Origin of the sequence: Streptomyces sp. NPDC048644, from assembly GCF_043199105.1 — a bacterium.
Taxonomy (GTDB): Bacteria; Actinomycetota; Actinomycetes; order Streptomycetales; family Streptomycetaceae; genus Streptomyces.
On record NZ_JBICVO010000029.1, the window covers coordinates 1 to 44062 of the forward strand.

Consider the following 44062-nt stretch of genomic DNA (forward strand, 5'->3'; position numbering starts at 1 on the left):
CCCGCGGAGCGGGTACCACATCGCTGCGCGATGTGCAAGTGCTGCGGTTCGCTGCGCTCACCGCCCATGCTGCGCATGGGCTGATCCCTGCGCTGCGCTTCGGGATCTGGTGGGGCCGGCCGCTGCGCGTCCGGCGGGCCGCGCGGTGCGCGGCTGGGTGAGTTGATGGAGTGTTGGGTGCGGTTTTTGGTCCTTGCTGTAAGGGAGTTGGGGAGTGCTTCGCACTCCTGCCTCAAGTCCGCTGCGCTCCCTTGAGGCTTGACGGTCCTTCAGGCTGCGCCTTCAGGTCCTGAAGACCCGCTTCGCGGGCCTTGGCTGGCTATCAGGGTGGGGGTCGCTCGTTGGGGTGGGTTCTAGTGTATCGCGTGGATCATGTTGATGCAGCATGTACCGTTGGCAGAAAGATGGGACACCCGCAAACCTCGGAAATTTCGAGAGAAACGGCCGCAGATGACCGGTCACCATGAATCCAACGGACCAGACTCCGAGCTGAGCAGCGATTCAGTGCACCGGGTGAGCCAGTACCAGACCGCGGGCACCAATGCCCGGCTGCGGCTGCTCGCGATCCTGTCCGCGCATGGCGTGCCCGCGAGTGAGGCGGACGACCTGGTGGCCGCGCTGGAGGCGGGAGCGGTCGCCGGGGCGCAGAGCGAAGTGGTTGAGCTGGACGGCATGGCGCCGACCTCTCGGGTTCCGGCGTTCGCGGACGGCTGGGACGAAGGCGTGACGGCCGTGAGCGAGGCCCTGGTGAGCATCGCGGACCGAGAGTGGACGCGGCGTGGCAGCATGTCGGCCGGGGCCGCTGAACTGGCCGTGCATCTCGCGGACGTGAGGCAGCGTGAGCGGCCGGACCTGGTGCAGCTGGAAAGGTTCGTCCGGGAGCTGGTGCTGCCGCGCACGCACCCGCACACCACGGCGCGGCGCCGGGTGCTGGAGGCGCTGGGCGAGGCCGGCGGTCTATGCACCGCGCGGACGAGGAACAGCGAGGGGGACGCCATCGTCTGCACGCTCGATGCCGGGCACTACGACCCGGACGACAAGCCGCCCTTCAAGGACGGAAAGCCCGGCGGCTGGCACAAGGCGGATGCGTTGATCTGGAACGACTTGGGCGCGGCCTGCATTCCGGACGTGGCCCTCTGAAAGGCCACAGGAATGGGAATCGGGGAGGCGGCGAAATGTCAGTGATTCAGCTCAAGGAACATCAGGTAGTTCAGAAGTCGGCGTTTCGTAAGTGGGTGGGATTCCCTGCAAGGTCATCTGTGCCCCCTCGGGGGGCCCGGGGCACGATCGTCTCGGCGACCGGGTCGGGGAAGACGATCACGGCCGCCGCGTGCGCGCTGGACTGCTTCCCGGGCGGGCGGGTCCTCGTCACCGTCCCGACCCTGGACCTGCTCGCGCAGACCGCCCAAGCGTGGCGCCTGGTGGGCCACCGGGCCCCGATGGTCGCGGTGTGCTCGCTGGAGAACGACGCGGTGCTAAACGAGCTGGGGGTGCGCACCACCACCAACCCGATCCAGCTCGCCCTGTGGGCCGGCACCGGGCCGGTGGTCGTGTTGGCCACGTACGCCTCCCTGGTGGACCGCGAGGACATTGACGCACCCGGGGAGCAGCGGAAGGTTCGCGGGCCGCTGGAGGCCGCTCTGGCGGGCGGAGAGCGCCTGTACGGACAGCGGATGGACGGTTTCGACCTAGCGATCGTGGACGAAGCGCACGGCACCGCAGGTGATCTTGGGAGGCCGTGGGCGGCGATCCACGACAACGCCCGCATCCCCGCCGACTTCCGGCTGTACCTGACCGCGACCCCGCGCATCCTCGCCGCGCCCCGGCCGCAGAAGGGCGCGGACGGCCAGGAGCTGGAGATCGCGTCGATGGCTGACGACCCGGACGGCATGTTCGGTGCCTGGCTGCCTGGGGCTGAACTCGGGCTATCGGAGGCGATCGAGCGGGGCATCCTTGCCGGATTCGAGATCGATGTCTTGGAGATCCGCGACCCCTCGCCGGTCCTCGGGCTGTCGGAGGAGGCATTGCGGGGCCGGCGCCTCGCGCTGCTGCAGACCGCGCTTCTGGAGCACGCGGCGAGGTGGAACCTGCGCACCGTCATGACGTTCCACCAGAAGGTGGAGGAGGCCGCGGCCTTCGCGGAGAAGCTGCCGGAGACAGCGGCGGAGTTGTACGTCAACGACGCCTCGGACGACGACCTGGCGGCCGCGGACCGGCTGCCGAAGTCGTCGATCGACGCGGAGTTCTACGAGCTGGAGGCCAGCCGCCATGTCCCGCCGGACCGGGTCTGGTCGGCGTGGCTGTGCGGCGACCACCTCGTGGCCGAACGGCGCGAGGTCCTGCGGCAGTTCGCGGGCGGCACCGACGCGGCCGGGCGCCGGGTGCACCGGGCGTTCCTCGCGAGCTGTCGCGTGCTCGGGGAGGGCGTGGACATCACCGGCGAGCGCGGCGTGGAGGCCGTGTGCTTCGCCGACACCCGCGGCTCGCAGGTGGAGATCGTGCAGAACATCGGCCGGGCGCTCAGGTTGAACCGAGACGGCAGCACGAAGGTCGCGAGGATCATCGTGCCCGTCTTCCTGGAGCCCGGCGAGGACCCCACCGACATGGTCGCCTCCGCCAGCTTCCGCCCCCTTGTAGCCGTCCTCCAGGGCCTGCGCAGCCACGATGAGCGCCTTGTCGAGCAGCTCGCCTCCCGCGCCCTCAGCAGCGGGAAGCGCAAGGTGCACGTCCGGCGCGATGAGGAAGGGCAGATCGTCGGGGCCGACGGCGAGGGCGAGGACCAGGAGCAGGACGCCACTGACGCCGCTGCCGAGTCGGCCCTGCTCCACTTCTCCAGCCCACGCGACGCCGCCACCATCGCGGCCTTCCTGCGCACCCGGGTCTACCGGCCCGAGTCCCTGGTCTGGCTGGAGGGATACCAGGCCCTGCTCCGCTGGCGGAAGGAGAACAAGATCACCGGCCTGCACGCCGTGCCCTACGACACCGAAACCACCGTCGGCGTCACGAAGGACTACCCCCTGGGACGGTGGGTCCACCAGCAGCGGAAGGCGCTGCGGGCCGGGGAGCTGGAGGAACGCCGCAAGACCCTGCTGGACGCCCCGGAGGCCGGGATGCTTTGGGAGCCGGGCGAGGAAGCCTGGGAGAACAAACTCGCCGCGCTCCGGTCCTACCAGCGGGCAACCGGACACCTCGCACCCCGCCAGGACGCCGTCTGGCGCGAAGGCGAGGCAATGATGCCCATCGGCCAGCACCTGGCCAACCTCCGCCGCAAGGGACAGAAGAACGGCCTGGGCAAGGCCCCGGAGCGAGCAACAGAGCGCGCGGCGCAGCTGGCGGCGATCGACCCGGACTGGAACTGCCCCTGGCCCCTGAACTGGCAACGCCACTACCACCACCTCGCCGACCTCGTCGACGCCGACGGACAGCTCCCCTACATCGCCCCCGGTGTCACCTTCGACGGTGATGACATCGGCACCTGGCTCCAGCGGCAAAAGGAGCCACGCACCTGGGCGCAGCTGTCCACCGAGCAGCAGGAACGGCTGACCAAGCTGGGCGTGCGGGGCGCCTCCCTCCCCGTGACGGCCGCCTCCCCGGCGGATCTCCCTCCGGCGCTGGCCGACACGGCCAAGGGCGCGAGGAAAGCCGGGAGCAAGGCTGAGGCGGCGTTCCAGCGCGGCCTGGCAGCCCTCACGCAATGGGTGAAGCGGGAAGGCACCCACCGGCCCGTACCACGCGGCCACGCTGAGCCGATCACGGTCGACGACGAGACCGAGCCCGTGGTCGTGAAGCTGGGCGTATGGATCTCCAACACCAAGAGCCGGCGCGACAAGCTCACCGCCGACCAGCTCGCCGCCCTCACGAAGCTGGGGGTGGACTGGGCATAACCCCCCCGTCATCCGGCCATCGACCTTGAGCGGCCGGTCCTTTACTGACTGTCTCGGGGCGGGAAGAATCTCTGGCGTACCGAGCCGTCGACGCTGAATGCGTGGAGGGCAGCGCGCCCTCTGATGCGGTGTGGGGTTCTCAATCACGATGACCTGGCCCGGTGGGTTCTCGAGGAGGTCGCGGTAGAAGTTTTCGGTGACGTCGGTGGTCATCAGCTCGGGACGTTCTTCGTGCGGGTCTTCGGGCCGGCGGTAGGTGAGGACCGGCGTGTCGAGTACGACGAAGCCCGGGTGGATCAGGTCGCGGGCTGTGTTCGGCGCGCGAGTGACACTGCGAAGGCGGCGTGGAGGATGGACCGCATGCCCCTGCCGCGGCTCTTTCGTGGCTGCCCGTCAACGGAGAGCTCGGCAGCCGTGGGGGCGTAGATGACGTGGTTGTCTCCAGGCACGGCCGGCCGGCGGCTCACGATGTGCTGACCGGTGAGGCCGGCGTGCCGGGGTCTGTCGCATTCGGTGTGGGGACCAGTTGGCGCAGTCGTGCCTGGGTTTCGGGGTCGGTGGAGTACAAGAGGGTTCCGGACATGCCGCGGGTGAGGAGGACTTTGTAGGTGTTGCGGACCAGGCTCAGGAAGGTGGCGGGGTCGGTGCTGCTGAGCGCGGGATCCCTGCTGGCTTGGGGGTTGGGGAGCCAGCGGTCCTGGCGCCAGACGAGGTCGTCTCCGAGGATGACGCCGTTCCAGTCGTATTCGAAGCCCTGGGCGGTGTAGATGCAGCCGACCTGGCCGAAGCCGTCGGGGTCGGTGGCCCACAGCCAGGACGGGGGGATGTTGTCGAGGCGGGACTCGCCGCGCAGGTTCCACGGCTTGTGCCAGGAGCCGATCGTGATGTCGTCGACCAGACGGCCGCGGCGTGGGTCGCTCCATCGCCAGCAGAAGCCGGCGGTGATGCGGGCGGTGAGGTGCTGGGCTTCCTTGGCCCGCAGGAGGTCTTCCATCTGCTGGGGGGAGTCGACCACGCGGACGTGGAAGGTCCGCTCGTCGGCCCACTCGGTGGCGGGTTCGTCGGTGAGCTGAAGCAGGCGCAGGACCCACTGTTCGTAGGCGCGGCTGCCGCCGTTGCGGAACTGGCCGTTGAGGTCGATGTGGCGTGGGTGCAGTCCTCGGGCGGCGGCAGCCTGGTCGATCGTTTTGCGGCTGCCCATCTCGCCGGGGCGTACGACTTGGTGGTCGTCCAGGAGGAAGACGGGGACGCGGGCGGCGTCGAGGAGTTCGTCGATCTGGCGGACTCCGCGGTGGCGGACGGAGTGGGCGCGGATGCGGTGGGCTTCGTCGCAGATCAGTGCGTCCAGGCCGTTTTTGGGGGCGTCGGCGAAGTTCATGAAGTAGCCGAAGAGCTTGCGGACGCGGGGGTTGGCGGTGCCGACGGCGTGGTGGAGGGTGCGGGTGAAGGACTTGGATCCGGTGGCGTGGACCACGGTGTGGCGGTCGTGGGCGAGGTGGCGCATCAGGTGCAGGGCGATGACGCTTTTGCCGGAGCCGGGGCCGCCGGTGACGACGAGGACTTCTTTGCTGTCCGCTTCGCGGGCCTTCTTCACCGCGCGGCGGACGAGGGAGACGGCGATCTGCTGTTCATCGAGCAGGACGAACCGGTCGGCGTGCAGGATCTCTTCCGCGGTCGCGCGCAGCAAGGGGCGGCTGGGTGCCAGGGGGCTTTGGGTGAGTTCGTCGGCGGCTACGGTGCCGTGCGCGGGTGAAAGCCGGGAACGCAGGCAGGCGATCAGCTGGTCCCGGGTACTGCCGGTGAACAGCCGCCCGTAGTTGTCGGGTTCGAGCGTCAGCAGGTCGGCCACGCCGGCGTCGTCGGCGTTGTGGAGGTAGGCCACACCGGCCACTGCGTCGGGTTCGGCGTCCAGGATGGTGGTGAAGTCCTGCAGGTATTGGCAGTAGCGCCGTACCTGGGCGACCGGGTGCAGGAAGGCCCGGTTGTTGTTGCCGGCCCCTGGCAGGCAGAGGTCCTCGGTGTCGGGCAGGGTCCGGGCGTGGGTCCACTGCTTGAGTTCGACGATGACGTAGGACGGCTGGGAGGTGTGGGGGTGCCAGCCGGCCAGCACCACGTCGGCCCGCAGGCTGGACAGCGCCAGCTGGTACTCGATCAGTACCTCGACATGCTGCAGTCCGGCTTCGTCCAGCACGCGGGCCAGGGCGGGCAGGCTGTTGCGCCAGGACCGTATCTCCCCGTCCTCCAGCCGGCCCAGGCGGGCGAGGCGGTGACGCTCCGCCAGATCATCGGCCACCGTGCCCTGTTGGCAGCGGTCGACGAACTCGTGCACGGGCATGCGCAGTAACGGCATCATCGTCTCCTCGGTCGAATGTGGTCCATGAAGCAGCGCGGGCGGCCCCGCGCGGGGTGAGCGCGGCCCGGTGGTGGTCGGGCGGCGTTGCCTGGGCACGCGGACCGGGCCGGTCCGCAGGGGCTGTCCCCGCTCGGCACCGGAGAGGTCTATCCGCAACGCGTATGCCGCGCGTGTGTCGCTAGCCGGGCCTCTGAGTGCAGGGGGCCAGACTGGGCGAGCCGGGCCGCGGTTATGGCTGGGGAGTGGCGGGGAGTTGGGGGACGAGGTACTGGTAGCGGGTGGGGCGCAGGTCTTCCTCGGCCGGCTGCCAGTCCTCGAGCAGCAGGACATCGCCGCCGCTGCAGTGGTATGTACCGTCCGTCTTGGTGACCTTGATGTCGCTGACGATGAACAGGTCGACGGTGTGGCGGGCATCGCGGGCGTGGAAGACCTCATTCACGGTCAGCTCCACACTGGTGGGAGCGCCGGTGGTGCCCTTGACTTCCACCCGCCGCTCCAGCCCCTCGCGCTCCAGGCGCAGGTCGTAGGGTTTGCCGACCTTGTACGCCGTCCAGCCCCGCTCGGGACGCTGGTAGTGGGTGACGGCCTTCTCCTCGGCGTACAGCTCGACCGCCTTGCGCTTCTCCGGGTCCATCTGCCGGCCCGCGCCCCGCCGGCCGCGCCGGGGGCTGTTGGGGCCCTCCAGCTGCTCGAGCGTGACCCCGGGTGTCGCGGCGAGCGCGACGTCATGGTCCGCGGCCCAGTCAGCCTCGATGCCGGCCGCGTCGAACAGAGGCTGCGGGTCCATCCCCACCAGGTACCCCACCCCCTGCTGGGTTCCCGACCGGCGCGCCGCATCCGACGCCTCCGCACTGAGCGGACCGTCCGGGCCCAGCGGCACCTCATCGAGCACGGCCAGCGGCTCCAGGCCCAGCCGGTAGGGGTAGATGACCCGCTCCTCGGCGACCTCGTCCGGCCAGTGCGGCGCCGTGCCCTCGTACACACCGACCTGCACCTTGCACAGCACCATCCGCACGGACTTCGCTTTCCACTCCCCCGGCTGCACTCGCGGCGCCGCCCCGGTCACCAGCACCGCGAAGACCGGCTCCCGCCGGCCGTACCAGTCCGGCTTCCTCGGAAAACCCCAGGAACGCGTCACCATGCCGTGCTCCAGGTTCCGCTGGTGCCCGACCTTCTGCCCCACATGAATCATCACGAACAACGCCTCAGAAACCACCAGGGCACCTTAAGACACTCACTAACGACAGGTCAACAAGATTTTCCTTACTGCTCCCTGCCAGCTCGACGAAGCCCCCGCCTGCCGAGGGTGTGCTCCGCAGGCGTCGCCGACAATCGTCACATGAAGGGCTCGGGGTACGGGCTGGGATTGTTGCTGGTGGAGGGGTAGTTACTGGTGTCAGGGGGTTGCGTGCTGCGGCCGCATCAGGCCGAGGCGGTGGATGCGGCGGTCCGTGCTCTGGGGGGCGGGGAGGGCACGGTTGGACCGGGGCTGCGGGCGACGATCGTTTCGGCGTGCGGGACGGGCAAGACGTTGATGGGTGCGCACACCGCCCGGCGGGTCGCGCGCTCAGGCTGGGTGCTGGTGCTGGTGCCGACGCTGGATCTGCTGGTCCAGACGGTGGCTGCCTGGCGTAGCGGGGGCCGGCCTGGGCCCGTGGTGGCTGTCTGTTCACTGTGCGAGGACCCGGATCTGGAAGCCGCCGGGGTGCGCTGCACGACCGATTGGAGGGAGCTGCTGGAGTGGGTCGGCACACAGCGGCGGGCGACGGTGTTTGCCACGTACGCGTCGTTGCCGGTGCTGACGCAGGCTCATGAGGCAGGCCTTGGACAGCCGAGCGGCGGGTCAAGGACCAGCTGCAACGCCTCGCCCCGCACGTGCTGGGTGGCGGGAGCAGCTTCTTCACCGAGACAACCTCGCCCGGGCATTTCCCGGCTCCAAGTCCGCGGACGCCGGCCTCGGCTTCGGCTCCAGCACCGTCCTGGCCGAGGTTGTCAGCGCCACGGCCGGCGTCGCAGCCCGCGAGCAGGGAGACGTCGCCGCGTTCCGCAAGGACACGGAGAAGGTTGTGGTGAAGAAGGCGCGTCAGCTCTCGCAGTCCGCTCTGGACCTCCTCGCCGATCCACAGCCGGCGGGCTCACCCCTGGGCAAGGTCGCGGCGAAGGAGGTGTTCCCGGTGGCGGTCAGGGACGGGCACTACCCGGTCAACCCGATCACGCGACGCTACCTGGAGGAGGAATGGTCCACCACGGAGGGCTTGTTTCACATCCGGGGATCCGCGACCTTGCGCTGCTGGGCCTGAACCGCCACCGGCACCTGGCTCTGCCCCAGATCCTGACCAACTGGCAGACCTCCCCTACCGCGACGGCTCGCTGCGGACCCACCTGGTCCTTACCTACGACGACCAGGAAATCAGCCGCCCCAGGACACCGAGAACGCACTCCACGAAACCACCACGATGATCGCGCAACACCTGGGCTTCAGCCCACCAACGACGACAGCCAGCCTGAAAAGAGCCACGGCGAGAGCGGTGACCCCCGCCTGAACCTTCCGGTGCCGGGCCGGACCGTGCCCGAAGACACTGCACGGCGAGGTGACCGGGGAGTCCGGGCCTGGGAAGGGTTCAGCCCGGACACGACACCTCCTCCCGGGGGCGAGCGCCGCTCGGCAGTCCCCCCGGACGACACCGGAGCCTCGTCCCGACCGGGCTCAGTCCATGATCGTATGGAAGAACACCGCCCCGGCCCCGAAGACCGCGCCACCAGCGAGCACGGCACCGGCCAGGCTGGCGCCGGCCATGACGATGCAGACACCGATGACGAAGACCAGCGTCGCAGGTGAAAAGCTGGACAAATATCCCTCGCACTCCCCCACCTCTAGATAAATCGGCATCACCGAGCAGTAGTGACGTCACTTGTCGATGGGTTTGGGAGGCGCCCCGAACCACGGTCGGGTGATGTTGATGAGTTTGGGAGGCATGGCGACTCTTGCCAGAATCGGTCACCCTCGGACCGATGTATTTGCTGAACCACGCCCAGAGTCACGGACTCGGCGGCCACATGATGACCGAGTTCCTCGCCTGGGCAGGACCTGCACGCATCCGCCTGGGGCCGCCGACTACAACGAACGCGCGATCCGGTTCTACCCACACCACAGCTTTGAGATCACAGGCGGGCACTACCTCTGGCGAGGGAGACTCCCAACCCTACCTATGCCCCGAGAGGCCCCATCGGCCGCCGACTGCAGCTGAGCACAGGTTTCGGGCCGTGCCCGGTCCGGCACCGCCGTCATTTCTCGTGAACATCTCAAGCGAGTTTGATCAACAACTGCCGCCGAAACCCGTCGAGAAGCGCTGTCCCTTGGAATGAACGAAGCCACCCAGGACGGGCCCCAGCACTCTCCCCCAGATCCTCACCCTCAAGCAGAGGCATCAGGTCGCTGCCCTGCCAGCTGCCGATAGGAGGGCAGCGAGCTGAGCCCGGAGAACAGGCAGGGCGGCATGAGCGCCGAGCAGCATGAAGAATTCCTCAACGGGCCAGGTGATCAGTGCCTGCGTACGTGCGAAGTACCAGCCGACCTCACTGATGCCGTAGATGTCGCTGTAATCGAGCAGCAAGTAGCCGACCAACTGGTAAATGTCCTCCAACGGCCCCGGACAGACTGCAGCCCGGGTACGCGGGGTGCGTATCCGGGCTGGGGTGGGGTGCCGCGGTGATCGTGGTGTCAGGTGGAGAGGGTCTTGTGGAGGGCGTCGAGGCCGTCGCGGTATATCCCGGTGAAGAGGTCGATGACCTCGTCGTCGGTGGCGTTGTCGGGGTTGAAGCGGCCGGACCACTGGACCTCGGTGATGTCGTCGCGGCCGGGGACCGTGTGGATCCGGAGGGTGGAGAGGTAGCCGTTGACGGGGAACGGGGCCTGGAGGATGGCGTAGCTGTAGTGGCGTTCGGTCTCGTTGAAGTCCACGAGGCGTTCGATGATGACGTCGCCGTCGAGGTTCTTCAGCCGGCGGACGCGTCCGCCTTCGAGCGGGGTGCTTTCGGGGATGTAGGGGAGCCAGTCGGGCAGGGTGTCGAAGCCTCCGATGAGGCTCCATACCTTGTCGGGTGAGGCGGGGACGGTGCGGCTGACGGATGTCGAGGCCATGGTCGTTCTCCTGATTCCGGTGCTGGTGTGGGGTGGGGTCAGGCGTTGTTGGGGAGGGGGGCGGCGGGGTCGGCCAGGCCGGCGGCGCGCAGGTCGGTCCAGAATGCGGCCGGGATGTTCTCGTTGAGGGCGGCGGCATCCTCGGCGATCCGGCTGGGGCGGGTGGCGCCGGGGACGGCGGCGGCGGCGGCCGGGTGGGCGAGGGAGAACTGGAGGGCGGCGGCCTTGATGGAGACGCCGTGCTTCGCGGCCAGGTCCTTGAGGCGGGAAACCTTCTCGATGATCTCGGGCGGGGCCTGCTGGTACTCGAAGTGGGTGCCGCCGGCGAGGATGCCGGAGCTGTAGGGGCCGCCGACGACCATGTCGACGTTCTGCTCCTGGGCCATGGGCAGCAGGCGCTGAAGGGCGTGCTCGTGGTCGAGGAGGGTGTAGCGGCCGGCGAGGAGGAAGCCGTCGGGCCGGGGCTCGTCGAGAGCGAGAGTCATCTCGATGGGCTCGGTCTTGTTGACGCCCAGGCCCCATGCCGTGATGACGCCCTCGTCGCGCAGGCGGGACAGGACGCGGAAGGCGCCGGTGCGGGCCTCCTCGAACTTCTGCAGCCACAGGTCGCCGTGGAAGTCCTGGGCGATGTCGTGGACCCAGACGATATCGAGCCGGTCGGTGCCCAGGCGCTTGAGGCTGTCCTCGATGGAGCGCTCGGTGGCCTCGGCGGTCCACTCGTGGACGATCTTGTTCGGGTTGCCGTGTTCGAAGATGCCGCCCTTCTCGCCGAGGTCGCGGGTGCCTTCCTCGACCTCGTCGAGGATGACGCGGCCGACCTTGGTGGACAGGACGTAGGCGTCGCGGGGCTTGGTGGACAGCACCTCGCCCAGGCGGGACTCGGAGAGGCCGGCGCCGTAGAACGGGGCGGTGTCGTAATAGCGGACGCCCTGGGCCCAGGCGGCCTCGACGGTGGCGGCGGCCTCCTCGTCGGGGATCGCGCGGAACATGTTGCCGAGCGGGGCGGTGCCGAAGCCGAGCTTGCCGGGAAGGATTTTCTTGAGTGACATGACAGTGCCTTTTCGGTCAGCGGTGCCGGGGCATGACGGCATCCCCGGCACGGGGGTGAGGCATGAGCAGACGGATGCCTCTGCGGTTGGCGGCTCCGCCGACGGAGCCGTGGCGGTGGACACACGGCGGCATCTCGTCGGAGCCGGGCGTAGGGCGCGATAGATGCAGAAGCGCCTTACATGTGAAGAGAATAATTGCAGACGCGGGTAAATGCAAGAGGGTGTCGCCCTGGCGCGGCCGATCGGACGCGTCGGACTCATGAGGTACGGCCTTCACCGCCAGCCTCGCCGCCACCCTCCCGGACTCACACGCCAGGGGTGACCGCACACCACGACCACCCGCCCGCCCCCCGGCCGGCCGGGGGGCGGGAAGCGCCGTGCTGACGGGGTTCCCGTCCCACCGCCACCGCCGCACGAACCGCCCCTGTCCTGATTTCCAGGTCAGGGGCGGTTCTTGTGGCGCGGCCAACCGTCACGGAACGCCATGCCGCCTCGGCCTCACGGCACACGACGACAGGTCATACCGGCCGGACGGCGCCCTGCAATTGCTCGACGGCCCGGACCAGGGGCGCGAGCACGGGCTCGGTGGCCGCCTCGTCCAGGGCCTCCCGCAGAGCGGTGTTGTGCGTGGGACGGGCCTCCTCCAGCAGGCGCAGACCGTCATCACTGACGTCGGTGTAGATGCCGCGCCGGTCGGTGGGGCACAGGTAGCGCGAGAGCAGCCCGCGGTCCTCCAGCCGGGTCACCAGGCGCGTGGTGGCGCTCTGGCTGAGGACGACGGAGTCGGCGACCTGCCGCATCTGCAAGTGGCCGCCCTCACCGTCGTGCTGACGGCTCAGCACATCCAGCAGCGAGTATTCGCGCGCGCTCAGCCGGTGCCCGGCCTGCAGTGCGCGTTCGACGCTGGTCTCGATGCGTCCGTGCAGCAACGAGAGTGCCGACCAGCTGTGCGCCAGTGCGGTCATCGCCGGGTCGGTGGCGGTCATGTGCAGCTCCCTCGGTCGGGTCGTACGAGCACAGGCGCCGGCAGGGGTCCGCCGCCGTATCACCGGCTTCACTATACCCGCGCTTGCCGTTAGTCATCGTGTGCAATTATTGTCGAAGCCCGTAAGGCGCTCTCGCATCTTCCTTCCCGTACGTCAAAGGACCCTTGTCATGCCGCTCGCACTCCTGGCCCTGGCCATAGGGGCCTTCGGAATCGGCACCACGGAATTCGTCATCATGGGGCTGCTGCCCCAGGTCGGCACGGACCTCGGCGTATCCGTACCGACAGCCGGCTTCCTGGTCACCGGCTACGCCCTCGGCGTCATGGCCGGCGCACCGGTCATGACCGTCCTCGGCACCCGAATCTCCCGCAAGAACATGCTCATGCTGCTCATGGGCCTGTTCATCCTCGGCAACGTCATCTCCGCCGTCGCCCCGGTCTTCGCCGTCATGCTGACCGGCCGGGTGGTCGCCTCGCTGGCCCACGGCGCGTTCTTCGGCATCGGCTCCGTCGTCGCCGCCGAACTGGTGGCGCCGGAGAAGAAGGCAGGTGCCATCTCCATGATGTTCACCGGCCTGACCGTGGCCAACGTCGTCGGCGTGCCCCTGGGCACGTGGGTGGGGCAGAGCGCCGGCTGGCGCGTGACCTTCCTGATCGTCGCCGCCCTCGGCGTGCTGGGCCTGGCCGGTGTCGCCGAGCTCGTGCCCGACCTCCCCAAGCCGGAGGGGGTGCGGCTGCGGCACGAGGCCGCCGCCTTCAAGAACACCCAGGTCATCCTGGCCATGGCCATGACGGTCCTCGGCTTCGGAGGCGTGTTCGCCGCGGTCACCTACATCGCGCCGATGATGACCGAGGTCAGCGGCTTCGCTCAATCCTCCGTCACCTGGCTGATGGTGGTCTTCGGTCTTGGCATGGTGGCCGGCAACCTCATCGGCGGCCGGTTCGCCGACCGCAAGCTCATGCCCCTGCTCCACACCGCCCTGGGCGGCCTGGCACTGGTCCTGCTGCTGTTCACCTTCCTGGCCTCCGTCAAGGCCGCGGCCGTCGTGGCCGTCTTCCTCATCGGCGCGCTCGGCTTCGCCACCGTCCCGCCGCTGCAGAAGCGCGTTCTGGACCACGCCCACGGCGCCCCGACGCTGGCCTCCGCGGCCAACATCGGGGCCTTCAACCTGGGCAACGCCCTGGCCGCCTGGCTCGGCGGCCTGGTGATCTCCGCCCGCCTCGGCTACGCCGCGCCCAACGCCGTCGGGGCCGCCCTGGCCGCCGCCGCGCTGGTGCCGGCCGTCCTCTCCCGCCGCCTCGAACTGCGGTCCGTCCGTACCACCGCGGCCCCCGTCCCCGTGGCCTTCGGCCACGACGCCGCGCCCGCCACCGCGGGCGCCACCCGCTCCTGACCCCCGTACCGCCCACGCCGGCTGCGTGCCCCCGGTACACCGCGTTTCCCCTCACCCCGAAGGAATTCCCATGAGCACCATCACCGTGACCCCGCTGACCGCCGCCGACGCGGAGACCCTCGTCCGCGCGGCCCGCGGAGCCGCCGACGAGGCGGGCGTCCCCGTCAGCATCACCGTCCTCGACGCCGGCGGACACCTGCTGGCCTTCCGCCGCGATGAGCGCGCCGTCCTCATCTCCGGTGAGACCAGCACCGCCAAGGCCTACACCGCCCTCCAGCTGAACGCACCGACCGCCGACCTGGCCGGCCTGGTCAAGCCGGACGGCCCCTTCCACTCCCTGCCCACCGCGCTGAACAAGCCCCTGCTGTTCATCGCCGGCGGCGTGCCGGTCCACCGTGACGGTCAGCTCATCGGCGCCCTCGGCCTCGGCGGCGGCGCCCCCGAGCAGGACCACGGCTTCGCCTCCACCGCCCTCCAGGCCCTCTGACCCACCCGTCCACGAAGCGGCGGCGGCCCGCACCCGAGGACCGCTCCCGCTCCGGTTCCCCTCAGCGCCCACCTCGGCGCCGAAACGAAAGGCCCCCGATGGCTTCCGTACCGAACCTGACGCTCAACAACGGTGTGACCATGCCGCAGCTGGGCTTCGGCGTCTTCCAGGTCCCCGACGAGGAGACCACCGCCGCGGTCTCCAGCGCCCTTGAGGCCGGTTACCGCAGCATCGACACCGCCGCGATCTACGGCAACGAGCGCGGCACCGGCAAGGCCATCGCCGCCTGTGGCATCGCCCGCGACGAGCTGTTCGTGACGACCAAGCTGTGGAACGAGGACCAGGGCCACGACAAGACCCTGGCCGCGTTCGACGCCTCCCTGGACAAGCTCGGCCTCGACCACGTCGACCTCTACCTCATCCACTGGCCCACCCCGGCCCGTGACCTGTACGTGGAGACCTACAAGGCGCTGGAGACGATCCTCGCCGACGGCCGCGCCCGCGCCATCGGCGTCTCGAACTTCCAGGTCCCGCACCTGCAGCGGCTCCTGGAGCACACCGGCATCACCCCGGCGGTCAACCAGGTGGAGCTGCACCCCGGCCTCCAGCAGGCCGAGCTGCGCGCCTTCCACGCCGAGCACGGCATCGCCACGGAGGCGTGGAGCCCGCTCGCCCAGGGCGCGGTCCTCGGGGACGAGGCGATCGTGCGAATCGCCGCGGCACACGGCGTAACCCCGGCGCAGGCCGTGCTGCGCTGGCACCTCCAGCTCGGCAACATCGTCATCCCCAAGTCCGTCACCCCCGGCCGGATCCGGCAGAACCTCGACGTCTTCGGTTTCACGCTCACCGACGCCGACATGACCGCCCTCGCCGGGCTCGACCGGGGCCTGCGCACCGGCCCGGACCCCGACACCCTCAACTGACCCCGCGCCGCCCCGCGGTGCCCGTCCCCGCGGACCGGCACCGCGGGGCGGCCACCCGATCCAGCAGCTCCACCGCCTCGACGAGGGGAACGCCCCATGCAGATCGATCTGTCCGGCCGCACCGCGCTGGTCACCGGCTCCACCCAGGGCATCGGCCATGCCATCGCCACCGGCCTCGCCCGCGCGGGAGCCCGCGTCATCGTCAACGGCCGCGACGAGAAGCGCGTCGCGCAGGCCGTCCGCACCGTACGCGCCGCCGCCGGCAGCGACGGCGTCACCGGCGCCGTGGGCGACCTGGCCACGGATGAGGGCACCGCCGCCGTCCTGAAGGCCGCGCCCACCGTCGACATTCTCGTCAACAACCTCGGCATCTTCGGCTCCGCCGATCCGCTGGAGATCGACGACGCCGAGTGGCGCCGCTACTTCGAGGTCAACGTCCTGTCCGCCGTCCGGCTCATCCGTGCCTACCTGCCCGGCATGAAGGAACGTGGCTGGGGGCGCGTCCTCAACCTCGCCAGCGACTCGGCCGTGGTCATCCCCGCCGAAATGATCCACTACGGCATGACGAAGACCTCGCTGCTCGCCGTCAGCCGCGGCTTCGCCAAGGACGCCGCCGGCACCGGTGTCACCGTCAACTCCGTCATCGCCGGCCCGACCCACACCGGCGGCGTCGAGGGCTTCGTCCGCGAGCTCGTCGGCGACGAGCTGCCCTGGGACGAGGCGCAGCACGAGTTCATGGTCAAGTACCGTCCGCAGTCCCTGATCCAGCGGCTCATCGAGCCCGAGGAGATCGCCCACCTGGTCGTCTACCTCGCCTCGCCCTTCGCCTCCGCCACCACCGGCGGCGCCCTGCGCGCCGACGGCGGCTACGTCGATTCCATCCTGCCCTGAGCCCGGCAGGACCCGCCTTGCGATGCTCGCCTGACCCGCTGTTCGGTCGGCGGGTGAAGACGGCGAAAGCCCCGTCCTCACACTGAGGACGGGGCTTCATCGAGCGCTGGGCAGGCCTTGCACCTGCATCTCCCCGCAGGAAGCGGGGTGTCTTTCCTTGGACCACCAACGCCGGGCGCGGTGACCGGAGTTCCGGCTCCGCGCTCAAGATCAACTATACGGCATGCCGGGCCGGGCCGTCGCCACAGGAAGGGTGCGGCCCGGCCGTATGTTCCGTCAGGGGGGCTGGCTTGTCCGGTGCTCGCGTAGGAGGGGCAAGCGCGGTGACGCGGGGCCGGTGGGCGGGGCTCATGCCGGTGTCAGTCGCCGTCGCTACGGTGCCCGTCGTGACCGACACTTCTTTCTGGACGTGCCCGTCCGATACCGCCGTCCGCGGTTCGAACTCCGGCGAATACCCCCTTACCCTCGTGGACCCGCCGCTGCCCGGGAGCATCGCCGAGCTGTCGTCTCACGACCGCGTGCGGGCACGTGCGTTCGCCAGGCAACGGCGACCCGGACCGCCGCGTCACGGCCCCCGGTACGCCGGGCTTCGTCCTACAGGATGAGGAGCGCCGCGGCGGTCGCGGCGCCGAGCGTCGCACCCGCCGCGGTCTGCGCGACGGTGTGGTATTTCAGCGCGACACGGGACCAGCACACTGCGGCGGTGAGGGCGTAGGAGATCAGCCACCACGGCGAGTGGACGACGGCGAGCAGTGCGACGACGGCGCTCGCGACCGCGGAGTCGACGCTGATCTTCCAGGCGGTGTTGACCGCCAGGAGGATGACCGTCATTGCCCACAGAGCGAGCATCGCCATCAGGATGCCGCGGGGGGGGCCTGGCCCAGGATCATCACGGTCGATCCGGTGCCTATGGATCCCAGGATGACAAAGAAGATCGGCGCGCGCTTCTTCCGGTCGACGACGTGCCGGTCGCCCCAAGTACCCCGTTTCCGCTCCCATTCGATGTAGGCGGCCGGGACGATCCCGGCGCACAGTGCGCCGAGCAGGCCCCAGAGGATGCCGGTCCAGTTCCCGGCAGCCGCGAAGCCGATGGCGAGCATCCCGACGAGCAGCACGTTGCGGGGCTGGAGAACGTCGGTGACGGTGCGTGCGACGGTGGTGCTTGCGGTCACGCTCCCACCGCCGTGACCGTCCCCGGGAGGGCCTTTGCCTGTTCGGGGGCTGGGTTCGCACAGAACGTGGCCGTCCGCCAGCCACCGCGCCGGACCGGCATCACGTGGGCGAACCGGGTTGTCGAGCTGTCCGTGACCGGACTGGCGGGGACACGCGGCGCCGTGTCCCACCGCGCGCCGCGCTCATCTTCGCCAGGCCGGGTGGCACTCCACTGCGTGCTCAGGCTGCCGTCGTACTTCCGAATGTCTACCGGCACAGAAGTGCTCATTGCGATCACACCGAGACGCTAACGCGACCGCGGCGCGGTACTTGGCCGGGAGCTGGCTTGCCGGCTTACCGCCGTCGGCTGGCCGGCGGGGCGGATGAATTCGCGTGCGGTGGCGTCTTTGTGCTGCGCGAGCCGTGTGGCGAGGTCCGTTTCCGAGGCGGGGGCCGGTATGGCGTGTTGTTCCGCCGGGTGGCGGGGCGCCGAAGTCCCCGTGGGCTGTGGCCGGCAGGCGGTATCGACGCGGGGTGGTCCATAGGGCTTTCCGTGGCCCGGCAGCGCGGCCGAACTGCCCAGGCTCGGTGATCAGCGCGGCGCCGGTCTGGGTCTCCTGCGCTGTCCGGCCGGTGATGCCGGGCAGCAGGCCGTCGCAGTGCAAGTTCCTGGAGGGTCTCGTCGGCGACCGGGGCGTGTCCGATGGGTCAGTTGTCAGACCGTCCCGGTTGTCCGTGGCGCAGGGTCGTGTGGCGGAAGGCGTTCAGGTCGGCGGTGTCGGTCGGAGTGCCGGGGGTGGGGTGTCCGGCAGCGAGGGCGTAGAGGGTGCTGTGGTGGCGCTGTCGAGCCCGGGGCGGTCTTCGACGGCGGTGTCGTCGAAGGCGGCGCTCTGGAAGGGGCCCAGGCCCAGGGCGGTGGCGGCCAGGGCGGAGGTCTGCCCGAGGTGTCCGGCGTTCAGGTGGCTGACCCGGTAGGTGCGGGGGTGTCGGTTCTTCGCGCGTATGCGTTTCCAGGCGGCGGTCACGAAGGTGATGAAGGCCGCTTGGCCGGTGTCCTCCTGGTGCGCGCACAGGGCCCCGGCTTCGGTGTGGGTGAAGCCTTCGCGCAGGAGCTCCAGGCTGTGTTCGCGGGCGTTGTAGTGGAACAGGCCGGCGGGGATGCCGGTGACGTGGGGGGTGGCGAGGTAGGCGTCGAGTTCTTGCCGGGCTCCGCCAAAGGGGCTGGTGCGCCGGATGAGGGCGCCGTACTCGAAGCCGTCGATGAACTCGGTAGGGCCGAAGACGGTGGTGAGCAGGGCCGCCTTTCGCGGGCAGTGGTGCCGGATTCTTCCGGGAATGGGAAAAGCTAGGCATATCGGAAGTCGCTCTGCTTCCGGTCCAGCTGCCGGGGCGCGAGGAGCGATTCCCGGATGACCCGTTCACCGAGGTCGCCGACGCCGTCGCCGAACTGGCACCGAGGATCCTGGCCGACGCCGGCGAACGAGCGGCCATCGCGTTATTCGGGCACAGCCTCGGCGCGGTGCTCGCCTACGAGATCGCCAGGGAACTCGAGCGGACCGGTCACCCCGGGCTGTGTCACCTGTTCGTCAGCGGATCACCGGGGCCGCACAACGGACGGGCCGAACGGGCGACCGGCCTGGCCGACAAGGAGTTCCTGGCCGGGGTGCAGCGGTTCGCCGGCTACCGGCATGCGGCCTTCGACGATCCCGAACTGGTCGAGGTCCTGCTCCCGGTGCTCCGCGCCGACGTGGAGATGCACGAGAACTACCGGGCGAGCAGCACCGAGCCGCTCTCGGTGCCGGTCACCGCCCTGCGCGGCGCGGGGGACGAACTCGTCTCCCGGGAACAGGCCGAACAATGGGCCGCGGTGACGCGGGGTCCGTTCGCCTACCGGGAACTTCCCGGCGGCCACATGTATCTGGTCGATGAGCCGGAACGGGTGCTGCGCGTGATAGCCGGGACTCCGCCATGCGGCTGACCGGCAAGACCGTGATCATCACCGGCGCGGCCCGCGGTCTCGGCCGCGCCTGCGCGCTCAGGTTCGCCGGCGAGGGAGCCGACCTGCTGCTGCTGGACATCACGCGGGATCTCGCCGACGTGCCGTATCCGCTCGGATCATCCGGCCAGCTGGAACACACCGCGGCCCTGTGCGAACGCGCGGGCGCCGCTGCCGTGACCGCCGCCGTCGACGTGCGCGACGCCCGGCAGTGTGCGCGGGCGGTCGACCAGGCGCTGGACCGGTTCGGCACGGTGGACGTGCTGGTCAACAACGCCGGAATCGCCTCGCCCTCCGGGAAGATCACCCATGACATCACCGAGCGGGAGTGGTCGCTCATGCTCGACATCGACCTCTCCGGTGCCTGGCGGATGATGAAGGCGGTCGCCCCGGTGATGGTCCAGCGCCGGTCCGGCAGCATCATCAACGTGTCCTCGACCGCGGGCACGGTCGGATACCGGCATTTCGCGAGCTACGTCGCGGCCAAGCACGGGCTGATCGGACTGACCAGGGCCGCGGCCCTGGACTACGCCCCGATGCGGGTACGGGTGAACGCGCTGTGCCCCGGGTCGGTCCGGGACGATCCGGTGCTGGAGGGCCGGATGCTCGCCGAGATCGCCCGGTCGCTGGAGGTCCCGGTCGCCGAGCACGAGCGGATCTTCGTCCGGGACCAGCCGATGAACGCGTTGATCGAGCCGTCCGACATCGCCGGCGCGGCGCTGTGGCTCGCGGCGGACGAGTCCCGCCAGGTCACCGGCAGCGTACTGACCGTGGACGGCGGCTTCACCTCCCGATGACTTGGAGGCCACCCGTGACGACACCGACGACCGACGATCTTGCCGCCGGATGCCACAGCCTCGTACTGCGGCTGCCCGGCACGGCGGATCCGCAGCGCCTGCTGTCCGGGGCGGTGCCCGGTCCGGTCCGGGTCTGGCAGACCTCGGTGCCGGCCGGCGCGGACGAGCCGATGGCCGAGGACCGCAGGCGCGCCGAGTCCCTGCGGCCGGTCCACCGGGACGGCCCGCCCTTGCGAGCCGTGGCCCTGCGGTACGCCGACGGGGCCGTGGACCTGGTGCTGGTGGCCGTCCGCGCGGTGATCCCGCCGGCCGCACTGCGGCGCATCGCCCGTCCGGCGCCGGACGGGCCCGGCGATGGCGTGCCACACCGGCCCGCCGCCGCCCGGCCCGCCGCCGCCCGGCCGGGCTTCGCGCATCGCGGCGGCCTGGAGTGGGGCCTGGGCGATCCGGGGCTGCGCGGGGCCGTCGGCAGTGCGCAGATCGATCTCAGCGTCCTCGGCGGGCAGGCCGAACGGCTCTTCCTGCCCGCGATCGCCCTGGCCGTGAGCCGGTACGGCGGCCGGAGCCGGGCGGAGGTGGGGGTGCTGGACCTGGACGACGGCACGGGCGAACATCTCCGCGTTCACGCGGTGGAGGCACCTGCACAGTGCTCGGTCGCGGACTTCATCCGCCGGTTCGGCCAGGCGCCCCTCACGCCGCAGGAGCCGCCGCCGGTCGGGGTCATCCTGAGCCCGGCCTTCGACGAGGGCCGCTATACGGCCTGTCTGACGCCGCCCTTCCCGCTCACCGTCCAGCTGGATCCGGGCTCGTCACGCGCGGTCTGCCGGTTCGACCTGGGCACCGTGGACGCTTCCGTCGCGCAGCGGTTCTGCGCGCACGTGGCGCATCTGGCCGGGCAGCTGGCGGACGGCGCGGCGGACAGGCCGCTGTCCGGGCTGGAACTGCTGCCGCGCGCCGAACGGGCGGCGCTCCTGCGGGCGGGCGGCGCGGGCAGCGCTCCGCCCGTGCGGGGGCGGATCGACCGCGCTTTCGAGGAGGTGGCCGCACAGCAGCCGGAAGCCGTGGCGCTGCTGGCCGGCGATGAGCAGCTGACCTACCGGCAGCTGGACGACCGGGCGGACGCGGTGGCGGCGGGCCTGTGCGCGCTGGGCGTCGCGCCGGGCAGCCGGGTCGGTGTCTGCCTGGAGCGGGACGCCGATCTGGTGGTCACCCTGCTCGGTGTGCTCAAGGCGGGCTGTGCGTACGTGCCGATGGATCCGCACTATCCGGCGCAGCGTCTGCGCTTCACCGCGCAGAACGCGGGGGTGCCCGTCATCGTCACGTCCGCACCGGAGTTCCCCCTGGTTCCCGGGACGCGGCTGCTGGCCCCTTCCGCGCTGGCGGAGCTCGGAGCAGGCCGGGCGAGGTCCGGTGCGCGGCCTTCCGGCGGGGGTGACGATCCCGCCTACGTGATCTACACCTCCGGTTCCACCGGCACGCCCAAGGGTGTGGTCGTGCCGCATCGCAATGTGCTGGCGTTGCTGCGGGCCACCGCCGAGGATTTCGCCCTCGGCCGGGACGACACCTGGACGCTGTTCCATTCCAGCGCCTTCGATTTCTCCGTATGGGAGATCTGGGGCTGCCTGCTCACCGGTGGTCGCCTCGTCGTCGTGCCCTACTGGACCACCCGCGATACCGAGGAGTTCTACGCGCTGCTGGCCGAGCGGGGCGTCACGGTGCTCAACCAGACGCCGTCGGCGTTCGCGCAGCTCATCGACAACGATCACCGTGTCCGCGGGGACCTGGCCCTCCGGCTGGTCATCTTCGGCGGCGAACCGCTCGACGTGCGCATGCTGGCTCCCTGGTTCGCCCGGCACCCGGCCGCCGATTGCCGGGTGGTCAACATGTTCGGCATCACCGAGACCACCGTGCACGTGACCGCCCAGACGGTCACGCCGCAGGAGGTCGTGGCGGGCTCACGGTCGGTCGGCCGTCCGCTGCCGGGGTGGTCGGTGTCCGTCCGGGACGAGCGGGGGCGGGTCCTTCCGCCCGGTCCCTCGGGGGAGATCTACGTGGGCGGCGCGGGGGTGGCCAGCCATTACCTGGGCCGGCGCGAGCTGACCGGGCAGCGGTTCGTCCTCGATGAGGTGACCGGTGAACGGATCTACCGCAGCGGCGACAAGGGCCGGCTGCACCCCGATGGCCGCCTTGACCACCTTGGCCGGCTGGACAACCAGGTCAAGGTGCGCGGGCACCGCATCGAACTGGATGAGATCCGCACGGTGCTGCTGGGTGCGCCCCGGGTGACGGCCGCGGTCGTCGTGGTCAACCGGGACCGGCCGGATGATCCGGCCGGCAGCCGGATCGACGCCTACGTCGTCCTTGAGGCAGCCGCGGACCGCGCACAGGTGTCGCGCATGCCGAGGCGATGCTCCCCGGCTACATGATGCCCGCGACGCTCACCGAGGTCGCCGGGATTCCGCTGACGCTCAACGGGAAGCCGGACGTCTCCGGGCTGCCCGATCCGCGTACCGGGCCGGCCGGCGCACCCGGCGCCCAGGAGCCCGCCTCCGGCGGAATCGCCGATGACATCCTGGACATCTGGAGCAAGCTGCTGAACACCCCGGTGGGCCTGCAGGACAATTTCTTCACCCTGGGCGGGAACTCGCTGCTGGTCGTCCGGGTTCTCGCCGAGATGCGGGAACGGAACCTGCCGAAGGTGTCACCGAAGCAGTTCTACGGTCATTCGACCGCGGCGCAGTTCGTCGAGCTCGTCCGGCAGCTCGGCGAAGCCGGCCGGTGACGCCGGGCGGTGACGCCGGGCGGTGACGCCGGGCGCCGGACCGGTCGCCTCCCCGGACAGCGGCCGGCATGCCGGGTTGCCGCAGTCACCGGCGGCCGTCGTCTCCTGCTGTGGAGGCCGACGGCCGCCGGGTGCACCCCGTGTCGGGGATTGTCAGCCGATCCGGGCGACGCGGGCCGTGGCCACGGCCACCAGCAGTCCCAGACCGACACAGGCCGCGCAGACGAGGAACATCACCTGATATCCGGCGGCCTGGGCGACCAGCCCGAGGGAGCCGCTGCCGGCGGCGAGGCCCGCGGTGAAGCAGGCCCCGAAGGCCGACAGCGCCGTGGCACGCCGGCGTTCGCTGACCGAGCGCACCACGAACAGTCCCAGCACCGGGTAGATCTGCCACATGCCCACACCGATGAGGACGCCGCCGATCACCCCGGCGCCGAGGCCGTCCGCGACTCCGATGAGCGCGATCCCCAGAGCCTCGACGAGGAACAGGCAGGCGAGCGCCGCGGGCCGCGTGGCCTCCCAGCGGATCCAGGTGCCCGCTATGCGCAGCAGCACCACGGTCAGGGAGTACGCGGTGACCACGGCTGCTCCCCCGGCGATACCGAGGGCGTTGAACTTCGCGACCGCGAAGCTGGAGACGGCCGCGAAGCCGAACGCGGTGAAGATCAGCGCGACGCTGGGCAGCACGGTGCCGAGCAGTGCCCGGCCCTGTCCGGTGCCGGTCCGCTCCGTCTTCGGGGGGAAGCGCACCTCGGGTACGCACAGGGCGATGGGGATGACGAGCAGGGCGATCAGCCCGGCGATCACGAACGTGGCCGCCGTGCCCGCCAGGTGATCGGTCAAGGTACCCAGCGGAGCGCCCAGGCCGATGGCCACATAGTTGACGGTGCCGCCCAGTCCCAGTGCCCAGCTCTGCCGGTCCTTGGCGACCAGCTGCACCGGCCAGACCCCGGTCGCGGCCAGCACCACGCCCATGCCGACGCCCACCAGCAGGCGCAGGCCGATGAGTCCGGCGACCGATCCGGCGAGCGGATAGCAGACGGTGGCGAGCGTGGTCAGCACCGCTCCGCCGATGGTCAGGGCCCGGGCGCCGAGGCGGTTCATCAGCGCGCCCGACACCGGGCGGGACAGCAGCGCGGTCAGCGCGTAACCGCCGATGACCGCGCCGACCTCCGCCGGGCCGCCGTGCAGACGGCCTGTGACGTAGCCGGGCAGGACCGGGATGGTCAAAGCGAACGGCAGATAGCCGATGCCGCTCGCCAGCGAGATCAGCAGCGCGTGCCGTACGGACCGCTTGCCGGTGGTCTCGGTCTCGGTCTCGGGCTCGGGCTCTAACTCGGTCCGCACGGGTTCTCTCCCCCAGGTCCGGGAACGGGCGGTCATCACCATACGGTTTTGCCGGGCCGGGCTCGGCGCAGCACGGGCCGGTCCCCGAGGGCGCCCCACGGTTTTTGACTGCCTGTTCCATAACGGGTGCGTTCCCTGTCATGGCGAGGCCGAGGAGTTCGAAGAGGACCGCGTGGTGGCCGCCGCGATGGAGGTGGACCGGGGTTACCGGGAGACTCGGCCGAGGATCTGTGCGCGGGTACCGGCCTGGGCCGGGGCAGCCTCTGCAACATCTCCGGCAGCAAGCACGAGTTGTTCCTGCGTGCCCTGCGGGCGTACTACGAGACGGGCGATGCCGTGCAGGAGGAGTTCCTGGAGGGGCCAGGCCCGGTGAAGGACCGGTTGCGTGCGCTCATGATGCGGGCATCGACGAGGACCTGACCGGGCACCGGCGCCGCGGCTGCTTCGCCATCAACTCCGCCATGGAGATGGCGGCTTCGGACGGCGAGGTGAAGGCGGTCGTGCGGCGGCATTTCGCCCGCGTCGAGGACCGGCTGGAGGCCGTGATCGCCGAGGGGCAGTGCTCCGGTGAACTCGGCGCGGCGCGGTCGCCGCGCAGCGCGGCGAGGCGCGTCATCTGGTGAGCGCGTACTACGGGCTGCGCGTCTGAGCAGGGCGATGAGGACCGGCAGGTGCTTGTGGACATCGCGGAAGGGGCGCTGTCCGCTCTCTGATGCGTCCGGGGCCGGACACCAGCGCGGCGGCGGCATGGCGTCGCGCTTTTTCGGGCGGCCTTCTTCGGTATCGCCGCGTCCGCCGGAGCCGGTCTCGTCGGCCCCGGCCGCGCCGGGCGCGCCCTGTCCGTGATCTTCGGCGGGTTCATGATCGCCAATGTGGCCGGGCTCCCGCTCGCCACCTTCGTCGATCAGCACCTGGGCCGGCGGGCCGGCTTCTGGGCCGTGGACGCCCTCGTCGCCCTGTGCCTGGTGCTCGTCATCGCCCTGGTGCGGCACATCCCCGCCCCAGGGCGTCCAGCTGCGCTCCGAACTCGCCGTGTTCCGCAGCGGCAGGCTCTGGACGGCGTACGGACCAACGCCCTGCTCATCGGCGCGGTGTTCGCCGCCTTCGCTACCTCTCCCCCATCCTCACCGAGCTGGGCGGCTTCTCCCCGGGCGCCGTCCCCCTGCTCTTCGTCCTGTACGGCGCGGGCACCGTCATCGGCAACGTCGTCAGCGGACGGCTCGCGGGCTCCCACACCATGGGCGTCCTGTGGGGCGGGGCGCCCTTCTGACGTGCTGCTCGCGCTCTACGGCCTCGCGGCCGGAAACCGGGCGGCCTCGCTGGTCAACCGGCCCGCCGACGGCGCCCGTTGGGCATGAAGGAGGAGAAGCATCCTGCGCGGCGGCCGGTGCGACGAGGCCGGTGCGACGAGGCCGGTGCGACGAGGCCGGTGCGACGAGGCCGGTGCGACGGGGCCGGTGTGACGGGGCCGGTGTTCCCGGTGGGGGCAGGAGGATCGCCGTGCTGGGTGGCCGCCGGCGCGGGAAGCCGGCGGGTGCGGTGCCTGCCCGCTCCTATGCCGTTTCCATCGATCTGGTGGTTTTGCGGAGGAAGGCGTGACCTGACGGCCGTGCCCGCGCAGCATGAGGCCGTCCGGCTCCGCCTGCCGGAGGAGCGCGATGTCCGAAGCCGCCTGCGGGGCATGTCTGTCCGGGCTGCGGAGGTCCGGCTCCGGTATCAGCCGCACCACAGGCACGGGGCCGCGGGGCGGGCCCGCTTCTCGGTCCGGCGGGGCGTGTGTGGCGAGAGGGGTTGGTGAGGGTGCGGGTGAACAGACGGGCGAGGGCGGCGCGGACCGTGGGACGGGTGCTGGTGGTGGGGCTGGTGGGGCTGTCGCCGCTGCTGTGGGCGGGGGTGGCGCACGCGGCGCTGCCGCCGGGCTGCACGGGGACGGCGACGGCCGGGCCTGACGTGATCACCTGCGGTGACGGGGTTGCGGCGGGGCAGGTGATCGACAGTTTGGGCGGCGACGATCAGATCACCGTGCACGGGAAGGTGGCCGGCCAGATCGACGCCGGCGACGGCGATGACACCGTCACGGTCACCGGAAAGTCCGCGGATGTGGTGGTGGAGAGGGACGGGGTGTCGGGCGCCGTGCGCGGTGGTGCGGGTGATGACACCCTCACCGTCACCGGCGGTGCCGGCACGGGCACCGTCAACATCTCAGGAGGCCAGGCTGTGGCCGAGGGCGGCCTGGTCCACGGCGGCGACGGCGACGACACCCTCACGCTGGCCGGCGGGAGCGGCAGCCCGGACGTCGGCGCCGCGACTGCGGCCGGGGACGGTGTCTGGGGAGAGGTACGGGGCGGGGCGGGGACGGACGGCATCACCGTCCGCGGCGGCAACGGCGGCCCCGGCGCGGACGGCGGGGACGGCGTGGTCGGCGTGCCCGGTGTCTTCACCGGCGCGGTGCACGGCGGGGATCCGGGCCTGGATCCCCTGCTGGACGCCGGGGACGGGGCGGACACCATCGAGGTCTTCGGCGGCGACGGCGGCGTCGGGGCCAGCGGTGGCGAATCCGGCAGCAGCGGCAGCGGCGGCAGCGCCGTGGCCGGGATGGTGTCCGGCGGAGCACGCGGGGACATCATCACCGCCACCGGCGGCGACGGCGCCGCCAACTCCGGCATCGGCAACGCGGGATTCGCGGGATTCGCGGTAGCGCCTGCGGGTGTCGTGGCGGGCGGGGATCCGGTGCCGGGACTGCTGGACTTCGAGGCGGGCGACACCCTCACCCTCACCGGCGGCAACGGCGGCACCAACTCCAGCAGCATCTTCCCCGACCGGCCCGGCGGGACCGCACTGGCAGGAACGGTGCGCGGGGACGGGGGCGACGACCGCCTCTCCGTCACCGGCGGCAACGGCTCCTCCTCAAGTGAGGCCGGACCCGCGGTTGTCGGCTTCTTTGACGTCCCGTCCGACATCCCGGACACGGTGGAAGGCGGTGCGGGCGCGGACAGTATTGCCCTCAGCCTGGGAGAGGGCACAACCGACAACGTCTACGCGGTGCAGGGGGCCGGCATCCGGGGCGGTGGGCAGATGCCCGACGGCGACGACACCCTCACCGTCGGGACCGCCGGCCAACCCGCCCGCGGCACGTCCCTGAACGCCCGTTTCGCGGGTGACGCCGGCGACGACACCCTCACCCTCCACGGCAGGGCACTCATGGCCGGCGTCGACGGCGGCGACGGCGACGACACCTGCGGCAGGGCAAGCAGCGGCGCCGACTTCGACAACTGCGAAACCCTCACCGACCAGGACACGCTTCACCGGGTGCGCCAGGTGCCGTGGCCGCCGGCCCGTCCGTGATGGCCGGAGCCGGTCCTGGCCGGGCCGCCCGGAGAGCCGGTGCGTCCGCAGGGAGCGACCCGGGCCTTCTCGCCGTCTCGCGTTTCGTGCGATGCGGGAAGAAGGCCCGGGTTCTGGGCTACGGAGGCCAGACAGTGCTCAAAGAGCCTGTCCGGCTTCGGTGCCCTGGGTTTCCGCCTGCGTCTGGTGTGTGTCCGCCTTCTCGGAGCGGGGGGTCGCGCCGGCGAGGGGGCGTCGCCTGTCGGTCGCCCAGACGATCAGTGCGCAGGCCGCGAATCCGGCGCCGAGGATGCTGGAGCCCACCCAGCCGTGGCTGGTGAACAGGGCGGTGGTCGCGGCGGCGCCGAGGGCGGAGCCGAGTGAGTAGAAGACCATGTAGCTGCCGATGACGCTGCTGAGGCGCTCGGGGAACGCGGAGGTGAGCACGTGCTGGTTGCTCACATGCACGGCCTGGACCGCGAAGTCGAGCACCACGATTCCGACGACGAGGAACCACAGGGTCCACGGCAGCTGCGCGATGCCCGCCCACGAGAGGATCAGCAGGACGAGTGCGATGCCGCTGACCGGCCTCGCCCGCCCCGCGTCCGCCCAGCGTCCGGCGCGTGCCGCGCCGAGTGCGCCGGCGAGTCCGACGATGCCGAAGAGTCCGATCTGGCTCTCGTTCAGGTGCCAGGGCGAGCCCGCCAGCGGCAGGGACAGTCCACTCCACAGGGTTCCGAACGAGGCGAACAGGAAGAACGCGATGAGCCCGCGCGTCAGGAAGGTGCGCTGCCCGAACAGGTAGCCGATGGAGGCGACCGCCTGCCTGTATCCCGAAGGCTGGCTGGTGCGCTCCTCCGACGGCAGTCCGACCAGGACGAGGGCCGCGAGGCCGATGGACAGGACCGCGAGCACGACGTAGATGCTCCGCCAGCCCCACACCTCGGCGAGCGAGCCGGTCACGACGCGCGCGCCGAGGATGCCGACCACGACGCCCGAGGTCACGACGCCGATGTTCCGTCCGCGTTCGGCCGGTGGCGAGACCGACGCGGCGTAGGCCACGGTGGTCTGCACCACGACCGCGAACACCCCGGCCGCCGCGAGGCCCACGAACGCCATCCATGCGGCGGACGCCGCGGCCGTCAGGATCATGCCCACCGCGGTGACCGCCAGGTGCACGGCGATGAGCCGGCGCCTGTCGGCGACCACGTCGCCGAGCGGGACCAGCAGCAGCAGTCCTGCGAGATAGCCGAACTGGCCGGTCGAGACGATCCATCCGCTGAGTTGTGCCGGTAAGCCGAGGTCGCGCCCCATCACCTCCAGCACCGGCTGAGCGGCATAGATACTCGCCACCGCGACACCACACACCACCGCGAGCAGCAACCGCCGCCACACGTTCATCGGACTCCCCAATCAGTAGCAGATTGCAACCGCTTTGACCGTACGGCATGATGGTTTCAATCCGCAACTCAACTGGGAGGTGTCATGCCGCGCACCACCATGCGCGCCCCGAACCCCGACTGGACCGACCCCGACTGCCCCGTCGCCCGCACCCTCGACCTCGTCGGCGACAGGTGGAGCCTTCTCGTCATCCGCGACGCGATGGACGGGACGCGCTCGTTCACCGAGTTCCAGCGCCGCACCGGCATCGCCCGCAACATCCTCACCGACCGGCTGCGCAAGCTCACCGCCCACGGGCTCCTCGCCCAGCGCACCGCGCCCTCGGGCCGCCGCCAGGAATACGTGCTCACCGACGCCGGCCGCGACCTCTTCCCCGTCGTCCTCACCCTGCGGCAGTGGGGAGAACGCCATGCCTTCGCCCCCGGCGAGACCCACTCCACCCTGGTCGACGAGCACGGCACCCCCGTGCCCGACATCGCCCCCACCGGTGCCGACGGCACCCCCCTCGGCACCGACACCACCCACGTGCACAGGACCCGGTAGAAAGCAGGCCCCGCCACCCTGAGACCTCGCGGACACCCCGCCGCCCCCACGCCCGCCACAGAAGGCGGAGGCGGCGCAGACGGAGGTGATGGTGGTGGAGGAGGAGGCGGCCTGGCGGCCATGGCGTCACGGTCACCGGCCCGGCGCCGGGTGCGGGCCTGCCGGTGGCGGGGCGGAGACCGGGCGGAGACCGGGTGCAGCGCGGTGCTGTGCGGTGACGCCCCGGTCTGCTGGACGGCACGCCGCCCCCGGGCGCGGCCGGGCGGGCCGGCAGGCGGGCCGGGGCGGCGGGCGCGCCGACGGCTCAGGGCGCGGGGCGTGTCCGGGGGATGGTCCGGCGGGCTGCCGTGGCGCCGCGGCAGCCCGCCGGACCATCCCCCCGGGCATGCCTGGTGGTCAGTCCTCCGTGCGGCCCAGTTCGGCGCGCAGCAGGTCCAGGCCCATCGGGCCCAGGTCCAGGGCGTGGTGGTGGAACTGCTTGAGGTCGAACGCGGCGCCGTCGCGGCGGCGGGCCTCGTCCCGTGCCTGAAGCCAGACCTTTTCGCCCAGCTTGTAGGCGATGGCCTGGCCGGGGCGTCCCAGGTACCGGTCGATCTCGAAGTCGACGAACCCCGGCGGGCCCAGCCCGCAGTGCCCGGTGAGGAACTCGCGGGCCAGGAGCGGCGTCCACCGCTCCCCCTCGTGGAACCCGGTGCCCGCGGGGATCGGGAGCTGCAGGTGCAGCCCGATGTCCAGCACGATGCGCGCGGCGCGCATCTGCTGCCCGCCGGCCAGCATCCCCAGCCGGTGCGCCGGGTCGGCGAGGTAGCCCAGTTCGTCCATCAGCCGCTCGGCGTACAGGCCCCACCCTTCGACGTGTCCGGGGTGCAGTTCGGACGACAGCCGCTGGAACCGGTTGAGGGTGGTGGTGTTGAGGGTCGTCACGCCCAGCTGGAGGTGATGGCCCGGGACGCCTTCGTGGAACATCGTGCTCGGCACCATCCACGTCGGGATCGGCGCGTCGGGGTCGGCCAGCGGCCACCAGACCGTCCCGGCGCGCGAGAGGTCCTCGCTGGGCGCCAGGTAGTAGGCGGGCCCGTTGGCGGCGGGGGCGATGCGGCAGTCGATGCGCCGCAGCGGTGCGGGGATCGCGAAGTGCGTCCCGTCGAGGTCGGCGATGGCGCCGTCGGCGAGCTCCTGGATCCAGTCGCGGAACGCCGCCGCTCCCTTCACCTGGTGGCGCGGGTCGGCGTCGAGCGCCGCCAGTACCGCGGGCACCGGCTCGCCTGGCGCGATCTGCGCCGCCGCGGTGGCCATGTCCCGCTGCACCCGGGCCAGTTCGTCCCAGCCCCACGCGTAGGTCTGCGCCAGATCCAGGTGGGTGCCGAGGAACTCCCGCACGCCCAGCTGGTAGCGGTCCCCGCCCAGCGCGTCCAGCTGAGGCGCGTCCGGGGCCAGTTCCTGGGACAGGTACGCCGCGAACCCGGTCAGGGCCTCGTTCGCCGCCGCGGCGGCCTCCTCCAGGGCGGCCCGCAGAGCGCCGTCGCCGTGCCCGGCGGGCAGTCCCGCCAGGTACTGCCGCATGTCCCGGCAGTCCTGGGCGTTGCGGATCACCTGGCGGCGCGGCGCGATGCGGCCGGCGCGGCGGGCGGCCTGGAGGCTCTCGCGCAGCCCTGCCAGCGTTGCGGACACGGCCCGCAGCCGTGCCAGCAGCGCCTCCCACGCGGTGCCGGCGCCCTGGTCCAGCAGTCCCAGCGTCTGCCGTATCCGCTGGACGGGCCCGTCGAGGGTGTCCAGCAGCGTGCCGTAGGCGCCGGCGTCGGCCAGGGCCACCTCGGTGGCGAGCCGCTCGCGCAGCACCGCCGCCGCGACCCGCTCCGCGTTCCCGGCGACCGGCGTGGCCTCCAGTGCCCTCAGCGTGCGGCGCGCCAGTTCGGTGCGTGCCTGCGCCGCCTGCGGGCCGAAGTCGGTCAGCCGCTCTTCCTGCCCGGCGATGCCTATCATCGAGGCCAGGCACGGGTCGAGGACGGCCATCTCGTCCATGTACCGGTCGGTGAGAGCGTTCAGGGTGCCCATCAGCGGCTCACCGTCGGGAGGCGGGTGGCGATCTGGGACTCGGTGAGCCGCTTGCCGTACAGGCCGATGACCAGGCCGATGACCATCAGTGCTCCGGCGACCAGTTTGAGCGGGGGCAGCGCCTCGTTGAAGATCACTACTGAGCCCAGTACGCCGAATACGGGAACGAGCAGGGAGAGCGGTGCGACGGTGGAGACCGGGTATTCGCGCAGCAGCCAGTTCCACACGGCGTATCCCAGCACGGTGTTCGGGTACGCCTGGAAGAGGAGGGAGGCGATGGCCGCCCACCCGATCTGGTGCGGCAGTTCGACGAAGCCCCTGGTGCCGTTGACGGCCAGGTCCAGCAGGAACAGCGGGAGGGGGGAGAACAGGCTCGACCACACCAGGAACGCCAGCATCTCCTTGGGTGCGGCCTTTTTGAGGATGACGTTGGCCACGCTCCAGGAGACGGCGCCGAACAGCACCAGCGCGACGCCGGCGATCGTCACCGTGCCGTCGGTGACGAACGTGATCGAGAACAGGCCGGCCAGGGCGACGGCGATCCCCAGGTACTGGAACCGCGACAGCGACTCGCGGAAGACCACGGCCCCGAGCACGATCGTCAAGAACGCGCTGAACTGCAGCACCAGCGATGCGATCCCCGATGACACGCCGGCCTTGATGCCCAGGTTCACCACGCCCCACAGGCCGACGCCGAACACCAGCCCGTAGCCGATGGTGTACCGCCACGGCACCTGGGGCCGCTTGAGGAAGAACACCGCGGGCAGTGCGCTGAGCGCGAACCTGATCCCGGCCAGGATGAGCGGGTCGACGCTTTCGAGCCCGATCTTGATGACCGAGAAGTTGAGGCCCCAGATCGCGGTGACGAGCACCGCGAGCAGGATGTGCTGTTTCTTCATGCAGAGACCTGTTCCGGAGATGGAGATATGGAGGCGGCCGGGCGGGTGCGGACCGAGAGGGAGCCGAACAGGCCGGCGATCCAGTCCCGGGTGTCCTCGTGGGCGTCGGAGGCGACGATCCCGGCGAGGACCGTCTCCCCGGCCTGGTAGGTGATGTGGCCGGGCAGCGGTGCGCCGGGGGGCAGTTCGTTCCAGGTCACCACGCGCGGGCTGGCGCGGAACGCCGCGGCTCCCTCCAGGGCCTGGAACTCCTGCCCGGCCAGGTGGTGGCCGGGGTGGACGAACCAGCCGTAGCGGCGCCGGTCGGCGGGCGGGGCGGGGAGTGTCCCGGCGACGGGCTCGCCGAGCAGGACGCGCAGTTCGTAGGAGGGCAGGTGGACGCCGGTGGCCAGCTCCACGGTGGCCACCACGTCGGCTCCCCCGACCCGGTTGCCGACTTCGAGGAAGACCAACTCCCCTTCGTGGACGATCGCTTCGAGGTGGAAGCTGCCGTCCTCGATCTGCACGGCGGCCAGGGCGCGTGAGACCCAGGCGTGTGTCTGCTCGCCGAAGGCGATCTGGAAGGAGCCCATCGGCGAGCCCTGCGCGTACTGCAGGCAGGTGCCCACGTACTCGCTCGCGGTCAGGAGAAGGACCTCGCCGTTTTGCACCAGGCCGTCGAAGTGGCGGATCGGGCCGGAGACGAACTCCTCGGCCTCGAAGTCGTCCAGGCCGCTGCCGGCGTCGAGGCGGGCGACGCCGGTGCGGTGCGAGGTGAGCGCGGCGGCGGCCTGCTGCGGGGTGTCGAAGACGAGCACGTCCTCGCTGGAGGCGCCGCGGTGCGGCTTGAGGACGGTCGGTCCGTGCCAGGGCACCTGGCCGCCGGGTTCGAGGAAGCGGGGCAGCGGCAGGAAGCGCGGCACCCGCAGGCCGGCGTCCTGGACCGCCTGCTTCATCAGGACCTTGTCGCGGGCGAGCGCGACCTGGTCCACCGGTGCGCCCGCCACGCCCAGGTGCTTGCGCAGCCGGGCGGCGTCGAGCAGTTCGTACTCCGACACCGAGATGACCCGGTCGAAGTCGCGGGGCTGCTGCGCCAGCCAGTCCAGGGCCTCTTCGAAGGCCGGGCGGGTGCCCGGCCGGCTGACCCGCTCGCAGCGCAGGTCGGGCGGCAGGGTGGCTAACGCCCGGTCGGTTCCGAAATACGTGACCTCGTGCCGGTCGTGGGACATCCCGCGATGGTATTCGATCTTGAAGTAGGGCACACGGTGCAGGACGAGGATCTTCATCGGGCCTTCCTGAGGGGTGCGGGGAGGGCGAGGGCCCGGTCCAGGGCGTGTGACCAGGCGTCGCGCAGCGCGTGGACGACGGTGCGGATGTCGGCGCGGTCGCCGCGCAGGACGATGCAGCCCTGGGCGGCGAAGTCCGCGTTGTCGCGGGCGACGGCGTGCAGGTCGCGGCGCTCGGGCGAGAGCCAGGAGAACTCCGTGACGGTCAGCTCCCCCTCGGCCAGGCCGAAGCGTTCGGCGGTGGCGTGCACGGCGTCGGTGAACGGGTCGGTGCCGGCTGCGACGTCGCGGGGGCAGAAGGAGCGGTCGCTGCCGACGCCGAGCATCACCGTCGCCGCCGAGCAGCCGGGCACCAGCCGTCCCGCGTCGGCGGCCGTGCCGAAGGCCGCGTCCACCCAGCGGTGGTGCAGGTCGATGCCGTAGACCCAGCGGGCCAGCGACCAGATCTTCATCCCGCCCGGCCGCCGGTTGGGCTCCACGACCCCGGCGCGCAGCCCGTCGTCGCTGAGCTTGATCTCGTTGTGGAACGGCCCGTCGCACTGGCCGACCAGCCAGTTCGCCTGCCGCCCCGCGCGCTCCAGCGTGGCGCGTTCGTGCTCGTCGACGCCGGCGGGCAGCACCTGCGCGATCTCGACGGGATACCGGCCGTGTGCGCTGATCTTCTCAGTGAGGAACGCCAGCGGGCCCAGCCCGTCGAAGGAGTACTCGCGCCGGTAGGGGATGAGTTCTTCGCAGATGACGCCGCCCTCCAGGTAGGGCAGGACCTCGGCGAACGCCGCGGTGAGGTCGTCGCCGTGGCGGACCACGACGACGCCCCGGTTGTTGCCCTCCGCCGCGGGTTTGACGACGAAGCCCTCGCGGTGGTCGCGGGCGAAGTCCCGCAGCTGGTCGAGGGAGGCGATCTCGGCGAAGTCGGGCACCATGATCCGCTGTGCGGCCAGCAGGTCGGCGACGCGTGCCTCGCCCAGGCGGTGGCGGTACTTGGAGAACGCGCCCTCGGCCAGCTGCGGTGAGTCGACCGGGACGCCCAGGCGCTCCAGCAGTGCGGCGCCGCTGCGTACGGCGTTGTCGGAGAAGACGATGCCCGCCCGGATCTGCCCGCGCCGGTCGCCGAGCAGCTTCTCGCCCACCTCGGCGAAGTCGTCGCGCAGCGGGTCGAGGTCGATGACCTCGTCGGCCATGGCGTGGTCGGCGTCGGTGGGGTCGGCGCGGATGAGGACCACCGTCGCGCCGTGGCGTTCGCGGGCGTGGTCGCGCAGGTGGCGGACCTCGTCGATCCGGCTCAGGTTGTAGTCGACGATGAGGAGTATCGGCCTGGTCATCCGCGCTCCGTCTCGTACTCGATCTCGATCGCGTGCTCGGATGCGGGCAGCAGGCCGGCGAGGACCGTCTCGCGGCCGGCGAGGTCCATGTGCCAGAGCATCTGGCCCAGGAACACCTCGCGTGAGGAGGACTCCACCACGTCGCCGGGCCCCAGCAGGACGTGGGAGAGGGCCGGCTTGAGCGGGAGGCCGTCGTTGAGTCCCACCCGGCGGATCGTGCCGGGGTCGGCGAAGAAGACGCGGAAGAACGTCGCGTTCGGGCTGGGGGTGGTGCCGTCCGCCGTGAACGACAGGTCCGTCAGTCTCTGGCGGAATGCGCCGGGCCGGCCGGCGGTGAGCTGGGAGTCCAGCCACAGGTCGAGCAGGCCGGTGCCGCCGGTCAGGGCCGCCACGCTGGGCGAGATCAGGCTGCCGCCGACGCGCGGGTTGACCTCGATCAGGTCCCAGCCTGCGGGGGCGTGGCGTGCCTCGATGTGGAAGCAGCCCCAGTCCAGGCCGAGGGTCTGCAGTGCGCTCGCCACCCAGCGCAGGCCGGCGGCGGTCTCTTCCTGGGACAGGCTCGTGGGCGGGCTGACGCAGGCGTTCTCCAGGACGGTGCCGGCCGTCTCGGTCACCTCGCACTTCTCGTGTATGGCGACCACGTGCGGGGTGCCGTCGACGACGATGACCTCGAAGCTGAACTCCTGCCCGGGGACGTAGTCCTCGATGAGGAACTCCATCCCGAAACCCGCGCTGTGGTCCGCGTCCCGGTCCGCGTTCCGGTCTGCGTTGTGGTCTGCGCTCGTGTCCGGGCCGGCGGGGTCCGCCTCGGTGGTGAAGGCGCTGGCGTAGACCGTGTCGGCGCGGGCCTCGGCGGCGATGCGTTCCAGGTCGGCCCAGGTCGTGCTGGGGGTGAGCGGGAACGCGCCGAACGAGGCGATGCCGCTGACCGGCTTGATGAAGTACCGCTTGCCCTCGCGCCGGCAGGCGGCGAGCGTTGCGGGGGTGAGGGCGGATGCCCGGCCCCGGCTGAGGCCGGCGTCGGCCAGGCGGTTGCGCAGCGTCAGCTTGTCGCGCAGTTCAAGGACCTGTTTCTCCTCCAGGTCCGGCACCCCCAGGCGGGCGTTGGCCAGCGCCATCAGGTGCCGGTAGCCCTCCCAGACGGTCAGGCAGCCCAGCACCTGCGTGCCGGCGGTCTTGAGTTGGCCGAGGTAGTCCTCGACGTCGTGCTCGCTCAGCACGTGCCCGGCGCTGACCCGGACGTCGTCGGCGAGGTCCGCCAGCGCGCCGGGCCTGGACTGCTGGTGCTGCGGCTCGGGCAGCGAGCTGAGCACGTAGACGTTCAGCCCCCGCGCCCTGACCACGGCGACGAGGTCCTCCATGAACGAGAACCCGACATGGCTGAGCAGCAGCACTCCCCTGGCGTTTTCCATGCTCATCCGGCCTCCTCACCGGCGGGCGGGGGCGCGGCGGTCTCGCGCCGCGCCCCCGCTGTCAGGACAGGACTCAGGCCGGCTGCTTCTCGGCCTTGGCGATGGTGTCCAGGTAGAGCTCCTCGAAGTACTGCGCCAGGATCGACTGGTGCTCGCGGAGGTACCGCTTGAACGCGGCGACGTCGTCGTCGCTCTGGAGCAGGTGGCGCACGGCCGCCCAGACCTCGCCGGGGTGGTCGTCGTTGATGTCGGTGTGCGAGTGGTTGATCTGGCCGCCGATGTTGCTCTCGCCGACCGAGCCCTTGAGCGCCTCCAGCTTCTTGGGCTCCAGCTTCACGTTCACGTACTCCACCAGGTAGGAGTACGCGACGACGCCGAGCGGGCCCTCGTGGTCCAGGAGGTAGGAGAAGTACCCGGTCAGCAGCTTCGTCGACAGGTAGGGCTCGGTGGCCAGGAACTGCTCACGCGTCACCCCCACCTTCGCCAGGTCGGTGATGAACAGCTCGTCGTGGAGCATTTCCTCCTGTTCGTAGTTGGCCCAGACCTGCGCCGCCTCCGGGCTGCGCTTGGCGATCTCCACCAGGGCCTTGGCCTCGGAGACCCGCAGCAGCCGGATGCGCCAGGCGGTCTCGATCAGGTTGCGCTTGTAGTACTCGGAGTCGACGTTCTTGCCCTCGAGGTGTGCGGCCTCGGGGACGTTGGCGTACCACTCCAGGACCTGCTGGTCGAGGACCTCGTCGATCTCGGCGCGCAGCTTGGCCGAGGCAGAGGCGTTGAGGAACGGAGTGCGGTCCCCGTAGCCGACGTTGGTCACGCGGTTCGGCATGGTGTCACCTTTCTCATGCTTCTCGTGTTGTGCGTTTGTGTGGGTTTCTTATGGGTGCTCGACGTTCGGTGCGAGCGTGGGCTCGGACGTCCGGGCGAGCGGGTCAGATGTCGTCGGCGACGCGGACGGTCGCGTCGCCCCGCAGCCGGCACTGGCAGGCCAGGCGGTGGCCGCCGCCGGTCCGGCCGAGGTCTTCGAGGAAGTCGAGTTCGTCGTCGTCGGCCTCGCCGAGGGAGGCGAAGCCCTCCAGCACCTCGACGACGCACGCGCCGCACGAGCCGGAACGGCATCCGAACGGGATGAGCCGCTGCGTGCTCTCGTACTCGACTTCGGTGAGGGGGGAATCCGCGGGAAGCAGGATCTCGGTTCCCGACGGGAGGATGACCAGCTTCTTCAGGGTCATGACAGCGGCGCGGTGTCGGGGTCGGTGGAGTGCGCCGGCGCGAGGCGGGAGCCGGGACGCAGTTCGAGGGCGGCGTGGTTGGCGGCGGTCGCCGCCTCGCCGAAGCCCACCGAGATGAGCGGGACGCGGCCGGGGTAGGTACAGATGTCGCCGACCGCGTAGACCCGCGGCAGGTTCGTGCGCATCGCCCGGTCGACCGCGATCTGGCGGTTTTCCACCCGCAGGCCCCAGTCGGCGAGCGGGCCGAGGCCGGTGATGAAGCCCAGTGCCGCGACCAGGGCCTGTGCGGGCAGCGTCAGCTCTTCCCCGCCGCTGGACACGCGGACCTCCTCCAGGCGGCCGGCGCCCGTGCAGGCCGTCACCTGCGCCTCGGCCAGCACGCGGATATCGGCCGCGTACATCTGCTTGACGCTGTGCTCGTGGGCGCGGAAGGCCGTGCGGCGGTGGACGACGGTGACCGACCGGGCCAGGGGGGCGAGCGCCAGGGCCCAGTCGACGGCGCTGTCGCCGCCGCCCACGATCACCACGTCACGGCCCTGGTGCTCCTCCAGGCGCGGCACGTGGTAGGCCACGCCCCGCCCCTCGTAGGGCCGCAGGCCGGGCAGGGTGCGCGGGACGGAGCGGCCGAGGCCGGCGGCGATCACGACGGCCCGGGCACGTACCCGCCCGCCGTCCTCCAGGGCGACCGTCCAGCCCGCCCCCTGGTCCCGGTCCTCGCCGGGGGTCAGGGAGGCCGCCGTCCTGCCGAGCAGGTAGCGCGGACGAAACGGCGCGGCCTGGGCGACCTGCTGGTCGATCAGTTCCCGGCCCCGTACGGCCGCGTGGCCGGCGACGTCATAGATTTTCTTTTCCGGATAGAGGGCCGCTATCTGGCCGCCCGGCTCCGGAAGTGCGTCGACTATTGCGCTGGAAAGCCCCCGGAATCCCGCACAGTAAGCGGCGTACAGGCCGGCCGGCCCCGCTCCGACGACGGCCACGTCCACGCTCGTCTCCGCGCCGACTACGGTCGTCTCCACTTGAGCCCCCCTTGATTCATTCTGAACTCCAGGCCCTTTGACGTTCGGTCGAATTCCACGTCCGGTCGAATTCCACGTCCGGTCGAACAGTTCGGCTGCCTCAATCACGCGGCCGGTCGGCCGGTTATTACGAGGAGTCTTTTTCGGGGTCCATGCCCGGCCGGAGGAAATATACCGCCGAGTGCGATTTCATCATTCAGGGTTCTGATCATGCCGTCAAGAAAAGAATCCGGAACTCCGCCCGTCCATATACATGGACGGAATTACGAGCCCCATTCCGGACCGGAACGGACCAGGCCGGACCAGAGCGGGCCCCGCCACTGCCGCTGCCGCTGCCGCTGCCGGCGGGTTCTTGCCGTCGCAGGCGGGCCTTTGCCGGCGCTGACGGGTTCTTGCCGGCGCTGACAGGTTCTTGCCGTTGCCAAAGGGGACTTGCCGTTGCCGTTGCCGACGGGTCCTCGCCGTCGCCGACGGGTCCTCGCCGTCGCCGACGGGTCCTCGCCGTCGGCGGAAGGGTCTTGCCGTCGCTGACAGGTCCTCGTCGTCGCAGGCGGGTTCTTGCCGTCGGAGGCGGGACCTTGCCGTCGGCGACAGGTCCTTGTAGTCGCAGGCGGGTTCTTGCCGTTGCCGGAGGGCCCTTGCCGTCGCTGACAGGCTCTCGTCGTCACAGGCGGGTCCTTGCCGTCGCCGGAGGGGACTTGCCATCGCCGACGGGTCCTCGTCGTCGCAGGCAGGCCCTTGCCGTCGCTGACAGGTCCTCGTCGTCACTGACGGGTTCTTGTCGTTGCAGGCGGGTCCTCGCCGTCGCCGACAGGTCCTCCGAGGCGGCCAAGCTGCGGGCCCGCAAGCGCGCCGAGTGGTCGCTGACAGGTCCTCGTTGTCGCTGACAGGTCCTTGTCGTCACAGGCGGGTCCTTGCCGTCGCCGGAGGGGACTTGCCATCGCCGACGGGTCCTCGTCGTCACAGGCAGGCCCTTGCCGTCGCCGACAGGTCCTTGCCGTCGCAGGCGGAGCCTTGCCGTCGCCGGAGGGGACTTGCCATCGCCGACAGGTCCTCGTCGTCGCAGGCGGAATCTTGCCGTCGGAGGCGGGTCCTCATCGTCACTGACGGGTCCTTGCCGTCGGAAGTGGGGGCTTGCCGTCGCCGGGGGCCCTTGCCGTCGGAGGCGGGGCCTTGTCATTGCCGGAGGGACCTTGCCATCGCCGACAGGTCCTCGTCGTCACAGGCGGGTTCTTGCCGTCGGAGGCGGGGCCTCGTCGTCACTGACGGGCCCTTGCCGCCGGAGGCGGGTCCTTGCCATGCCGGAGGGGGCTTGCCGTTGCCGGCGGGGTGTCCGCCGGTGCCTGGACGTCCCGCTCACGGCGCGCGCTTATCCCTCGACCGCGTCGCCGACGGCCTGGTCCAGGACGCTGGCGAACCGCTGCCATTCCCGGGCGTAGGAGTTGGCCACATCCGCGACGGCGACCGCGCAGTGCAGCGGCACCGCGGCCATCAGCTGCCGGCCCGCCTCGAGATCCGGCGCGCGCTCGTTCAGCCAGCGCAGCAGTGCGCGCCCGGACTCGGTGAACCGGAGCGAGGGGTCCTTCGCCAGAGTCTCGATGCGCTGCACCCGGCCGCACTCCTGACCCTGACCCTGCCCCTGCCCCTGGCCCTGGCCCTGGCCCTGGCTGCCGGACGGCGCCGCGGCGCCGTCCGGCCGGCTCCAGTCCCGGCCCTCGCGTGCGACCCGCAGGCGCGGCGGCGCGGGAGCCTGCTCACCGCGCCGCATCCGCTGCCGGATCTCGCACGCGGTGCTGACCGACACCCCCGCGCTGGCGGCGATCTCGTGGAGCGTGGCGCCGGGGTGCTCGGCGAGGAAGGCGCGTGCCGCCTCCCGGCGCCGCGCCGCATCGAGCGGGCGGGAGCGGCCGTCCGCCCCCACCCGGACCTTCGACTGAGGAACTTCCTCAGTCGAAGCACGGCGCACGGCGCTGACGGTCTTGGGGGAAAGCTCGGTGATCCGCGCGACCGCACGGTCCGACAGATCCGGGTGCGAGGCCAGGATCCGCCCGGCCGCGGCCTTCCTGTCCTTGAGCGTCAGCGGCAGGCCATGGGTGACATTGGCCGCCACCGAGTGGATGAAGACCTCACTGACCGGACCCTCCAGATACCGGACCGGAATCACCCGCTCCCCCCGCAGCCGGGCGGCCTGGAGGCGGTGCATCCCGTCGACCACACGCCGGGTGTCCCGGTGCACCAGGATCGGCGCGATATCCCGCTGGGCGAGCACCTCGACATGCTCCCGGCTCAGCCCGTCCAGACGCGGCGAATCCGCAGCCACCAGGGAAGCGACCGGCACCAGATGGACCTCGGCGCACCCGCCGCCCACCGTCGCCCCGATCTCCAGAGCTGTTGTCTCTAATAAGTATGCCAACGCCCCCACCACTCCCCCTCTTGTCATATGACAGATAGATAGGAAATAGTTAACGATCGAAGTTAACGATCAATGATCGTGATCCGTCAAGCCCCACCCGGGCCCTTCACCGCCGCCCCGGAGCACCGGCCGGCGGTTTCCCCGCCGCCCGCCCCGCCATTGAGCATCCGGACCCGGTTCACGAGATTCCGGCGACCGTCCGGATCCAGCCGTTCACCACGGCGATCCGCCCCCGCCCGCATCCCTGACTTCCCGGACAGTTCCCGCACAAGACACGGCCGGTTCAGCCCGCGGACACGCCGCCGAATCTTCACAAACACGCAACATTTCACGGCCGGGGTTTCGGATAACGCCCTTGACAGGCGGAATGGGATCCTTCGATAGTGAACCCCGGAAAAAACGACTTCGACACACCACAGCTGTCTTCATCCGGCGATACGCAGTCACTGCGTAACTCTTCATAGAGGAGTAATCGTGCCTCTTTCACGTCGCAAAATCCTGGCCGGCTCCGGCATCGCGGCTTCCTCACTGGCCTTAGGGTCCGTGGGAAACATCGCCACCGCCGCACAAAAGGCCGCGCCCCAGCCCTTCGTGCCGCACGACTGGAAGTCCGTCCGCGCACAGTTCCTGCTCTCGCCCGACCTCGCACACCTGTCGAACTTCTTCTTCGCCTCGAACCCGGCCCCCGTCCGCGAGGCGATCGCCAAATACCGCAGGGCATTCGACGAGAACCCGTACAACTTCCTCGACGACAACATGTTCGAGCGCGACCAGGACATGAAATGGCGCGACGTATGCGCCGCCGCCGCCGAATACGTCGGCGGACAGCCCGACGAGATCGCCCTCACCAGCAGCACCACGATGGGACTCGCCCTCATCTACAACGGCCTGCGCCTCAAAGCAGGCCAGGAAATCCTCACCACCACCCACGAATTCTACCCGCACCACGAATCCATGCGCCTGGCCGCCGACAAATGGGGCGCCAGCGTACGCAAAATACCCCTCTACGAATCCTCACTGAACTTCTCCCCCGACAAAGCCATCGCACGGATACGCGCCGCCGTACGCCCCCACACCCGCGTCGTCGGCGTCACCTGGGTCCACTCCAACACCGGCGTACGCCTCCCCATAACCCGGATCGCCGACACCATCGCCGACCTCAACCGCAACCGCAACGAAGAAAACCGCATCCTCCTCGTCGTCGACGGAGTCCACGGCTTCGGCGTCATCGACGAAGACGTCGCCGCCATGGGCTGCGACTTCTTCTCCGCCGGCACCCACAAATGGATCCTCGGCCCCCACGGCACCGGAATCATCTGGGCAAAACCCCAAAACTGGGCACTCCTCCAACCCACCATCCCCAGCATCATGGCCAAAGAACCCGAAGACGCCTGGCGACAAGAACGACCCCCCACCGGCCCCACCGAAGCCTCATGGGTCAGCCCCGGCGGCTTCTTCGCCTACGAACACCAATGGGCCACCATCGAAGCATTCCGCTTCCACCAGCAAATCGGACGCACCCGCATCCAAAACCGCATCCTCGAACTCAACGGCCAACTCAAAGAAGGCCTCGCCCGCATGAAACACGTCACCCTCCACACCCCCCTCAACCCCCACCACTCCGCCGGCTTCGTCTGCTTCGACGTCCACGGCCACACCCCCAAAACCGTCGTACAAACCCTCCGCAACCACCACGTCATCGCCAGCAGCACCCCCTACTCCACCCCCCACACACGCTTCTCCGCCGGAATCATCAACTCCCCCCACGACATCAACAAAGCCCTCAACGTCATACACACACTCACCTAACCCACCACGGAAACTCACGGACAGGGACGGTCCAAACCCCACACCTGCAGGGCAAAGGACCGCCCCTCCCCCACACCCACAACCAACGACACACCCAACAACCCAAAACCCGCACCCACAGCCACACCCACACTCGCAGCATTCCCCGCCTCATCGCCGATAGCCGATAGCCGAGCGCAAACTCGGCGTCGAACGCACCGAATCCGACGGCCGTGCGAGAGGTAACTCAGCGCGCCGCCACTCCATGGGTTCACGAGTGGCGGCACAGAACTCTGTGCTGTCTTCCATGCCCAACAGGCGCTTCCCCAGATCCCGCTGGGGATGATCGCATGGTCGGCAACAGACTCCTACGTAACCGATCGGAACGGGAGCCATGATGGCCGAACAATGGAACACCGGTACTCCGGGAGTGATTCGGCTTCCCTCGGGACGGCTGATTCGGGGACGAGGGCTGAGAAATGACCTGCCGGAGGGGCAGACACCCACGCTCGCCATACATTTGACGGGTAACCGGCCACCCGAGCTGCCCTGGAAGTCCATGTGGACCCCCTGGCGGGACTTCTCGCTACCCGCCGACCCCGACGACGCGATCCGCAAACTCCGCCTCGCCTATGAGCGCGCCGCGAGCGAACGCATCGAGGTCTGTTGTGGGGGCGGAGTTGAGCGGACCGGTACGGCGCTGTCCGTGATGTGCGTCTTCGAGGGCATGGACCCCAAGGAGGCCGTCACCTGGATGCGGCGGAATTACCACCCCCGTGCGGTCGAGGTGTCCTGGCAACGGCGGTTCATCCGCCGAGCATTCGCCGCTCACGCCCCCGGCTCACGGCAGTCGTAACCCCCTCGGCCCCGGCGCGCCGGCCGAACTTCAAAGCGGGAGACGGCACTACGCCAGAGCGCGCTGTGGTGAACCAGTAGTGGCAGGTGGAGCGGCAGCCCACGGACGCCGCGGACACGATGAACCTGGCCGCGATGCTGATCGCCACGTATTGCCAGCGCGAGGGTTATGTCGCAGGAGACACTCCGGTCGTACCTCCAGGTCGGTCAGCAGCAAGACCGAACTGTGCCCAAGCGGCAGCGCCACACGCCGTAACGCCGAACCCGTTTCGCATTCTCGTGCTCCGGCTGGCTTTTCCTCGGTGCCGAGGGAAGATTCCGGCCAACTGAGCGAAAGTTGTGGACGCTCACCGTGCCGA

At 70.5% G+C, this 44062-nt stretch carries 38 protein-coding genes and 2 pseudogenes; 20 read left to right on the top strand and 20 right to left on the bottom strand.

Annotation, left to right across the window (positions count from 1 at the left end; translation table 11 throughout):
- The first annotated feature begins 513 nt into the window (after positions 1 to 513).
- Positions 514 to 1140 carry a hypothetical protein gene (locus ACGFNI_RS34800; RefSeq protein WP_393689593.1) on the top strand — a complete coding sequence of 209 codons (627 nt, stop codon included), beginning with the start codon at positions 514 to 516 and terminating at the stop codon, positions 1138 to 1140.
- Positions 1141 to 1175: 35 nt separating this feature from the next.
- The gene (locus tag ACGFNI_RS34805) at positions 1176 to 3884 is read left to right on the top strand and encodes a Helicase associated domain protein (RefSeq protein WP_393689595.1); all 2709 of its coding nucleotides are present in this window, start codon (positions 1176 to 1178) and stop codon (positions 3882 to 3884) included.
- A gap of 463 nt (positions 3885 to 4347) precedes the next feature.
- Here the strand turns inward: ACGFNI_RS34805 and ACGFNI_RS34810 are convergent, their stop codons facing one another.
- Both ACGFNI_RS34810 and ACGFNI_RS34815 read right to left on the bottom strand, forming a co-directional pair.
- Positions 4348 to 6219, bottom strand: a complete 1872-nt coding sequence (locus tag ACGFNI_RS34810; RefSeq protein WP_393689597.1) for a DNA/RNA helicase domain-containing protein — start codon at positions 6217 to 6219, stop codon at positions 4348 to 4350.
- A gap of 247 nt (positions 6220 to 6466) precedes the next feature.
- Positions 6467 to 7453, bottom strand: coding sequence for a protein NO VEIN domain-containing protein (locus ACGFNI_RS34815; protein WP_393689599.1), 987 nt, complete (start codon positions 7451 to 7453; stop codon positions 6467 to 6469).
- Between the two features lie 192 nt (positions 7454 to 7645).
- Here ACGFNI_RS34815 and ACGFNI_RS34820 point away from each other — a divergent pair.
- Together ACGFNI_RS34820 and ACGFNI_RS34825 are read left to right on the top strand one after the other, a co-directional pair.
- Positions 7646 to 7858, top strand: a pseudogene (locus ACGFNI_RS34820) (DEAD/DEAH box helicase family protein); the annotation flags it as partial.
- 202 nt (positions 7859 to 8060) lie between these two features.
- Positions 8061 to 8537, top strand: coding sequence for a hypothetical protein (locus ACGFNI_RS34825; protein ID WP_393689645.1), 477 nt, complete (start codon positions 8061 to 8063; stop codon positions 8535 to 8537).
- A 407-nt stretch (positions 8538 to 8944) separates the two neighbouring features.
- Here the strand turns inward: ACGFNI_RS34825 and ACGFNI_RS34830 are convergent, their stop codons facing one another.
- The 5 genes from ACGFNI_RS34830 to ACGFNI_RS34850 form a co-directional block, all read right to left on the bottom strand.
- Positions 8945 to 9127, bottom strand: a complete 183-nt coding sequence (locus ACGFNI_RS34830; RefSeq protein WP_393689647.1) for a hypothetical protein — start codon at positions 9125 to 9127, stop codon at positions 8945 to 8947.
- A gap of 538 nt (positions 9128 to 9665) precedes the next feature.
- Positions 9666 to 9863 (bottom strand): hypothetical protein, encoded by a 198-nt coding sequence (locus tag ACGFNI_RS34835; RefSeq protein WP_393689601.1) that lies wholly within the window; start codon positions 9861 to 9863, stop codon positions 9666 to 9668.
- 95 nt (positions 9864 to 9958) lie between these two features.
- Positions 9959 to 10378, bottom strand: a complete 420-nt coding sequence (locus tag ACGFNI_RS34840) for an SRPBCC family protein (protein WP_393689603.1) — start codon at positions 10376 to 10378, stop codon at positions 9959 to 9961.
- A gap of 38 nt (positions 10379 to 10416) precedes the next feature.
- A complete protein-coding gene (locus ACGFNI_RS34845; protein WP_393689604.1) occupies positions 10417 to 11427 on the bottom strand; it encodes an aldo/keto reductase in 1011 nt (336 codons plus the stop codon).
- 518 nt (positions 11428 to 11945) lie between these two features.
- Positions 11946 to 12413, bottom strand: coding sequence for a MarR family winged helix-turn-helix transcriptional regulator (locus ACGFNI_RS34850; RefSeq protein WP_393689606.1), 468 nt, complete (start codon positions 12411 to 12413; stop codon positions 11946 to 11948).
- A 169-nt stretch (positions 12414 to 12582) separates the two neighbouring features.
- Here ACGFNI_RS34850 and ACGFNI_RS34855 point away from each other — a divergent pair, with 169 nt between their 5' ends.
- The 5 genes from ACGFNI_RS34855 (at position 12583) to ACGFNI_RS34875 (ending at position 16712) form a co-directional block, all read left to right on the top strand.
- On the top strand, positions 12583 to 13806 hold the full coding sequence (locus tag ACGFNI_RS34855) for an MFS transporter (protein ID WP_393689608.1): 1224 nt from the start codon (positions 12583 to 12585) through the stop codon (positions 13804 to 13806).
- 70 nt (positions 13807 to 13876) lie between these two features.
- Positions 13877 to 14293 carry a heme-binding protein gene (locus tag ACGFNI_RS34860; RefSeq protein ID WP_393689610.1) on the top strand — a complete coding sequence of 139 codons (417 nt, stop codon included), beginning with the start codon at positions 13877 to 13879 and terminating at the stop codon, positions 14291 to 14293.
- A gap of 98 nt (positions 14294 to 14391) precedes the next feature.
- Positions 14392 to 15216, top strand: coding sequence for an aldo/keto reductase (locus ACGFNI_RS34865; protein ID WP_393689611.1), 825 nt, complete (start codon positions 14392 to 14394; stop codon positions 15214 to 15216).
- Between the two features lie 96 nt (positions 15217 to 15312).
- Positions 15313 to 16107, top strand: a complete 795-nt coding sequence (locus ACGFNI_RS34870) for an SDR family NAD(P)-dependent oxidoreductase (RefSeq protein WP_393689613.1) — start codon at positions 15313 to 15315, stop codon at positions 16105 to 16107.
- 350 nt (positions 16108 to 16457) lie between these two features.
- On the top strand, positions 16458 to 16712 hold the full coding sequence (locus ACGFNI_RS34875; RefSeq protein ID WP_393689615.1) for a DUF6333 family protein: 255 nt from the start codon (positions 16458 to 16460) through the stop codon (positions 16710 to 16712).
- Here ACGFNI_RS34875 and ACGFNI_RS34880 read toward each other — a convergent pair.
- Together ACGFNI_RS34880 and ACGFNI_RS34885 are read right to left on the bottom strand one after the other, a co-directional pair.
- Positions 16702 to 17279: pseudogene (locus tag ACGFNI_RS34880) on the bottom strand (hypothetical protein). The gene ACGFNI_RS34875 and the pseudogene ACGFNI_RS34880 overlap by 11 nt on opposite strands.
- A gap of 744 nt (positions 17280 to 18023) precedes the next feature.
- A complete protein-coding gene (locus tag ACGFNI_RS34885) occupies positions 18024 to 18662 on the bottom strand; it encodes a SagB/ThcOx family dehydrogenase (protein ID WP_393689638.1) in 639 nt (212 codons plus the stop codon).
- Between ACGFNI_RS34885 and ACGFNI_RS34890 the strand changes: the two genes are divergently transcribed.
- Genes ACGFNI_RS34890 through ACGFNI_RS34905 form a run of 4 tightly spaced genes read left to right on the top strand, consistent with a single transcriptional unit; the run spans position 18611 to position 22834 of the window.
- Positions 18611 to 19237, top strand: a complete 627-nt coding sequence (locus tag ACGFNI_RS34890) for a thioesterase II family protein (RefSeq protein ID WP_393689639.1) — start codon at positions 18611 to 18613, stop codon at positions 19235 to 19237. The two genes, ACGFNI_RS34885 and ACGFNI_RS34890, sit on opposite strands and share 52 nt — an antisense overlap.
- On the top strand, positions 19228 to 20052 hold the full coding sequence (locus ACGFNI_RS34895; protein WP_393689617.1) for an SDR family oxidoreductase: 825 nt from the start codon (positions 19228 to 19230) through the stop codon (positions 20050 to 20052). The genes ACGFNI_RS34890 and ACGFNI_RS34895 overlap by 10 nt, the downstream gene beginning before the upstream one ends.
- Before the next feature lie 14 nt (positions 20053 to 20066).
- Complete coding sequence (locus ACGFNI_RS34900; RefSeq protein ID WP_393689619.1) at positions 20067 to 22478, top strand: amino acid adenylation domain-containing protein; 2412 nt, start codon at positions 20067 to 20069, stop codon at positions 22476 to 22478.
- Positions 22460 to 22834, top strand: coding sequence for a phosphopantetheine-binding protein (locus ACGFNI_RS34905; protein WP_393689620.1), 375 nt, complete (start codon positions 22460 to 22462; stop codon positions 22832 to 22834). The genes ACGFNI_RS34900 and ACGFNI_RS34905 overlap by 19 nt, the downstream gene beginning before the upstream one ends.
- Positions 22835 to 22987: 153 nt before the next feature.
- Here the strand turns inward: ACGFNI_RS34905 and ACGFNI_RS34910 are convergent, their stop codons facing one another.
- Positions 22988 to 24181 carry an MFS transporter gene (locus tag ACGFNI_RS34910; RefSeq protein ID WP_393689622.1) on the bottom strand — a complete coding sequence of 398 codons (1194 nt, stop codon included), beginning with the start codon at positions 24179 to 24181 and terminating at the stop codon, positions 22988 to 22990.
- 291 nt (positions 24182 to 24472) lie between these two features.
- Here ACGFNI_RS34910 and ACGFNI_RS34915 point away from each other — a divergent pair, with 291 nt between their 5' ends.
- From ACGFNI_RS34915 to ACGFNI_RS34930, 4 genes are all read left to right on the top strand, one after another.
- The gene (locus ACGFNI_RS34915; RefSeq protein ID WP_393689649.1) at positions 24473 to 24601 is read left to right on the top strand and encodes a hypothetical protein; all 129 of its coding nucleotides are present in this window, start codon (positions 24473 to 24475) and stop codon (positions 24599 to 24601) included.
- Entirely contained in the window at positions 24598 to 24804 is a 207-nt protein-coding gene (locus ACGFNI_RS34920) for a TetR family transcriptional regulator C-terminal domain-containing protein (protein WP_393689641.1), read from the top strand. The genes ACGFNI_RS34915 and ACGFNI_RS34920 overlap by 4 nt, the downstream gene beginning before the upstream one ends.
- A gap of 237 nt (positions 24805 to 25041) precedes the next feature.
- Positions 25042 to 25539, top strand: a complete 498-nt coding sequence (locus tag ACGFNI_RS34925; RefSeq protein ID WP_393689624.1) for a hypothetical protein — start codon at positions 25042 to 25044, stop codon at positions 25537 to 25539.
- Between the two features lie 448 nt (positions 25540 to 25987).
- Entirely contained in the window at positions 25988 to 27526 is a 1539-nt protein-coding gene (locus ACGFNI_RS34930) for a hypothetical protein (RefSeq protein WP_393689625.1), read from the top strand.
- A 138-nt stretch (positions 27527 to 27664) separates the two neighbouring features.
- Here ACGFNI_RS34930 and ACGFNI_RS34935 read toward each other — a convergent pair whose 3' ends face one another.
- Positions 27665 to 28906 carry an MFS transporter gene (locus ACGFNI_RS34935; RefSeq protein WP_393689626.1) on the bottom strand — a complete coding sequence of 414 codons (1242 nt, stop codon included), beginning with the start codon at positions 28904 to 28906 and terminating at the stop codon, positions 27665 to 27667.
- A gap of 84 nt (positions 28907 to 28990) precedes the next feature.
- On the opposite strand from ACGFNI_RS34935, the gene ACGFNI_RS34940 reads away from it, so the two are divergent.
- A complete protein-coding gene (locus tag ACGFNI_RS34940; protein WP_393689627.1) occupies positions 28991 to 29449 on the top strand; it encodes a winged helix-turn-helix transcriptional regulator in 459 nt (152 codons plus the stop codon).
- Positions 29450 to 29845: 396 nt separating this feature from the next.
- Here the strand turns inward: ACGFNI_RS34940 and ACGFNI_RS34945 are convergent, their stop codons facing one another.
- The 9 genes from ACGFNI_RS34945 to ACGFNI_RS34985 form a co-directional block, all read right to left on the bottom strand.
- A complete protein-coding gene (locus tag ACGFNI_RS34945) occupies positions 29846 to 31504 on the bottom strand; it encodes a DUF885 domain-containing protein (RefSeq protein WP_393689628.1) in 1659 nt (552 codons plus the stop codon).
- Positions 31504 to 32403: an EamA family transporter gene (locus ACGFNI_RS34950; RefSeq protein ID WP_393689629.1), complete on the bottom strand. Its 900-nt coding sequence runs from the start codon at positions 32401 to 32403 to the stop codon at positions 31504 to 31506. Before ACGFNI_RS34950 ends, ACGFNI_RS34945 begins: the two co-directional genes overlap by 1 nt.
- Entirely contained in the window at positions 32400 to 33668 is a 1269-nt protein-coding gene (locus ACGFNI_RS34955; RefSeq protein ID WP_393689630.1) for an acetyl-CoA carboxylase biotin carboxylase subunit family protein, read from the bottom strand. Before ACGFNI_RS34955 ends, ACGFNI_RS34950 begins: the two co-directional genes overlap by 4 nt.
- Positions 33665 to 34990: an acetyl-CoA carboxylase biotin carboxylase subunit family protein gene (locus ACGFNI_RS34960; RefSeq protein WP_393689631.1), complete on the bottom strand. Its 1326-nt coding sequence runs from the start codon at positions 34988 to 34990 to the stop codon at positions 33665 to 33667. The genes ACGFNI_RS34955 and ACGFNI_RS34960 overlap by 4 nt, the downstream gene beginning before the upstream one ends.
- Positions 34987 to 36408 (bottom strand): acetyl-CoA carboxylase biotin carboxylase subunit family protein, encoded by a 1422-nt coding sequence (locus ACGFNI_RS34965; protein ID WP_393689632.1) that lies wholly within the window; start codon positions 36406 to 36408, stop codon positions 34987 to 34989. Before ACGFNI_RS34965 ends, ACGFNI_RS34960 begins: the two co-directional genes overlap by 4 nt.
- Before the next feature lie 67 nt (positions 36409 to 36475).
- Complete coding sequence (locus ACGFNI_RS34970) at positions 36476 to 37228, bottom strand: hypothetical protein (protein WP_393689633.1); 753 nt, start codon at positions 37226 to 37228, stop codon at positions 36476 to 36478.
- A gap of 103 nt (positions 37229 to 37331) precedes the next feature.
- On the bottom strand, positions 37332 to 37631 hold the full coding sequence (locus ACGFNI_RS34975; RefSeq protein WP_393689634.1) for a 2Fe-2S iron-sulfur cluster-binding protein: 300 nt from the start codon (positions 37629 to 37631) through the stop codon (positions 37332 to 37334).
- Complete coding sequence (locus ACGFNI_RS34980) at positions 37628 to 38647, bottom strand: NAD(P)/FAD-dependent oxidoreductase (protein WP_393689635.1); 1020 nt, start codon at positions 38645 to 38647, stop codon at positions 37628 to 37630. Before ACGFNI_RS34980 ends, ACGFNI_RS34975 begins: the two co-directional genes overlap by 4 nt.
- A 1369-nt stretch (positions 38648 to 40016) precedes the next feature.
- Positions 40017 to 41060, bottom strand: coding sequence for a ParB/RepB/Spo0J family partition protein (locus ACGFNI_RS34985; protein WP_393689636.1), 1044 nt, complete (start codon positions 41058 to 41060; stop codon positions 40017 to 40019).
- Positions 41061 to 41534: 474 nt separating this feature from the next.
- On the opposite strand from ACGFNI_RS34985, the gene ACGFNI_RS34990 reads away from it, so the two are divergent.
- Both ACGFNI_RS34990 and ACGFNI_RS34995 read left to right on the top strand, forming a co-directional pair.
- The gene (locus tag ACGFNI_RS34990; protein WP_393689637.1) at positions 41535 to 42869 is read left to right on the top strand and encodes an aminotransferase class V-fold PLP-dependent enzyme; all 1335 of its coding nucleotides are present in this window, start codon (positions 41535 to 41537) and stop codon (positions 42867 to 42869) included.
- A gap of 376 nt (positions 42870 to 43245) precedes the next feature.
- Entirely contained in the window at positions 43246 to 43704 is a 459-nt protein-coding gene (locus ACGFNI_RS34995; protein WP_393689643.1) for a protein-tyrosine phosphatase family protein, read from the top strand.
- Positions 43705 to 44062: the final 358 nt, after the last annotated feature.

Coding starts and splice junctions, on each gene's coding strand:
- ACGFNI_RS34875 (WP_393689615.1), top strand. CDS start 16,458: ATGCCGGTGTCAGTCGCCGTCGCTACGGTGCCCGTCGTGACCGACACT.
- ACGFNI_RS34935 (WP_393689626.1), bottom strand. CDS start 28,906: ATGAACGTGTGGCGGCGGTTGCTGCTCGCGGTGGTGTGTGGTGTCGCG.
- ACGFNI_RS34960 (WP_393689631.1), bottom strand. CDS start 34,990: ATGACCAGGCCGATACTCCTCATCGTCGACTACAACCTGAGCCGGATC.
- ACGFNI_RS34955 (WP_393689630.1), bottom strand. CDS start 33,668: ATGAAGATCCTCGTCCTGCACCGTGTGCCCTACTTCAAGATCGAATAC.
- ACGFNI_RS34830 (WP_393689647.1), bottom strand. CDS start 9,127: ATGCCGATTTATCTAGAGGTGGGGGAGTGCGAGGGATATTTGTCCAGC.
- ACGFNI_RS34950 (WP_393689629.1), bottom strand. CDS start 32,403: ATGAAGAAACAGCACATCCTGCTCGCGGTGCTCGTCACCGCGATCTGG.
- ACGFNI_RS34845 (WP_393689604.1), bottom strand. CDS start 11,427: ATGTCACTCAAGAAAATCCTTCCCGGCAAGCTCGGCTTCGGCACCGCC.
- ACGFNI_RS34940 (WP_393689627.1), top strand. CDS start 28,991: ATGCCGCGCACCACCATGCGCGCCCCGAACCCCGACTGGACCGACCCC.
- ACGFNI_RS34970 (WP_393689633.1), bottom strand. CDS start 37,228: ATGCCGAACCGCGTGACCAACGTCGGCTACGGGGACCGCACTCCGTTC.
- ACGFNI_RS34850 (WP_393689606.1), bottom strand. CDS start 12,413: ATGACCGCCACCGACCCGGCGATGACCGCACTGGCGCACAGCTGGTCG.
- ACGFNI_RS34995 (WP_393689643.1), top strand. CDS start 43,246: ATGGCCGAACAATGGAACACCGGTACTCCGGGAGTGATTCGGCTTCCC.
- ACGFNI_RS34855 (WP_393689608.1), top strand. CDS start 12,583: ATGCCGCTCGCACTCCTGGCCCTGGCCATAGGGGCCTTCGGAATCGGC.
- ACGFNI_RS34925 (WP_393689624.1), top strand. CDS start 25,042: ATGATCGCCAATGTGGCCGGGCTCCCGCTCGCCACCTTCGTCGATCAG.
- ACGFNI_RS34975 (WP_393689634.1), bottom strand. CDS start 37,631: ATGACCCTGAAGAAGCTGGTCATCCTCCCGTCGGGAACCGAGATCCTG.
- ACGFNI_RS34945 (WP_393689628.1), bottom strand. CDS start 31,504: ATGGGCACCCTGAACGCTCTCACCGACCGGTACATGGACGAGATGGCC.
- ACGFNI_RS34865 (WP_393689611.1), top strand. CDS start 14,392: ATGGCTTCCGTACCGAACCTGACGCTCAACAACGGTGTGACCATGCCG.
- ACGFNI_RS34805 (WP_393689595.1), top strand. CDS start 1,176: ATGTCAGTGATTCAGCTCAAGGAACATCAGGTAGTTCAGAAGTCGGCG.
- ACGFNI_RS34810 (WP_393689597.1), bottom strand. CDS start 6,219: ATGCCCGTGCACGAGTTCGTCGACCGCTGCCAACAGGGCACGGTGGCC.
- ACGFNI_RS34965 (WP_393689632.1), bottom strand. CDS start 36,408: ATGAGCATGGAAAACGCCAGGGGAGTGCTGCTGCTCAGCCATGTCGGG.
- ACGFNI_RS34860 (WP_393689610.1), top strand. CDS start 13,877: ATGAGCACCATCACCGTGACCCCGCTGACCGCCGCCGACGCGGAGACC.
- ACGFNI_RS34895 (WP_393689617.1), top strand. CDS start 19,228: ATGCGGCTGACCGGCAAGACCGTGATCATCACCGGCGCGGCCCGCGGT.
- ACGFNI_RS34840 (WP_393689603.1), bottom strand. CDS start 10,378: ATGGCCTCGACATCCGTCAGCCGCACCGTCCCCGCCTCACCCGACAAG.
- ACGFNI_RS34870 (WP_393689613.1), top strand. CDS start 15,313: ATGCAGATCGATCTGTCCGGCCGCACCGCGCTGGTCACCGGCTCCACC.
- ACGFNI_RS34905 (WP_393689620.1), top strand. CDS start 22,460: ATGCTCCCCGGCTACATGATGCCCGCGACGCTCACCGAGGTCGCCGGG.